Raw genomic sequence first — 56,683 nt, 5'->3', positions numbered from 1 at the left:
GCCAGCCAGCCGCAGCAGCGCCGACCATAAGAGCCCCGCCGCCAGGGTGAGAGCCACGACCGTGACCCCGTGCTGCGCGCGCCAAGCCGCGTCCGTCGGCAGGGCGACGAGACGCAGCCGCGGGCCACCGGGGGCGAGCAGAAAGCGGCCGAGCACGCGCGTGGTGCGCACGGCGACGATGGCGAGCAGCACGTCCAGCGCCATGACGCCGGCGGCGGCCGGGGGTGCCGCAGCGAGGTAGGCGAGGCAGGCACCCGCCGCGAAGCTCAGGACCAAGCATTGGGCGAACAGCAGACGCTGGGCCTGGGCGACGGCCCGCTGTCGCACGGTGGCCAGCGGGCTGTCGGCGATCCGGCGCATCCACGTCGCGGACCAGCGGAAGAACAGGCGCTCAGCGAGCCACCCTCCGAACCATAGCATGAGGAGGCGCGCAGCCAAGCCAATCGGGCTCGTCTGCTCGTCTGCAACGAGCGTTGAGGCGGCTTGGCTAGTCGCTGCGGGGACCCCGGCGGCAGCCTCGACCAGATCGCCCGTTCTATCTCGGATCGAGCGGAGGTGCTCGTCCAGGTCGCGGCCGAGGGCGAGGCCGCCGAAGCCGAGCTGGAGCGTCTGCGCACTTGGTGCCGTCGGGAAAGCGCACAGGACAGCGAGGGCCGCCAGGCACCAGAAGCGGCGAGATCTTATCACGGCCGGCTTGCGCGCATGAATCGCGACCCACACACGAGAAGATGCGACACCGTTGCCGCCGGGGTCGTCATGCCCTCCTACACCACCTCATGCGTCGCGGCACCGCCTCGGTTTAGATCGTCACCTCCGTTCCTTCTGGATCGGCCCGGAAGGTCCAGGAGCCCCCACTTCTGAACGTCGAGGCCGTACCGAACGTGTTCTCCATGAACTGCATGTGTGTGACTTTGCCATCCCTGACCTTGGCGAGGACGGCGACCGGAGACGTGATCCGCTTGTCCATGACGCGTGAGCGGAAGGTGCACCGCGCGAACACTGCGACCCGCTCGTCGGTGCCGAATGCCTCCAGAACGTCGAAGGCCAGAATCCCCCAGTGGCGGTTCACGTCCACGAATGTCGCCAGGATGGATTGCGAACCGGCATGCGTGCCGCACCAGGGCATGATCCTACTCAGCTCTGGATTGTCGTAGTTCAGCGAGACGTAGGTGGCGTCCGGCTCGACCAGCGCGGCGATGGTGGCCGGGTCAGTCGCATTCCTCAGGACGGCGAGGACGGTCTCGGTCGGCGTCAGGGCGTTCATCACGTTCTCCTCGCGGTCAGCCGGACATCCCGCGCCGGGCATGCGGCAAGGGCGTCGACCTGATACGGTCAGGCCAGCACCACGATCTTCCCGCCGGCGCGGTTCTCCTCCATGCAGCGATGCGCCTCGGCGATCTCATCCAGCCGGAACGTCCGCCCGACCTGCACCCGCAGCGTGCCCGCGGCGACCTGATCGACGAGTTCCTGGAGCGGCGTGCGCATGAAGTCGGCCACGCCGCCGTCGTAGGTCGTCAGGCAGACCGCGCTGGGGATCGCGTCCATCGGGCTGAAGTCTGGAAGCGACCAGCGATCGCCCACCATCCCGGTCATGCAGACGATGCCGCCCGGCTTGGCGCAACGCAGCGAGTCTTCCAGTGTCGTGGTGCCGACGAGTTCGAGAACCTTGTCGACGCCGCTGGTACAGACTTCCCTGACTTGAGCCACGATGCGGCCGGTGTCGACGAAGACCTGGTCCGCACCGGCCTCGCGCAACAGGGTTGCGCGGTCCGCCCGTCGCGAGGTCGCGGCGACATGAGCGTCATGCGCCTTTGCGATGGCGGCGGCGGCAAGCCCGACGGACGTGGTGCCACCCCGGATCAGCAGGCGCTCGCCTGCCCTCAGGCGCAGGGCCGTGAAAAGCGAGCCCCAAGCCGTCTGCAGCATCTCAGGGAGCGCGCCGAGAGTCGCCCAGGGCAGATCAGTACGCACCACCTGCACTTGGCCGGCCGGCACCCGGACATACTCGGCGTAGCTTCCGTCGTACTGGCGCCCCATGCCGCCCATGACCGTCGCGACAGTCTCACCGTCGCGGAATTCCCCGCCGGGAGCCGCCGCGATCGTGCCGACCGCCTCGATGCCCAGCACGCGCGGGAACACGACATCGGGCGACTGGCCCCGGCGCGTGAACAACTCGGACCGGTTCAGGCCGAAGGCGCGCACGCGGATCAGAACCTCGCCGTCCCTGGGTTCGGGGACTGGAAGCGCCTCGACCTTCAGCGCGCCCGCATCGCCGGCCTCTCGGATCACCGCCGCCTTCATCGTCGCCATGAGCCACCCTCCTGTCATGCGAGGCTGCGCTTAGCCCTCGCCCTGCACGGGGTTGGTGTTGAAGATGTACAGGCTGATCCGCCACCTGCCGTCGATCCTGCGCAGCACGAAGACCTCGCGGTTCAGGTCGACAATTTCCTTGCCGCCCTCCAACACCGTGGCGCCCTTGTGGTGGTATGTACGCACCACCGCCGTGTCGCCGTGAACGTCGATGCCGGCGTAGCCGAACATGGTCGTGAACTTGGCGATCTGGAATAGGGCATCGTAGGCGTCCCTCTTCTCCTGAAGCGTCGAGAAGGTGGGCTTGTCGTTCCACTCCGCGATGCCGTCGGGTGCGAACAGCGCCAGGATGCCGGTCGTGTCGCCGGCATTCAGCAGTTGTTCGTAGCGATGCACCACATCAAAGGCCGACCGCTGCTGCGCCGCGACCGCCGGGTCGGTCGCGAAGGTGAAGTTCGGTCCAGGCTCGATCGCTGCATGCGCGAGGGGTTGGAAGAGGACTGCGCCCAAGACCGCCGCAATGACGCTGGAGCGCAGGATAGTCGTGAGGCTCATCATGGTCTTCCACCTGTACCGACCCGGCGGCCATCGAGACTGAGGCTGGTGGCGCCGGCGCGGGCGAGCTGCAGGAAGCCGCCCGCCATCGCGAGATTCTTCAGGAAATTGATCAGCTGGTTCTGGTCGGCGAACGCCGTGTGGAAGATGGCCGCGGTCAACAGGCACCAGCCGGCCAGCAGCACGCCGAGCGGACGCGTCCAGAGGCCGAGCAGAAGCAGTGCGCCGGAGCCGATCTCGAACGCGGCCGCCGGCCAGAGCAGCACGCCCGGAACGCCGTAGGCGGCCATGTAGCCCTGCGTAGCCGAGACGGCGGTGAGCTTGCCGATGCCCGAGAGCAGGAACAGCGCGGACATCAGCGTGCGGGCGGGCGCATCGGCCCATCTCGACAGGGTGAGGGTCATCGCGAGCGCCTCACGCCTACGCCGGCAGGACGGTGGAGAAGCTGTAGCGGGCGATCTTCCAGGTGCTATCGACCTTCCGGAACAGGAACAGCTCCTGATTGGCCTCCGGGATTTCGATGCCGGGCTGCAGGAGGCGGATCGTGCCCGTCGAGGTCGAGCGCAGGAACGCCCAATCAGGGGCGACCAGGCGGATCTCGGCGATCTCGAAGGTGATGTCGAGCTTGATCGCCCCGGCCATCCCGGCATAGGCGGCGTGCACGGCCGCCTTGCTGACCGCGGACGGACTGTTCTGAGCCATCAACACGGCGTCGTCGGTATAGAGTTCTGCCACGGCCGTGGCATCCGAGTTGTTGGCGGCCTCGGCGTACCGCGCCAGCACGGCCGCGATGGCCTGTTCGTCGACATCCATGGTGTCTTCCTCTGATCGTGGGAGTTTCATGAACTGGCCTCCGCTCGCATGAGCGGCGTCACAAAGCAGATCGGGAAGGTCGCCTCCGGTGGCGGAAGCCAGCCCGAGAGACCAGCCAGGTCACCGCCGCAATGTTCGCGTGCACTGTGCGGGAACCGGGTTCGGCTCGTGCGCTGGAGCTAAAGTCGAGGCGGCTTCGTGGGCGAGAAGCTGTAGCGTGCGATCCGCCAGAGCCCGTCGTCACCCTTCCGGAAGATAAACAGTTCCTGGTTGGCTTCCGCAGTGGTCTTGCCGGTCGAGTGATGCAGGGTCGTCCCGGCCGAGTTGGTGCGCACGAACGCCCAGGCCGGCGCCATCTGCACCACCTCGGCGATGTCGAACCTCACGCCGAACTTCAGTTCGGCGAAGACGGCGTCGTACGCCTTGCGGATCGCCGTCTGGCCGATGAACGACGGGCTGTAGGGAGCCATGAAGATGCCGTCTGGCGTGTAGAGCGGTAGTACCGCGGCCGTCTGACCGCCGTTGAGCGCAGCGTTGTACGAGGCCAGCACGGCGCGAATGGCCTCCTCGTCGGTCACCGCGCGCTGTGTGGTAGGGGCTCCATCGCTCGATTGAGCCAGGCTTGGACCGCTGACAAGGCAACTGAGCAGGAACAGCGGCGACGTAATGACGAACCGAAATTTCATCCCGGGCGCTCCAGCCACCGGTTTACGGTGCCGCATGGATATGCAACCGATGATCTGCCCATAAGACCGCGATTGCGGAAAACACCTTCCCAGATCTGGGATAATGAAGCTCGATCTGAACGCACTGCTGGTCTTCGCCAAGGTCGTGGAAGCCAACAGCTTTTCGGCGGCCGCGCGACAGCTCCGGGTGCCGGTCTCGACCGTGAGCCGGCGTGTCGCGGAGCTGGAAGGACAACTCGGTGTCCGTCTGCTGGAGCGCTCGACGCGCAGCCTGCGCTTGACCGACCTCGGTTCGGAGGTGCTGGAGCACGCCCGGCGCAGCGTCGAGATCAGCGACGCGGTCGCCGGCATCGTCTCGAACCAGATGACGTCCATCTCGGGCCTGCTGCGGGTTGCGGCGCTCCCGAGTATCTCCGATACGCTCGTCGCACCGCTCGTGGGCGCGTTCCAGGCCGCCCACCCGAACGTGCGCGTCCAGGTGCTGGTCACGGAGCGGCACGTGGACCAGGTCGCGGAAGGCATCGACATCGCCTTTCGGTTCGGCCCCCTTCGCGACTCGGGTTTGGTCGCGCGTCGCGTTCTCACCTATCGCCACCGTCTCGTGGCGAGCCCGACTTACCTGGCGGCGTGCCCAGCGCCGGACGTGCCGCGAGACCTGTACGATCACCGGCTCCTGGCGTTCTCGCTGAGCAAGCCGGACCATCGCTGGACGTTCATCCGCGCCGGACATGCGGACCGGGAGACCATCACCTTCCAGCCGCACTTCACGATGAACGACTATATCGGGCTCGCCACCGCGCTGCTGGCAGGGTCCGGCATCGGAGACTTGCCGCCAGTGGTCCAACCGGAGCTGCTGCGGGACGGCAGGTTGGTCGAGGTGATGCCGGACTGGCGGTTCCGGACCTTCGACCTGTCGCTGGTACATCTTGGTCACCGCCAGCTGTCACGACCCGTGCGCCTGTTCAAGGACTTCGCCATTGAACTGATGCCGACGCTCTTCCCCGACCTGCCGACCTGATGATCCGGATTGGCCTCTGACGCGCGCGGACGGCAGTGCACAGCTGTCGAAGGATGGGCTTGCGCGGACCGGTCGGACGCTGTCCGGCTGCTTGCAGATGAGCGACTGGGCAGAGTGAAACCACGATCCGGCACCGCTCCTATTCGGCAGCGGCCTTCCCCAGCGAGCGCAGTGCATCGATGAGGGCGCGCAGAGCGGGTGTAACCTGCCGGCTGGGATAGTAGAGGTGACACCCGGGGAAGGGTAAGCACCAAGCGTCCAGCACAGACACCAGCCGCCCAGTCGCTAGGTCGTCCGCGACCTCGTCTGCCAGCATGTAACCCAATCCCGCTCCCGCCCGCACCGCCGCACCCGCAAGGTCACCCTCGTTCACGACGAGCTGACCGCGTGGGCGCACACGCACCTCGCGCCCGGCGTTCAGAAACTCCCACGGCAGCAGGCCGCCCCCGCCGATCAGCCGATAGTTGACGCAGTTGTGCGCTTCCAGATCGTAAGGCGTCTCCGGTGCCGTATGACGCGCAAAGTAGTCCGGTGTTGCCACCACGACCGTGCGCAGATCCGGGCCGACGCGAACGGCCACCATGTCGCGCTCCACCGTCTCACCGAAGCGGATGCCGGCGTCGAACCCGGCTGCGACGATGTCTGTGAGGCGATCATCGATCACGACCTCGACCGCGACGGCAGGATGGTCGAGGAGAAAGCGTGGGAGTGCTGGCTGGAGCACGGCCCGGGCAGCGTAAGCGAACGTCGTCAGCCGGAGGCTGCCGGACGGCTCACCGCGCCAGTCAGCCAGCGCGGCGAGCCCGCGTTCCACCTCTAAGAGTGCGGGATCGAGCGAGCGCAGCAACTGAGTCCCCGCCGGTGTTGGAGCGACGCTGCGGGTCGTGCGCGCGAGCAGGCGAACGCCGAGCCGGGCTTCAAGACCGCGCATCGCGTGGCTGAGGGCCGAGGGCGACAGGCCGAGCTCGGCAGCCGCGCGCGTGAAGCTGCGGGTGCGCGCCACAACCGCGAAGGCCGCGAGATCGTCGAGGGTACCACGCCGCATTGCTGCATCTCGCTCATAAGCGCATGCCGTGCGAAACGGCTAATCGCTCGCGCCGCGCTGGGCTAGCTCTTGCGCGTCATCGACGAGGCGCAGCAATGGATCTGACCCACTATCGCACGCTCGGCCGCTCGGGATTGGCGGTGAGTCCCTTGGCGCTCGGCACCATGACCTTCGGCACGGCGCGCTGGGGCATGGACGAGGCGGCGGCTCGCGCCGTGTTCGACGCCTACGTCGAGGCCGGCGGCAACTTCCTCGACACCGCCGACGTCTACGCCGGAGGCGTAAGCGAGACGATGGTCGGCCGCTTCATCGCCGAGCATGGCCTGCGGGACCGAATCGTGCTCGCGACGAAGTCGGGGTTTGCCACCGGCACCGGACCGCACGCGGGCGGCAACGGCGCCAAGCACGTCTACACCACGCTGGAAGGATCGCTGCGCCGGCTCGCGACGGACTACGTCGACTTGTACTGGATCCACGTCTGGGACGGCGTCACGCCGGCGGAGGAATTATTGGAGACGATGGCGGCCCTCGTGCGGGCAGGCAAGATCCGCTACTGGGGCCTGTCGAACACGCCCGCTTGGTACGTCGCCAAGCTCGCGACGCTGGCGGGCGTGCGCGGCCTGCCGGGGCCGATCGGGCTGCAGTACTTCTACTCCCTCGTGAACCGGGACGTAGAGGACGAGCACGTACCGCTTGCAGCCGAATTCGGCCTTGGATTGGTGCCCTGGTCGCCCCTGGCCTACGGGCTGCTGACTGGCAAGTACGACCGGACCGCCGTCGAGGCGCGCAGTGAAATACGCGCGGACGGCCTGCCGAGAGACGCGGCCATGGCTGGCGAACTGCGTCCCGCCGAGGATAAGCGCCTGGACGGGGCGAACCCATTCGGCGACAGCCTGTTCACGCCGCGCAACTGGAAGATCGTGGAGGCGGTACGCCAGGTGGCTCATGCGATTGGGCAGCCGCCAGCGCGAGTGGCGCTGGCGTGGGTGATGGCGCGTGCAGGCGTGGCTTCGACGCTGATGGGCGTGAGCCGGGCGGTACAGGTCGCCGACAACGCGGCAGCACTCAGTCTCACCCTCGCACCCGACCATCGGGCTGCATTGGACGCAGCCAGAGCGTCGCCCGAGCCGCGCCTCATCTACGGCTTGGCCAGACCGCCAATGCGGCAGCACGTCGTGTTCGGCGGCAGCCATGTTCAAGCCATGTCAGAGGGGGCCTGAGGCAAAAGGCTGGTGTCCGCTTTGGAGGAGAAGCAGGGATGCCTCCGAACAGCCGGAATGGGCGCAAAGCCGAATGTCCGGTTATGCGTACGCTGACGATATGGCGTGACGTGGTATGGCCGGAAGCTGCCTGTCCGCTTCGGAGAAAATCGGTTGGAAAAGCGGACAGGCTTCTACTGACCCAACCCAGCCACTGAGAGGCCCCCGCCGACATCCCCCAAAGCAGACAAGCTGCGGCAATCTTCTGAACATCCCAGACAAGGGGGCGTACTAGGTGCCGACTGAGTCGGCGCCGCCGAACCGACTGTAGCGGTCCTCCAGGTCGGCGAGGTCGGACGGATCCGCCACGTCGCGGCGGGCCGCGGAGATAACGAGACCGGCATGCCGGTAAAGCTCCGCCGTCCGGTCGGGCCGCCTCTCGACCTCGGCGACGCGGGCAAGGACGTCGAGCATCCGACCTAGCACGTGGACCGAGCCGGCCGCGTTCTGCCGGATCATGTGGAACATGGCATCACACAGCCCGACGTAGTCCGTCACGGGATGGACGAGCACGGCGTGGCCATCCCGGAGCGTCACCCCGGTCGGCAGATGCCGCGGCGCGATCCGGCATAAGGCGTCGCCGAGATGGTCCACCACACTGCCGGCGGTGAACGGGTCGTTGATGCCGGGCGAAAGGGCCCGGACCGCGATCTCGACCAACTGCCGCACTGAGTATTCCGGGTCCTGGAGCGCGGCAGGGCGGCGGCCGAGCGTCACCGCGTCGAGGATGGCGGCCTCGGCCCCCTCAACCGGCGCGGACAATAACGCGATGGGGATGCCGCTCGGTACGTAGTCGCCGGGCCGCACCCGCAGGGTGACCGCGATCCCGTGCCCGTGGGCCCAGTCCGCCAAGGCGTCCTCGTCGATGGCCTGCACGTAGCCGCCCCCGGTCGCAGCCGCGGCCCGTCCAAGTGGCGCGTCGTCGGGACGGGCGGCCCCGGGTTCGTCCCGGGTATGGGCCGCGATGGCCCGGCAAAGGTCCTGCTGGACGGCGTCGACCACGGTCTCGATGTTGATGCTGGTGGCGATGTGGTGGACGAACCAGACCAGCGTGCCGACCGCGACCAGCGCTAGGACCAGGGCGCCGGTGATGGCGAGGTGCGGGACGAACGGGTCCTCCTCCACCGTCCGCACCGTGCGCAGGACCATCAGCGCGTAGGCGAAAGTGCCAAGGAAGATGCCGAGCACCGTCTGATTGCGGCCGTCGCGGATGAAGTTGCGCAGGAGCCGGGGGCCCATCTGACCGGAAGCCAGGGTCAGGGCGGCGATGGTGATGGAGAAGGTTGTGCCCGCGACCCCGATGTTCGAGGAGGCGATGGCGCTGAGCAGCGCCCGCGCGCCCTCGGCCCCGCCGGAATAGCCCCAGTTCGTGTCCGGCGAGGAGGGGTCGAAGCCGGCGACGTGGGCCGTCTCCAGCCAGACCCCGAACTGGGCCAGCAGGATGCAGCCGAGGACGACGAGGGCCGGCCGGAGCCAGAACATGTCGCCGAGGATCTCAAGCCAGGCTTTGACGCGTACTCTCATCGTTGCGGACCGCCCCCTTCCGAGCCCGGCAACGACCGGCACGATGGGGCGTTCCGGATGACCGCAGGCGGGAAGGACGGCCCTTGATCTCTATCTTCGACCTCGCAGCCATGCTGCTGACGTTGTCGGCGTTGTTCGGCTGGCTGAACCGGCGCTTCCTGCGCATGCCGCACAGCATCGGCCTGCTCGTGATGGGGCTACTCGCCTCGCTCGCGCTGGTGCTCGTCGACGTCGCTTTCCCAGCGCAGCATCTCTATCAGGACCTGACGGGCGTCCTTGACCAAGTCGACTTCACCGGCGTGGTCATGAATGGCATGCTGGCGTTCCTGCTGTTCGCCGGCGCAATGAACCTCGACCTCCGGGCGCTCCGGGAGCGGTCCATGGCGGTGGCGACCCTCGCGTTGCTCGGGACGGTCATCTCCACCGCCCTGGTCGGCGGGGCGTTCTGGGCGGCGGGACAGACGCTCGGCACCCCGCTGCCCCTGGGCTGGGCTCTCGTGTTCGGCGCGCTGATCAGCCCGACCGATCCCGTCGCAGTGCTGGCTACCCTGAAGAACGTGGAGGTGCCGGAAGCCCTTGAAGTCGAGATGCAGGGCGAGGCGCTGTTCAACGACGGCGTCGGCATCGTGTTGTTCACGGTGCTCGTCGCCTTCGCCTCCGGCAAGGGCGGCGAGGCGACGAGCGCGGGCGGGGTGGCGACGCTCCTCCTCCACGAGGCCGGGGGAGGCATGCTGCTTGGCGTCGTCACCGGCTACGTCGCCTACCGGGCGATGAAGGCCATCGACGACTTCCCCGTGGAGGTGCTGATCACTCTGGCCCTCGTGACCGGGACCTACGCCATCGCGCAGAAGCTCGGGGCGAGCGGCCCCCTCGCGGTGGTGGCTGCCGGGCTTCTGATCGGCGAGCGCGCCCCGCGCTACGCGATGAGCGATAACACCCAGAAGTACGTCTCGATCCTATGGACGCTCGTCGATGAGGTGCTGAACTCGGTCCTGTTCCTCCTGATCGGCCTGGAAGTGCTCGTCCTGCGTTTCCAGGTCTCCGGACTGGCCCTAGCAGCCTGCGCAGTGCCCATTGTGCTCGTCGCTCGCCTCGTGGCGGTCACGACGCCTGTCCTCTTGTTCCGCTGGGGAGGCAACCTCTCGCTTGGCAACGTGCCGTTCCTGACCTGGGCGGGCGTGCGCGGCGGCATCTCGGTGGCGCTGGCCCTTTCGATCCCGGAGAGCGAGGCCAAGCCCGCGATCCTGGCGGCGACCTACGCCGTGGTGTTGTTCACCATCATCGTGCAGGGGTCGACCCTCGGCCTCGTAGCGCGGCGGACCCTTCGAGCGAGCTAACCGTCACTGAACTTCCCTGAGCCAATGCGAACTGACAGTGACGGACGAAATTACGAGAGGTCTGTTGGGAAGTGTAAGCGGCTGACGACAACGTCCGCTTGGATGCATTGCGAGCCGAAAAGCGGACCTGCAGAGATCCGCCCCGAGCAGCCATCTCGCTCCCGACCCAACCCAGCCGCCCAGACCGCTGGCTGCGCTGCTCCAAAGCGGCCGTTGATGAGCCCTCCAGCAACTTCGGCTCGGGGTGGGAAGCGGACGTTGGCCTGTCGCTCCGAACCGGACGTTCCGCATCCGACCCTGGCTGTGTCAAAACTCCGATGGTGGCAGCTTTCCTCTGCACGACCGGAGGCCGGCATGGGACGGTTTGTTGTCGGTACCGAGCGCAATCAGACGACGCTATTTCCGCCTTGCCTGGAAGACTGGATCGCTGAGGACAACCCTGTCCGTGTCGTCGATGCCTTCGTGGAGGCCCTGGAACTCGGCGCGCTCGGCTTTGCGGGCGTCGATGCGGCACGGACGGGCCGATCTGGCACACCTCGGTCGAGAATGGTCTGACGCTGCATCGTTACTGGACGAACGTCTGCCAGACCTGCCCGATGAAGGCGGACTGCACGACGGGGAAGGAGCGCCGGGTGACACGGTGGGAGCACGAGGACGTACTGGAGGCCGTGCAGCGCCGGTTGGACGGCGATCCGCTGGCCATGCGGGTCCGGCGCGAGACGGTCGAGCACCCCTTTGGCACGTTGAAGGCGCGGATGGGGGCGACGCACTTCCTGACCAAGACGTTGCCGCGCGTCTCGACCGAGATGGCACTTCAGGTCCTGGCCTACAATCTGACGCGTGTTCTCAACATTCTGGGAAGCCGGAAGCTCTTAGATGCCATTCCCGCCTGAGCAAGAGCCTTGGATCGCTCACTGAGGAACTGAAAAGCCGTACAACAGCGCCTTCAACTCAATCGGATTGTCGCTCGACCACAAAAGGTCGCTCCAAGCGATGGAACGCCCATTCTCGCAAGATTGGGGGGCACCCGAGCGCAAAGCCCATTCCCGGCGTTTTGACACGGCCTGGACCCAACCCGGCCATCCGACTCGGGTCGAACGAAACCCGAAAGCAGTCGTTCATGCGGGACGCGGAATACCTTGATGTACGCTGCCCTGTACGAGAGCCCGTTCCGGGATGCTTAAGCCGGAACCATGAGAAGCGCCCCCACCTTCATGCTGACACCCGCAAGTCCGTTGGATCCAAACCCGGCGCCTCCGGCGGCGGGGCATGCAGGTTCGATGGGGCTAGGACGCGCCAGTCGGTTCGGATGCGCCGTCCCTCCGCGATCCGCACCGTGAAGCCTCGCTCGTCGAAGAACTCGAGGAGCGGCATGGTCATGTTGCGACCGATACCGGCCGTCTCGCGGAAGCGCCCGACGGTCAACAGGCCTTCGGGATGCTGGCGCGCCACGGCATCCGCGATCCGCGCCAGTTCGGCGACCGCCTCCGGCAACGCGTAGTAGTTCTTCGAGATGCGCTGGAGCCAGCCGAGGCGGCCGGCCTTGTCGAGGAGATGGCGGAGATCGTCCGGTTCGCGGTCCAGGCGGTCTGCGAGGACGGTAACGCGGGGCTGGTCCAAGCCCGCCTCCTCCAGCACGGCGCGGACGCCATCGTAGACGACGGCGTCGGCCGGACGCAGGCGCGCCGTGTGGCCGGGCAGGTGCAGGAGCGAGCCGCGCTGCAAGACCTGCTGCGTCCGGACGAGGCCATCGAGGGCGGCTGGGAGGGCCGGACGGTCCCCGGCCTCCAACGTCGACGCGATTTCGTCCCGCGTAAGCCCGGGGTTGTCAGGCTGCGCCATGTGGGTCCGGGCGAGTTCGGACATCACGCCCGCGGCCAGTGCCGCGACCCGCTCGCCTTGGAAGGCGAGCCGCGGGCCATCCTCTGCCACGACCGCCCCCGCCTCGGCGACGAGTGCTTCCAGCTTCGCCACGGGCAGGTTGCGCAGGCGCGCGAACCGAGCGAGGTCGATCCCGGGCCCGGAGGTGTCGAGGAGCCCCCGGAGCGCCCGACCGTCGTCCGCGGTGTCGAGGGCTGCGACAACAGCCCGGCGTTCCAGCGTCCAGGGACCCCGGCGCGGTCCCTCCACGTCGATCACGCGACCGCCCCCGAGCGTGCGCGCGGCCGAGACGTCGCGCAGGACGAAGCGGTCCCCGGCGAGGGCGCCGACCTCGCGGTCGAGCGTGATCACCGCCTGGGCGGACGCGCCGGGCTCGACCGATCCGCTCCCGGGAAGCAGCAACCGTCCGGTCACCGCGGCCGCGCCGAGATGGAGATGCACCGGCGTACGGTGGCGCAGGGGGCGAACCTCGTGCGGCAGCACGCGCACGGAGACGTCGAGGCGGGTCGCCGGCCCGTGCAGGTCCGGCGCCAAGATCCACGTGCCCCGGCCCACATCGTCGAGCGAAAGGCGAGAACCAGCCAGGTTCAGGGCGCAGCGCTCCCCGGCGCACGCGGTCTCGGTCACCGCATCGTGGACGCGCACGGCGCGCACCCGGACCTCGCGCGCGCTTGGCGAGACGAGGAGCCGGTCGCCCACCCGCACCGTGCCCGCGTGCACCGCCCCGGTCACGACCAAGCCGGCACCGGGCACGGTGAAGCGCCGGTCGACGGCAAGGCGGAAGCCGCGATCCGCACCTGCCGGGGCGTGGGAGCCCGCCGCAGCCTCCAGCCGACGGGCGAGATCGTCGATGCCCGACCCCGTCAGCGCGGAGCAAGCGACGACCGGCGCCGCGGCGAGCCCGGTTCCGGCGAGGAGGGCGTGGATCTCCGCGGCCACCGCCACGACGCGCTCTGGATCGGCGCGGTCGGACTTCGTCACCGCGACGACGCCGCGGTCCAGGCCGAGAAGGTCGAGGATGGCAGCGTGCTCGCGCGTCTGCGGCATCACCCCGTCGTCGGCGGCGACCACTAGAAGCGCGCAGGACACGCCGGTGGCGCCCGCCACCATGGTGCGCACCAGGCGTTCGTGGCCCGGCACGTCAACGAAGCCTAGCGGGACCCGCAGGCGACCGTTCCTCGGCGCGTAGGCGAAGCCGAGGTCGAGGGTGATGCCCCGGGCCTTCTCCTCCGGCAGCCGGTCGGCATCGACCCCCGTCAACGCCTTCACTAGGGCCGTCTTGCCGTGATCGATGTGCCCGGCGGTCGCGACGATCATCTTGTCCCTCGACCGAGCGGCATTTGACGCGAAGGACCGGCGCGGGTCACCCCGCGCCGGCGTTTACTTCAGCCCGAAGGCATCAACCCTTGATCCGGGTCTCGGCGAGTTCGGACATGCAGGTGTCGTAGGGTGTGAACTCTACCCGGTCCGACACCGCGAACAGGGTGAAGGGCGAGTACAGGAACAGGGCCTTGGCCTCGTCCTGCAGGTAGCGCTCCACCTCGCGCACCACCCCCTCCGTTTCGGTCTCCGGCGTATGCAAGAGCTTCTCGTAGAGGGCGTCGAACTTCGGATCCTCCGGACCCTGGCGCAGGGTCGCGTCACGTCCGAAGAACTCCCGGTGCACGCAGGCCACCGGATATTGCGGCGTCCAGTCGAAGTACCATTCGAGCTTGACGTCGAACTCCGCCGGCGGCTCATCCTTGGCGCTGACGAAGCGGCAGCCCATGCCGACCTTGGCGAGGCACTGGCCGATGGCGTCCACCACGCCCTTCCAGGCGGGCGAGGCGACGAAGACCAATTCCCGTCCCCCGAGGCCCAGGCCGTCGAGCGTGCGCTTGGCACCCTCGGGGTCGTGCGGCATCGGCTTCATGTCCGGGTCCGCTCCGTAGCGCCCGGGCTGGATGAAGGCCGGGATCACCGTGCCGTAGCCATGCGCCCCGTGCTCCAGCACGAAGGCCTGGTCGATGGCGAGGTTGAGCGCCCGGCGGGCCTCCGGGTTGCGCCAGGGCGTGTCCGGACGGTTCTCGTTGAAGACGCCCGTCAGGATCGTCTTCGCCTTCTTCGTCTGGATCCTGCCGTGCTCGCTTGCCGGGAAGGCGTGCGCCTCGTCCGGCGTCAGATCGAACACCACGTCGACCCGGCCGTCACCGGCCGCGACCGACTTGATGCCCTCGGCCTTGCCGATGACGTTGTCGTAGACGATCCGGACCGTCGGCCTGCGGGCCGGGTTCCAGTACGTCGGGTTGGGCTCCATGACCACGCGGTCGGAGCGGCTATCGATGAGCGAGACGCCCTCGGTGAGCACGAACGGGCCAGTCCCCCACGGACCAGGCGCGTCGATCACTCACCAATGACCTTCTGCCGACCCCGTCTTCGGGTCGACGAAACCCCACTCATTCCAGAAGCGCGTCGACGGCAGGTGCATGCCGCGCAGCTTCATCAGCGCCGCAGAATCACCGCCGGGGAAGCGCATGCGGATGGTACGGTCGTCCACCGCCTCGCAGGTCACGTCCCGGGCGAAGTTCAGGAAGGCGCCCGGCGGGTGCGGGTTGGTCCATTCTTGGACCTTGTCGAACCCGAGCTTGAACATCGCGGCGTTGAAGGGCTCGCCGTCCTGATAGACTGCGTCCCGCATCTTGAGTTCGAGGATCTCGCCATCGAGCCAGCGCCAGCTCTCGGCGAGGCTCGGCTGGCCGATGCCGTCGTGATCGACGCGGTTGGCCTCCTCCATCGTGTTCCAGGTGATGGAGAGCCAGTTCACCGGCGACGGATCGACCACCGTCACCGTATGGTGGGGTCCCCAGGGCTGTCCGCCCCCCGGGTCCCCGGTCGCTTGCGCGTCCATATCTCCTCCTCGTGTTCGACCCGCATGGCGTGCGAGCATCGTCCGGCTCATCGCGAGCCGACAGCATGGAAGGCACCTGCAGTTGCGCATGGCCCTCGATTGGTCCGCGTGGGTCGTCGGCCAGGCCGGCGTCGAACCCTCGCGGTTTCAGTTCGCCCACTCGGGGCGCATCATCCGCCCACCTGCGCGCGGTGCATTCTCAGCCCGTTGCGGCGACGCGGTCAGCGAGATCCTTCAACTCCTGGCGCAGGTCGGCGAGCTCGCGGTCGCCGAGGCCGGTACGGCAGACCACGGCCTGCTGTGCCGTCGCGACTTGGTCCTCCAGCAAGCGGCCCGCCTCCGTCAGGGCGACGAGGACGATGCGCCGGTCCGCGGCGCGGGTCCGGATCACGAAGCCAGCCGCCTCCAGCCGGTCGACCAAGGGCGTAATCGCGCTGGACGTGAGTTGCAGGCGGGCGGCGAGGTCGTGCACTGCCGTCACGCCATCCTGCCAGAGCGCCAGCATGACGAGGTACTGCGGGTAGGTCAGCCCGAACTCGCCCAGTAGCGGCCTGTAGGCGCGCACGACCGAGTTCGTAGCGGCGTAGAGGGCGAAGCAGAGCTGGTCGTCCAGCCGCAGGCCGCGTTGCTTCGTCGACGTTGCCACTGGCCGCTGCTCCATTCAGACTTTAATCATTCACGCGTGAAAGACATTGTCAACGGGCTGTATCTTGTGCGGCGGGAAACGCGCCTAACAGGCCTGCCTTTCCCGCTCTCTGAGCGTCCGCATCCGCGAAAAGTCGCCCGAAAGCGGACCGGCGCCTATCCACCCTTGGCAGACCTTCAGGTTGCGTATGCGAGTATGAGCGGCGGCTCACCTGAATGGGTCGCTCGGAGGCCGACATGGTTAGGCTCGCGGTTCGAATTTTGGCGAGCGCCCTCATACTCATCGGGCTCGGCACCGTCGTGGGGTTGGGTCTGGCCTTCACTGCCAGGCGAACCGTCTGCGCCGGACAACCTGACTGTCGTCGCCTCGCCAGATGGTTCATTCAGTGTGGTCCTAGCGTCCTGGAACGGTGGCGGGGCTATCGCGCCCTTCTGCTACAACCGCGTATTCGTCGTCCCGGCGGCGGTATCGAACGACCGCCTAGCGGACGACCAGAACCTCGTGTTCGCAGGCGCGTGCGCGACCTTCGAGGACCATTCCAGTGCGCCCAACTTGACTTGGCGTGGGCCGAACGCGCCTCAAGTCAAGTTCTCGACACTGGAGACCGCAAGCGCTCCGGCAACATTGCGCCTGCGCCATCTCGCTGCAGGTGGCCAGGTCGAAGTGGAGTTCGAGGTAGGTCACTAGGCTCTGAAAGTCCGCTTTCCGCCCGCAGCGGCCATCCCGGTTCCGACCCAACCCGGTCACAGGAAATGATCGGCGCGGCTCCCCAAAGCGGACATTCCCATCGGAATGGAAGGTGTAGTGCAAAAGAACATATACTCAAACACAAAGACGTTGATTGGTCCTGGATCAATCTATCTGTATGCACATCGAGTAATATTTAAGAGCTATCTCTCGTATTAAAGAATTATACTGCCCGGGCAGTTTCGGGACAGTCCATCGAATACTTCGCTGATCCCAAAATTTAGACCGGCTGCGGAAGCCGAAGATTGACTTGCAGCGAGGGGTCGGAGCGGAACAGAGTTTTCAAGAAGTCCGAGACCGCCCTGATGCGGGGCGAGAATTGCAGGTCGGTGTGGACGTTGAGCCAGAGATCTCGGGTCGTCGACAAGTCATCGTGCAGTACCGGGACCAGAAGGTCGCGTCCGGCAACCGCGAAGCTCGGGAGGAGGACGATGCCGAGCCCACCGGCGGCCGCCTGCTTCTGCGCGATCATGCTCGTCGAGTGGAACACGGTACGCCGATCCGCGATGATCTCGTCGAGCCACCGCACGCAATCGACCTGCACGAGGTCCTCGACGTAGGTGACAAAGGCGTGGCGCTCCAGATCCTGGATGGATCGCGGCGTTCCCGCTCGGTCGAGGTAGCCCGGTGAGGCGTAGAGCCCGAGCCGGAAGCGGCCAATCCGGGCGGAGACGAGCGCCTGCCCAGGCGGCTTGAAGAAGCTCAGGAAGAGGTCGGCCTCCCGGCGGTTCACGTAGACTGTCTGGGGCGATGTCAACAACTCGACGGTGAGGTCGGGATGCGTTTCGTGCAGGCGCACGAAACGCTCGGCGAGGTAGAGGGAAGCGATGCCCTCCATCGTCGCGAGCCGAACGCGGCCCCCGGCCTGTCCAGAACCGGGAGTGACTTCCTCCTCCATGGCGATAATGGCGCTCTCCACCCGCTCCGCATGGCCGAGCAGTCGCTGACCGGCCTCACTCAGGCGCAGGCCGGATGGCACGCGCTCGAATAGGGAGACGCCGAGCGCGGATTCGAGATGCGCGATGCGGCGGCTGACCGTCGATTGATCGACCCTTAGCCGCTTGGCGGCACCAGCGAGGCTGCCGCCGCGGGCGGCATGGACGAAGACCTTCAGGTCATCCCAATCGAGCTGATCGAGGGCACGCATGAGCCTGCGCGGCGCAAGAGTCGCGCCACCTCGGCGGCTCGGGATGCATGCAAGGGTGCTTGCGGATTTGCCCGCTTCAAGCGGCGGCCACGCTGCCTAAGCTCGGCCGGGAAAGGGCATCCCATGCATCCCCGCTTCAAGGCCGCCGCCATTCACGCAGCCCCCGTCTTCCTCGACGCGAAGGCGACGACGGACAAGGCGGTCTCGCTGATCCACGAGGCGGCCAGGGCCGGGGCGGCCCTCGTCGCCTTCCCGGAGACATTCATCCCGGCCTTCCCGATCTGGGCCGCTCTGGCAGCGCCGATCGACAACCACGACCTGTTCGCCCGCATGGCCAACCAGTCGGTCGTGATCGACGGGCCGGAGGTTGCCCTCATCCGCGAGGCCGCGAAGGCTGCGGGGATCGTCGTCTCCATCGGCCTGAGCGAGCGTTCGCCTGTGAGCGTCGCCTGCCTGTGGAACAGCAACCTGCTGATCGGCGAGAGCGGCGACATCCTCAACCATCACCGCAAGCTCGTCCCGACCTTCTACGAAAAGCTGATCTGGGCGGCAGGCGACGGGGCGGGCCTGAAGGTGGTCGAGACCTCCATCGGCCGGATCGGCCAGCTCATCTGCGGCGAGAACACCAACCCACTCGCCCGATACAGCCTGATGGCGCAGGGCGAGCAGTTCCACATCTCGTCCTGGCCGCCGGTCTGGCCGACGCGTCGACCGTCGGGCGGGGGCAATTACGACAATCTCGCCGCCAACCGGCTCCGGGCGGGCGCCCATTGCTTCGAGGCCAAGGTCTTCGGCCTCATCACCGCCAGTGTGCTCGACCGCAAAGCCTTTGACACCATCGCCGCCTGCGATCCCCGCGCCGCCGAGGTGCTGGAAGGGACCCCGCGTGCGGCCTCGTTCTTCCTCGATCCGACCGGTTCCCAGATCGGCGAGGTGCTGCAGGAGGAGGGGATCCTCTATGGCGAGATCGATCTCGCGGCCTGCATCGAGCCGAAGCAGTTCCACGACGTGGTCGGCTACTACAACCGCTTCGACGTGTTCGACCTCACGGTGAACCGCCGCCGCCTCGCCCCCGCGGCCTTTCGCGATCCCGGTTTCGCCCAGCCGCCGGCGAGTGTTCCCGCGCCTGTTCCCGGCGACGGCGCATGACTTGCTGAGCGTTGCCTCGACCCCTGCCCGAGCGGAGATGTGCTATAATGTTCGACCGTCGCAAGCTGCTCCTCGGGGGCGCCGCCGGACTGATGCTGCCGAGCTTGGCTCGCGCGCAGACGCCCGCCGCGATCGGCACCTTCCCGGAGGGTGTCGGCGCCGACTCCGTCTTCGTCGGCCTGACCATGCCGCTGACCGGCGTGTTCTCCGGTGACGGGAACGACCTGAAGCTCGGCTACGAACTCGCCATCGCGCAGATCAATGCGGGCGGGGAGATCCCGGCCGCCTGGGGCCTCAAGGGCAAGGGCGTGCTCGGGCGCCAGATCCGCTACAAGGTCGCCGATACAGAGGGGAAACCCAACGTCGCGGTGCAGGCGGCGACGCAGTTCATCCAGCGGGACAAGGCGATCCAGTTCTCGGGCTCAGTGAGCAGTTCCGAGGCTATCGCCCTCGAAGAGCTCGCGAGCCGCGACAAGGTCCTCTACATGGTCGGTATCGCCGGCTCGAACGACGTCACTGGCAAGAACTGCCAGCGCTACGGCTTCCGCTCGCAGCAGAATGCCTACATGGCGGCCAAGGCACTGGCCCCGGTAGTCGCCAAGGCCCTCGGACCCAAGCGCAAGATGGCCTTCCTGGTGCCGGACTACACCTACGGCCAGACGGTCTACGATTCCTTTGCGAAATTCGCCAAGGAGGCGGGCTGGACGCAGGTGCTGAAGGAGACCGTGCCGCTCGGCACCGCCGATTACAGCTCGGCTCTCCTCAACATCGCCAATAGCGGCGCGGACGTCTTCGTGAACATCTGCTTCGGGGCCGATGCGGTCGCCTCGACCAAGCAGGCCGAGCAGTTCGGTGTCCTGTCGAGCATGAAGCTTGTGGTGCCGAACCTGTCCTCGTTCCAGGACAAGGAGCTGGGTGCCGAGCTGATGCAGGGCGTCTACGGCTCCTGTGATTTCTGGTGGACGCTGGAGGACCGCTATTCACTGGCCAAGACCTTCGTGGCGAGCTTCTTCGAGAAGAACAAGTATCACCCGCGTTGGGGCGCGCACATCGCCTACATGCAGACCTATCTCTGGGCGCTCACCGTCGAACGCGTCGGCGGGTTCAACCCAGTCGACATCACTAGGGCGATGGAAGCATCGAAGAGCCAGCCCTACGACTCGACCATCGGCCGCGTCTATTACCGCGCCGAGGATCACCAGATGGTTCGGCCGATCCCTATTCTGAAGGGCAAGGCCCCCGGCGCGATGAAGGGGCCGGAGGATTTCTACGAGATCGTCGACCTGGTCGAGGGCGAGGCGGTGATGAACCCGCCCGACCTGTTCGGCTGCAAGCTCGGCCCCTACACCTGAGACCGTGCCGATGCCCAGTACGGCGGTTCTTCTCTCCCAAGCGTTTAATGGCTTTGCCCTCGGGAGCCTTCTGGCGCTCGTCTCCAGCGGGCTCACCATCATCCTGGGCACGCTCGGCGTGCTCAACTTCGCCCACGGCGCGCTGTTCGCCGTGGGGGCTTACACAGCCTTCGTGATGATGTCGGCGACGCATTCCTTCCTGCTGGCGATGCTCGGTGGCTGCGCCGTCATGCTGATTATCGGCTGCGCGATGGAGCGGCTGGTGATCCGCCACTTCTACGCGCGGCCGGACGAGGACCAGATTCTCGTTACCTACGGCATTGGCATCGTCCTCGTGGAGGCCCTGCGCGCCTGGTTCGGCGGCAACAGCCAGCGGGTACCCGTGCCGTCCTGGGGCGTGGGCGCGACGAAGCTCGGCTTCCTTGTCTACCCGACCTACCGCCTCCAGCTCATCGGCATCGTCGCAGCGCTGCTAGTCGGCCTCTATCTCGTCCTCTACCGGACGGCGATCGGCCTCGTGGTGCGGGCGGGCTTAGAGAATGCCGGCATGGTCGGCATCCTGGGCATCGACGTGCGCCGCACCTTCCTCCTCGTCTTCGCCATCGGCATCGTCGCGGTGGGGCTCGCGGGAATGCTCTACGCCCCGGTTGTCTCGGTGACCCCCGACATGGGCGCGAGCTTCATGGTACAATCCTTCGTGGTCATCGTTCTGGGCGGGCTCGGCTCCTTCCCCGGCGCGGTGGTCGGCGGACTTATCGCCGGCGAGGTCATCAGCCTGACTAGTGCCTTCAGCTCCGCCTATTCCGAGGTGATGCTCTACGGCCTCATGGCCCTCGTGCTCGTCGCGCGCCCGCAGGGGCTGTTCGGCACGGAGGGCCGCGTGTGATGGCCCGCGTCCTACGCCGCTTTCTCCCGGAACTGGCGCTTGCCGCCTTCCTCGTGGTGGCGCCGGTCCTGTTGCCGCCGCTCGGCTTCTCGCACGACCTGCTCTCCCGGGCGCTCAACTGGGCCCTTTTCGGCCTCGGTCTCGATATCCTGTTCGGGCTCGCGGGCCTTCTGTCCTTCGGGCAGGCGGCCTTCTACGGGACGGGCGGGTTCGTCGCCGCCACCCTCCTCGTCTCGGGTGCGGTGGGAAGCGTCTGGCTCGCCCTTGTGGCCGGGACGTTGTCGGCGGGGCTGTTCGGGCTCCTCGTCGGCTGGCTCGCCGTCCGGCGCATCGGCATCTATTTCGCCATGATCACCCTGGCCTTCGGCCAGATGGCTTACTTCTTCCAGAACTCACCGCTCTCGGACTGGACCGGCGGCGAGAACGGCATAGCCGGGGTGCCCCTACCGACGATCGGCTTCGGGGCAAGTGCGGTGCGGATCACCGCCGGGCTGCCGATGTACACGCTGCTTGCGGTCACCTTCCTCCTCGGCTTCGTCCTGGCCCGCCGCATCGCCCGCTCGCCCGTCGGGCTGATCCTACGGGCAGTGAAGGAGAACACCGCCCGCGTGGCGATGCTTGGCCACGACGTCCCGGCCTACAAGCTCGCGGCCTTCACCATCGCTGCCCTCTATGCCGGGCTTGCCGGGGCGATGCTCGGGCCGTTCCAGAGTTATATGCCGCCGGATGCCTTCGCTCTGGAGACCTCGGGGCAGCTCGTGGTTCAGACCATCGTCGGTGGCGTCGGTACGCTGGTCGGACCCTTCGTCGGCGCGGCCTTGTGGCTGTGGCTGCGCGACAATCTGCAACTCGTTCCCGGCCTTGGCCCCCTCTGGAAGCTCGTCCTGGGGCTCGCCTTCATCGGGCTCGTCATCGGCTTGCGCCGGGGCATCTGCGGCGAGATCCTGCATCTCTGGAATCGCCGCCGGGAGGCCCTTCGCCTGTACGCGGCACAGGCCCGGACCGAAGCCATCGAAGCGACGGGCGAGGCGCGGCCAGCCGCCATCCCGGCCGAGATCGCCCTTCCGATGCCGCGCCCGGCCGTGGATGGCCGGAGCGCGTATGCGGAGATCGCCCTGGAGGCGCGGGGGCTGGCCCGGCACTATGGCGGCCTGAAAGCCGTGGACGGCGTCAGCTTCATCGTGCGCCGGGGCTCCATCCACGCGGTGATTGGGCCGAACGGGGCGGGCAAGAGCACTCTGTTCAAGATGCTTTCCGACGAAGTGAGCCCCAGCGCGGGCGAGGTGCTGCTGTTCGGCGAGCGGCTGACCGGAGGCGGGGTGAGCCGGGCGGCCCAGCGGGGCATCGCCAAGAGCAATCAGCTCAACCAGCTCTTCCTGGACCTCACGGTGCGGGACAACCTGCGGGTGGCGGCGCTGGCGCGGGCGCGGGGCGGCTTCCGCCTGGATCTCATCGCCCCCGCCGACGGACACCTCGAGGTGGAGGCGCAGGTCGCGACCCTGATGGACCTTCTCGATCTCGGCGAGCGGGCTGGCACCCCGGCGAGCGTCCTGGCCTATGGCGAGAAGCGACGGCTGGAAATCGGCATGGCGCTCGCCACCAGCCCGAACGTGCTGCTCCTCGACGAACCCTTGGCCGGCATGAGCCTGTCGGAGCGGGCGGCGACCTGCGCTCTGATCCGGCGCATCGCGAAGGCTTGCACGGTCGTCGTGGTCGAGCACGACCTCGACGCGATCTTCAACCTCGCCGAGCGGATCACCGTGCTGTGTGAGGGCCGCCTCCTGGCCGACGGCCCAACCGATTCCGTGCGCCGGGACGCAGCCGTCCAGCGCGCCTATCTCGGTGCCGGCCCGGCGGAAGCCGGTGCCACAATGGGAAGCGCCGCATGAGCCTGCTCGAAGTCCAGGGGATCGACACCCTCTACGGCGATTCCCACGTCCTATTCTGCGTTTCCCTGCGAGTGGAGGAGAACGAGGTCGTGGCCCTGCTCGGCCGCAACGGCGCGGGCAAGACCACGACGCTGCGCACCCTCATGGGCGTGCTCAGCCCCAGGAAGGGCACGATCCGCCTCGACGGCCAGCCGATCCATGGGCTCCCGCCCTCGAAGATCGCTCGTGTTGGCATGCAGTTAGTGCCGGAGGAGCGCGCGGTGTTCGGCGGCCTGACCGTGGAGGAGAACCTCCGCGTCGCGCGCCTGACCGCCCCCAAGGCGTGGCCCCTCAATCGGATCTGGGAGATCTTCCCCCGGCTCAAGGAGCGACGCACCTCGCGGGGGCGCACCCTCTCGGGGGGCGAGCAGCAGATGCTCTCGATCGCCCGCGCCCTGGTCCGCGACCCGCGCATCCTCCTCCTCGACGAGCCCTTCGAGGGGCTGGCGCCGCTGATCGTTCAGGATCTGATCGTGTTGACGAAGCGTCTGGCCGCGGAAGGGCGCACGATCGTCGTGGTTGAGCAGAACGTAGCAGCGGTCCTGAGCTTCGCCGACCGGGTTTACGGCCTCAACAACGGCCACGTCGTCTACGAGGGGCGGGCCTCCGCTCTCCGGACAGATCCCGCTCCGATGCGGGACTTCATGGGCTTGGCGCCGTAAGCGAGACCACAGACATCGCCTCGATGCGGCTGCTTACATCGAGCGATCACCGCTTTGGTTCGCCGATCGGGTCGCGGTGATGCAGCAGGGCCGGATCGTCGAGACGGGTCCAGCCGCTGCGATCTTCGCCGCGCCCGAGCACTCCTACACCCGCGGCCTCGTGGCCTCGATGCCGGGCCGCAGCCTGTTCGGCGGGCTCGACGCGTCGGCGCCCGAGGCGCTGACCGCCTGAGCGTGTCCGCCGGTTCAGCAACAAGGGCCGGCAGCACCGGCACGGATGATGCAGCAGCCGTGTGTCTTTCGAGGCGCCTGCAACTCTCGGGGAGATCCATGGCTTCGGCGAGCGGACGGATTCTGACGGGCGCGGAGGTGAAGGCCCTGTCGCAGCGCTCAGACCTGCGCGGTGCGATGCGCCTCGGCGCGCATGTCCTGATGTTGGCCGGCTTCGGCTGGCTGGTCTGGCGCTCCGGACCGTGGACGCTGCTGCCCGCCATGATGCTGCTAGGCATCGTGCAATCGGCGCTGTTCGCGCCGATCCACGAGACCATCCACCTGACCGCGTTCCGCTCGCGCCGGGCCAACGCCGTCGCCGGCTGGCTGGTCGCTTGCCCGTCGCTCCTGAACTGGCACTTCTACACGGCCTTCCACCTCGCCCACCACCGCCACACGCAGGATCCCGAGCACGATCCCGAACTCGCGTTGCTGCCACCTTCAACCCTCGACGCCTATGTCTGGCGCGTGATGGCACTGCCCTACTGGCGCACCCGCCTCCAAGTGGCTGCAGCCGGCCTGCGCGGCGACCTCTCGGCTTACCCCTTCATCACGGAGCGCGCCGCGCCGCGTATCATCCGGTCGCTCAGAGTGATGTGCGCTGTCCTGCTCGGCGTCTCGGTTCTCGGTATGGTGCTGATCGGCTGGTGGGCGCCCCTGGTGTTCTGGATCGGGCCTCAGCTCCTAGGGCAGCCGTTCCTGCGGCTCTACCTGCTCACCGAGCACACGCTCTGCACGATGGACAACAACGGTCTGACCAACACCCGCACGACCTTGACCAACAGCCTGATGCGTCTGCTCATGTGGAACATGCCGTTCCACACCGAGCACCACCTCTACCCGTCGATCCCGTTCCATCGCCTGCCGGACGCCCACGCGGCGATGCGTGAGCGGCTCGTCGTGCTCCAGCGCGGCTACGCGAAATGGCATGTCGGCTTCGTCCGGACGCTGCGCCCGTGACCGGATGGCCGACAGGCACCGGTACCTTCGCGCTCGGTGACCTGCCGCTTCAGTCGGGCACCGTGCTGCCAGGTGCGCATCTGCGCTGGAAGACGCACGGGACCCTCTCGTCCGAGCGCGACAACGTCGTGCTCTATCCGACGAGCTACGCGGCCCAGCACCCCGACCTCGAATGGCTGATCGGACCCGAGGGGGTACTCGATCCGGGCCGCTGGTTCATCGTCATCCCGGACATGTTCGGCAACGGCCTGTCGTCGAGCCCGTCGAACACGCCGGACTGGCCCGGCCTCGTCACCGCCTGGGACAACGTCCACGCTCAGCGCCGCCTGCTCGCAGAGACCTGGGGCATCGAACACCTGCACGCGGTCTACGGCTGGTCCATGGGAGCGCAGCAGGCCTATCACTGGGCGGCTTTGTTTCCCGAGCAGATCGCCCGGGCGGTGATCAACTGCGGCAGCGCTCGGACCGCCACACACAACCGCGTGTTCCTGAAGGGTTTGATGGCGGTGCTGGAGGCCGCGCCGGAGCATCGCGGCGCCGGCCGCTTCTCGGCCGAGCCCGCCGCCGCGCTCCGGGCCTTCGGACGCATCTACGCGGGCTGGGCGCTCAGCCAGGACTTCTACCGGGCCGACCTGCACCGCACCGCCCTCGGCGCCCCGGACCTCGACACCTTCTTGTGCACCGACTGGGAGGAGCGCTTCGCTCGCCGCCCGGCGGCCGACCTGTACGCGCAGCTCCGCACCTGGGAGGCGGGCGACATCAGCCGCGCCCCGCGCTTCGGCGGCGACCTCGCGCGGGCGCTGGGTGCGATCACGGGCCGCCTGCTGCTGATGCCGGGCGAGACCGATCTCTACTTCCGCATCGCCGACAACGCCGCCGAGCTGCCGCACCTGCGCGAGGCCGTCCTGCGGCCGATCCCGAGCGTCTGGGGCCATCGCGCCGGCAATCCCGCGGCCAACGCGGCCGACGCCGCCTTTCTCCGCGACACCGTGCGGGCCTTCCTCGAGGCTGACGCGATAAACCCCTGATCGGTGCGGCTTGCGCCCAAGATCCGCGCCAAATCTCGAGCATCAATTGCAAACGGGTTCGGCGCCCGGGCGAAGCAGAGAAGTCACATCATCGCGTCAACCCCGTATCGCAGGCGAGACGGCGCTCGGCCTTGCCCCATGTCCGCTTCGGAGGTGCTGCCGATGGCAGTCGGATGACCGAGATGGGCGCTTTTCTGCCGGGCTGCTCTGAAAGCCCCTCGACACTGAAGCCGAGGGGCCGAACGCTCAAATCTTCGTGCCTTCGGCTAAGGTCAAGGCATCTTCGACGTCGACACCGAGGTACCTGACCGTGCTCTCGATCTTGGTGTGACCGAGCAAGATCTGGACGGCACGCAGGTTGCCCGTCCGCTTGTAGAGCAACGACGCCTTCGTGCGACGCAGGGAATGGGTTCCGTAGTCCTCGCTGCGCAGCCCGATGCCCGTGACCCACTCATCGACCAGGCGAGCATACTGCCGGGTGCTGATGTGCGTGACGCCGTCGAGCCGGCTCGGAAAAGCATAGTCCTCGAGCGTTCCACCCCTGGCCTCTAGCCATGCGAGGATGCTGGTACGTGCAGGTTCGAGCAATTCGAACTGCACTGGTCGACCGGTCTTGCGCTGGATGACGATGGCGCGGCTACGGACACGATTGCCGCTGACGAGCTCGCCGATCTTAAGCTTGACGATGTCGCAGCCGCGCAGCTTGCTGTCGATGGCAAGGTCGAACATTGCCCGGTCGCGCGTGCGCCGTTCGCGGTCGAGCCAGAATCGGATGGCCTAGACCTGCTGCGGTTTAAAAGCTCGTTTGGCGCCGAGCTTGCGGCCCGCGTTCCAGGCCGGCCGCCCTTTCGTGGCCGGATCGTGTGCTGAGTGTCCCATCGTCTGTCTCCTCGCCGGCTCATGCCGACGAGGCGAGGAGACACCCGAACCAAAGCTATGAAGATGGGGACACATGCGGACGTTCCGCTGGCGACCCATCTCCAACAAACAGCCGATGATCGGTTCTCCCCTTAAGCGAACATAACTCGGCTTTTTCCTGGAGCCGCCTAACTCGCGAAGCATTGCCCGGTCCCATTGCTTCGGTAGCCGTGAGGAAAACCGACCGGCGGGCATCCGCATGGTTGCCAACATCGCTCGCCCGGATGGTGTGTCCCAACAAGGTACGGTCTGCGACGGGTTGTAAGTCGGAAGAATGCGGGAGGGCGGGAACGCGGCGCGTCTCCCTTTCGCAGCTGGTCAAATCGCCGCGATAACAAATCCGTCATCACAAAAGGTGCTCAAGACCACCCGGTCTAAAACTATCTTGATACATATAAATTTAATAAGAGCCGCGTACTTCCCCAGACAAAGGGACATGCTGATCCTTCAGTTGGAACAGTCAGACTGATGCGGACAATCCGAGCCGAAGCACCGCAAGGCGGGCCGCTTCCCGATCAAGCGCTCGACACGCACCTGCCTGCCGACGAGCTGAAGCTGGGTCGCATCCGAGCTCGGCGACACGAGGCTATCGATCAGCTCGTGCCCGCGATGATGCTGGCCAACATCGCCTGTGTCGTCCCGCTCACGCTGCTGCTCTGGCGGGCTCAACCCGTCGTGATGCTCTCGTGGTGTGCGATCATCGTTGCCCTTTGCACGGCGCGGTTGATCACGGCGATCCGAACCAACAAGCAGTCGTCACGTCTTTATGCCTCGCTTCGTCTCGATCGAAAGCGTGTACGGCAGGCGGCCGTCATGGCTCTGCTCTTCGCCAGCGTGCCCGCTTGGCTGCTGTCGCGAACGACGGGAGCCGAAGCCACCTGCGTCGTCTGCTTCGTCACTGGTTTGCTGTGGGCAGGCGGCCTCATTCTCGCGCCCGTGCTACCGGCTGCGATCACCTACGTCGGCTTGGTCGGCGGACTCACCATCGCAGGCTTCCTCGCCTCCGGGGGCAACGCCTACACGCTGTATCTGACTTTGCTGTTTGTCGCCGGAGGCGTCACGGTTTTAGGCACTGCAAGACGTCAGTCTGCACTATTTACCGCCAACCAACGGCAGCAGGCCGAGTTGGAGGAACAAGGCGCCACAATCGGTGTATTGCTGAAGGACTACGAAGATCAAACGAGCGACTGGCTTTGGGAAACCGACGCCAAGCTGCGGTATCGGAATTTGAGTCAGCGCTTTGTCGAGGCGCTCGACCGGCCCGTCGAGCTTATGCAGGGCACGGCTCTGGATCAGCTCATGGCGGACGATGGTGTCGCCGGGAACGCTGAAGCGAGACGGGCGCTTGTGGAGCACATCACTGCACGCACGGCGTTTCGCGATGTCGTCATACCGTTCACCATCGCCGGCACTCCGCGATGGTGGTCGCTCTCGGGCCGGCCGTTCCACGACGGGCAGGGGGCGTTTTCGGGGTATCGCGGCGTCTGTGCCGACATCACCTTGGCCAAGCAGGCCGAAGCGCGTCTCGCCTATCTCGCGCATCACGATGCCCTCACCGATCTGTCGAACCGCACGCTCTTCTGCGACAGCCTCGATCGCCTCCTTCAACACGGCCGCGGGGGCTTTGCGGTGCTCAGCCTGGATCTGGACGGCTTCAAGGGCGTGAACGATCGCTACGGCCATCCCTCCGGCGACGAATTGTTGAAGGCAGTCGCGCAACGCCTGCGTACCGTGACCGGGGTGGACGATCATATCGCCCGCTTGGGCGGCGACGAGTTCGTGATCTTGGTCGCTAAAAGAGAACGTCAGCAGGAAGTCGAGGCGCTCGCGCAGAACGTCATCCGCGCGCTGGGCTCGTCATTTTCGGTCGCCGGCGACGAGGTGACGATCGGCGTCAGCATCGGTGTCGCCTTCGCCCCGACGGACGGAGAGACGGCCTCCGCGCTGATCAAGAACGCCGATGCCGCGCTCTACCGGGCCAAGGATGAAGGGCGCGGCACCTTCCGCTTCTACGAGATGGAGATGGATCGTCGTCTGCAGGAGCGGCACCGTCTCGTGCAGGATCTGCGCTCGGCGCTGACGCGCGAAGAGCTCGTGCTGCATTACCAGCCCTACATTTGCGCGCGGACCGGGCGTGTCAGCGGCTGCGAAGCGCTGCTGCGGTGGCATCATCCGGAGCGGGGTATGATCGCGCCGGCGGACTTCATCCCGGCAGCTGAGCAGAGTGGCCTCATCGTGCCCATCGGAGCCTGGATCCTCGGTGAGGCCTGTCGGGCGGCGGTACGCTGGCCTGCGGATCGCCGCGTATCGGTCAACATTTCCCCCGTGCAATTCCGCGATCGGGAATTGCCGCGGACAATCCTGGCGGCGCTGACCGCCGCAGGATTGTCACCGTCGCGTCTCGAGATCGAAGTGACGGAAACCGTCCTGATTGACGACGTCACAGTCGCGCTCGATACCTTGCGACAGATCCGGGCCCTGGGTGTCCGCGTGGCGCTCGACGATTTCGGCACCGGATACTCGTCACTCAGTTATCTGCGCATGTTCCCGTTCGACAAGATCAAGATCGATCGCTCGTTTGTTCAAGAACTGACGACGCGGCGGGACAATCAGGTCATCGTACAGGCGATCCGCGAGATGGCCCGAGGGCTCGGCATGTCCGTGACGGCGGAGGGTGTCGAGACGAGCGAGCAGGCTGAACGACTGCGACAATGCGGCTGCGAAGAGCTCCAGGGTTACTACTATAGCCGCCCAAAGCCAGCGGGCGACCTTCAATTCGAAAAAATTTCGATGCCAATGCTTGAGATGATATCGTCTCAAAGCTTAGACGCTCTGCCTCTATACCATGTAGCCAGTCGATGACGGCTAGTTGTGCTGCACTGTCGGCGGCTTCGGGTTCCGGTGCTTGGAAATCTGCCTCACGAAAATGACGATCAAACTGCGGCTCATCGCATTGCTCGGCGGCCTCGGCCTAGTCTTGCTTGCAACGGCCGCACTAGGAAATCTTGCGCTTCATTGGAGTCATCAGAGCCTGAAGACTGTCTTTGACGATCGTGTCATCTGCCTTCGGCAATTCAGTGTCATCCGTGACGCCTACGATGACCTGATCGATACCTCGCGCATGCTGCGCAGCAAGCAGATCGAGCCGGCTCAGGCGAGGGACAGGATCGATCGTGACATGTCGAAGCTCCACACGGAGTGGTCGGCCTATCTGGCGACCTTCCTAACCCCGGAGGAGGAGGTCCTCGCCAAGGACCTGCAAGGGCGCATCAATCGGAACGATGTGATCGTCACCGAGATCCTCCAGCGCGTCGCCGCCGGTGCCGCTTCGAATTTCGACGCTACGCACACGGATCTCTTGAAGAGCATGCAGGTTACCACCGCGACACTGAGCAAGCTGACCGCGTTGCAGGTCCGGGAGGCCGAGGCCGAATACCAGCGCTCCGAAGCGACTGCCGGCTGGTCGCGCCTCGCGCTCCTGACCGCGCTCGTCGTCGCCGCGCTCAGCATCGCCTACGGCGTGTACGTGATCATCCTGCAGGTCGCCCGCCCGCTGGGCAACCTCGTCGCCGTGCTGCAGCGGATGGCCCAGGGTGAAGTCGACGCCGAAATCCGCGACGCAAGCCGCGGCGACGAGATCGGCGCAGTGGGTAAGGCGGTCGAGGGCATCAAGGCCATGGTCGCCAGCAGGGCCGCCGAAGAGGCCGAGGTCAAGCGCCGCGCCGATGAGGCCGCCGCCGCTGAACGCCGCCGCACCATGATCGAGCTCGCCGATGGCTTCGAGCGCGCCGTCGGCGGCATCGTCGGCCTTGTCTCTTCCTCTGCCACCGAGCTCCAGGCGACCGCTCAGCAGATGACCGCGACCGCCCAGGAGACGGCGCGTCAGTCGATGACCGTGGCCGCCGCTGCCGAAGAGGCGTCGACCAACGTCAACACAGTCGCAGCTGCTGCCGAGGAACTCAGCTCGTCGGTGCAGGAGATCAGCCGGCAGGTGACCGGCTCGGCCCATCTTGCGCAGGCCGCAGTGGGCGAGGCAGACCAGAGCGCCCATCTCGTCCAGGCTCTCAGCCATAACGCTGCCCGGATCGGCGACATGGTCGGGATGATCTCGAGCATTGCCGGCCAGACCAACCTCTTGGCGCTCAACGCCACGATCGAGGCGGCGCGGGCCGGCGAAGCCGGTCGTGGCTTTGCGGTAGTCGCCGCGGAGGTAAAGGCTCTGGCCGAGCAGACGGCCAAGGCAACCGCGGAGATCTCTGCTCAGATTTCTCAGATTCAGGGCTCAACCGGCCAAGCGGTAACGGCGATCGGCGGGATCACGGGGCGGATCCGGGAAATCGACAGCGTGGCGACGTCGATCGCGGCTGCGGTCGAACAGCAGGGCGCGGCAACGCAGGAGATCGTGCGCAACGTAGGGCAGGCCTCGGCGGGGACGAACGAGGTGACGGCCAACATCGCCGGCGTGGCGCAGGCCTCGGAGGAAACTGGGGCCGCCGCCACGCAACTGCTCGGTGCAGCCTCGGAACTCTCGCGTCAGTCCGAGCACCTCACCGCCGAAGTCGACCGCTTCCTCGCAACCGTGCGCGCCGCGTAGCGATAAGATCGCACGCTGCACTGTGAAGCGTCCGCTTTTCGGTTTGTTGGACCGAGAAGCGGACAGGCAGGAAATAACCTTCAGCCGCCATTCGGCTTCCGACCCACAGCAGCCGCCCGGATCGCCTTCGGCGCTTCCCGAAAGCAGCCATTGGCCCGATGTCCGAGAGCGGACCTCAAACTCCTTACCCATCTGGTCATTCGCAGAATACAGCGATTGGCCCGCTTGGGCGTTTCAACCATGATTAGATTGCACCAAGTAAAGTTTCTGTTCTTGCTCAGGATTTCATCGCGAGCCTCCTCGCTGACCGAGGCGGATCGCCCTTAACCTACGCCGTTCTCCCCTCAAGAAATAACCTCCCACAATCACCGCCGCGAAGCCGGACATGGCGCCGACGCTGAGTGCCCAACGCGGTCCGAGATGGTCGGCGATCCGGCCGACGATCGGCGCTCCGATGGGAGTGCCACCAAGAGCGACGCCGACGCGCAGCGCCATCACACGGCCACGCATAGCGGGCTCGGTCGACAGCTGCATCAGGCTGTTACTGGTATTGGTGAAGGTCAGGGCCGCCACGCCAGTTAGGGCGAGAGCGGCCGCGAACGTGTAAGTGCCCGGGGAGATGGCTGCCAGCGCGCACCCTAATCCGAACAAGGCGCCCCCGATCAGCAAGGTCTCGAAGGTCGGGCGCCCCCGCCCGGCACTCAGGAGCGCACCGGCCACCGTTCCCACCGCCATGCTTGCCGACAGCAGACCGTATCCACGGGCATCGGCGTTGAAGACTCCGACGGCCATGGTGGAGATGAAGATCGGGAAGTTCAGCCCGAAGGTGCCAATCAGGAACAGCATGATCAGGATGATCTTGAGGTCGGCCCTAGACAACACATAGCGGAAGCCCTCGGCGATGCTGCCGCGCCGATTTGCTCTCTCACGCCTGTGGAGTTCGCCGACGCGCAGCAGACACAAGGATGCCAGCACCGCAACGAAGGAGGCGCCGTTGATCAGGAAGGCCCATCCAGTCCCGACCGCAGCGATGACAAGTCCGGACACGGCCGGGCCGATCATTCGGGCGGCGTTGAACGAGGTCGAGTTCAGCGCGACAGCATTGGCGAGGTTCGCGTCTCCCACCAGTTCGCCCACGAAGATCTGCCGCACGGGCGCGTCGAAGGCCGCCGCGCTGCCGAACAGCGCCGCGAAGACGTAGACGTGCCAGAGCTGCACGATCCCGCTGACGGTGAGGACACCGAGTGCAAGAGCCAGTGTGCCCATCGCGGCCTGGGTTGCTATCAGGAGCCTGCGCTGGTCGAGATGGTCGGCGGCGTAACCGGTCCAAGGCGACAGGAGAAGCTGCGGCCCGAACTGTAGCGCCATAACGGTGCCGACCGCCGAGGCGCTGTGATCGGTGAGCACGGTGAGCACCAGCCAGTCCTGAGCGGTGCGCTGCACCCAGGTTCCGACGTTGGACACGAAGGCACCCGCGACCCAAACCCGATAGTTGAAGCTGGTCAGCGATCGGAAGACGCCACGAGCCGGAGCGTTCACGAGCGCTCCGGCAGGTTTCCGCCATGGAAGCGTCCGAAGTGCCGCGCAAGCGGAACGCCGATCAGGAGCATGCCGAGCCCGAGCGCCGCGACGTGGCAGATGTTCCGCGGGTCGAAGTCGCCGACCTGGGCCACGAGCAGGTAGCCGACCGCCAGATTGGCGAAGCCCCAGAGCACGTTCACGGTCGCCGAGGAGAGGCCCTCACCACGCGGCGTGGCGAACGGGCTCTGGAACGGCCTACCCATCAGGCCGCTGACGGCGTGCGGGACCGCATTCGCCAGGAAGGCCCCCCCGAGAAGGTAGGATGCGAGTGGGAGCGAGGGCATCTCAATCCCTCTCGTTCAGCAGGGCGATGACCGCATCAGTGGAGCCGGTCTCCCCGAGCCTCGGGAAGACGCTCCGCACGCTGTGGTCGTGCGCGTCCGGGCGCCGGTCGGTCATGGCGTCGATCGCGAGCGTGACGTTGAACCCGAGTTCGTAAGCCTGCCTAGCGGTGGACTCGACCCCCGATCCGGTGGCGACACCGGTAATCACCACCTGCGTCACGCCCGACGACCTCAAACGCTTCTCCAGGTCGGTGGTAGCGAATGCGCCCTGGCTTCGCTTGGTGACGACGATGTCGTCGGGCTGCCGGTCGAGTTCCGGAAGGAGGTCGGCGAAGTCCTCGGGAAGCGTGCTCGTATCGAGCTTCGGCTGCTCCGTCCGACCCGGCGGAACGTCGGTGACGTTGACGAGGACGACGAGAAGGCCGCGGGCGCGAAAGGCTTCCACCAAGCGGCAATTCCGCTCCACGACCGTCTCCATAGAAGGCGCTGGGGGCGAACCGACGGTACCTTTTTGCAGGTCGACGACGACGAGTGCTGTGTTTGGATCGAGCGTGGTCAGCGCCATGGGCGTGGTCCTTCGATTGGGTTCACTGGCTGGATCGGGAGTGCGGCTTAGGCGTCGACGAGGCGCCGGAGCAGGATGAGCGCCGCCGCGAGCTGCTCCTGCTCTTGTGGCGAGAGGTGGCCCTGAATGGTGCGCGACAGCCAATCCTGCCGCGCTGCCCGACCATCGCGGAGCCACTGCCGGCAGTGCTCCGTCAGCGACAGGATCGTCTGACGTCCGTCCTTCGGGTCAGGCACGCCGCTCACCAGTCCACCGGTTTCGAGTGCCACGATCACGCTCCCCATGGATTGTGGGCGCATGCCCTCCGCTCGGGCGAGTGCCGATGTCGTAGTGGGACCGTCTCGTTCCAGGCGTAGAAGGACGGCGGTCTGCGATGGTGTGAGGTCGCCGGTATGGCCCTGCTCACGCAAGCGGCGCTTCAGTTGGCCAGCCAGGGCACGCAGCTCCTGCGCCAAGGCCGCAGCGCTTACAGACGTTCGCTCAAGGGACAGCTCGCTCATGCCCACGACGCTACATTTATGAAGGCAATCTGTAAAGATTGCCTGCGCTTCATAGGGATAGATGCAAGTGCCGCCCGTCGGCGAAGAGGGGTGAAACATTGCAGGCCATCCCAGCAGTTCCGCGGAGCGGACGACATGATCAGGAGCTGGTCGCAATCAGGTTTCGCGTTCAGGGCCGATCAGAGCGCCAGCAAGCGCACCTTCCGAAGTGCGGAAGAGGGTCGAAAGAGGGCGGAGCGGCCACGTCCGCTTGTCGACCAAAAGCAGACCGGCAGAAGCCCACCCCGAGCCGCCATTCGGCTACCGACCCGACTCGGTCGTGTTGAAAGCTGCCGTGATTGACCAAAAGCGGTCATCGGTCGGCCACCGATCATGGGCGGTTCGGCTTGGGAAACCGGCAGGATGCGCCAACGCTGCTGACAGCACGGTGGCAGCAGCGCCTCGCTATTACGGGGGCCTCGGCAACGGCCGGTGTAAGGAAATAAGCCCCATGATCGAAGCTCTCTCCCACGTGAACTGGCTCGCCGTTGCAGTCGCCAGCGTCGCTCACTTCGCCCTGGGCGCAGTGTGGTTCGTGGGGTTGGTCGGCAAGCACTACCTAGTCGTGCTCGGCATCGCCGACCAGCCGCAGGAAAAGCCCGGCTTGTTGTCCCTCGCCGGTCCCTTCGCGTGCACAGCGCTCACCGTCGCCACCAGCGCCATCCTCCTGCGTGCCCTCGGCCTCACGACTTACGGGGATGCGCTCGGCCTGGGTGCCCTGGTCGGTGTCGGTTATCTTGTTCCAATGACCCTCAACATCGCGATCAATCCGCTGTTTCCGCGCCCTTTCGCGTACACGGCCCTCAACGCCCCCTTCTTTGTGATCGGCAGCTTGATGTCGTGCGCGATCCTGGTGGCACTATCGTAGGACCGCCCGCCATCGGATACGGGCCATGCGCCGCGCCGACCGCCTCTTCGAGATCATCCAGGTGTTGCGCCGTGCGTCCGGCCCGCTCACGGCCGACCGGATCGCCGCCGAACTGGAGACGAGTAAGCGCACCATCTATCGTGACATCGATGCGCTGGTCGCCCAGCGCGTACCAATCCGGGGCGAAGCGGGTGTCGGCTACGTCCTGGAGCGCGGCTTCGACCTGCCGCCGCTCATGCTGACCACGGACGAGGTCGAGGCGGTGGCCCTCGGCGCGCAATGGGTGATCGCCCATGCCGATGCCGGGCTGGCCCGCGCGGCGCTCAGCGTGCTGGCCAAGATCGCCGCGATCGTGCCCGAGGAACTGCGTCCGGTGATCGACGATCCGGCGGTCGGAACACCACCCGCGCGGCATCGGGACGACGACCATATCGACATCGCACGCCTGAGAACGTGGTGCCGTGAAGGACGCAAGCTCGCCATCGGCTACATCGATGAGACTGGAGCGGCGAGCGAACGGGTCATCCGGCCGTTCATGGTCGGCTATGTCGCGACCGTTCGCGTCTTGATGGCGTGGTGCGAGTTGCGGCAGGACTTCCGGGTGTTCTTGACCGACCGACTGGCTGCCATCGCCTTTCTCGACGAACGCTATCCCGAACGTTCCGTGGTCCTGCGTCGGCGCTGGCTGGCGATGAGGCGCGAGAAGCGCGCTGTTCCTCTGTCCTCGGTTCGATGATCCAGTCCTACTTCAAGGATCGCGAGCGGGCGCGATCGCAACGTCCGCTTCGGTTCTTCGTCGTCCGAGAGCAGACGGGCAGAAACCCACCCAACCCAGCCATTCAGGGACGTCCAGCGCGGGACCGGATCTGGCCGAAAGCGGAACGGCCGCTTCGGATGAGACTTGCCAGAAAGGCGGACAAGCTTCTATCGACCGATTCTGTTGAAAAACTCGGGTGTTGCAGCGGTTGTGATGAGGTGATTCACTTCTGTCGAGAGACGGAGATCGAAGCAGATGATGGGACCTCGGCAAGTCGAGCAGGGTGCCCTGTTCTATGAGTTCTCGCTTGAGACGCACGTCCCCGCCGAACATCTGCTTCGCTCCATCGACCGGTTCGTCGACCTGACCGGCCTGCGCCAGGAGCTGGCCCCGTTCTACGCTTCGACGGGCCGCCCTTCCGTCGATCCCGAGTTGATGATCCGCATGTTGATCGTCGGCTACTGCCTCGGTATCCGCTCCGAGCGTCGGCTTTGCGACGAGGTCCACCTCAACCTCGCCTACCGCTGGTTCTGCCGGCTTGGTCTCGACGGCCGGGTGCCGGATCATTCTACCTTCTCCAAGAACCGCCATGGCCGCTTCCGCGACAGTGATCTCCTGCGTCGCCTGTTCGAGACCGTGCTCGCCCGCTGCATCGCCGAGGGGCTCGTCGGTGGCGAAGGCTTTGCCGTCGATGGCAGCCTGATCAAGGCCGATGCCAATCGGCAGAAGGGGGTGGAAGGCTCTGCCGGCCTGCCGCCTGAGGTCGTGAGCCGCGCTGCTCAGGAGTACCTCGCCGTCCTCGACGAGGCCGCCTTCGGGGCCGCGACGCCGGTGCCGCCCAAGTTCATCTCGCCCGCCGATCCGGCCGCGCGCTGGACTGGAGCGCACGGCGGGCAGGCGTTCTTCGCCTACACGGCCAACTATCTGATCGACCTCGACCACGCGATCATCGTCGACGTCGAGGCGACCACAGCCATCCGGCAAGCCGAGGTTACAGCGGCCAAACGCATGATCGAGCGTTCGCGCGAGCGCTTCGACCTCTATCCGGCCAAGCTGGCTGGCGACAGCGGTTACGGTTCGGCCGAGATGCTGGGTTGGCTCGTCTACGAGCAGGGCATCGAGCCGCACATCAGCGTGTTCGACAAATCGACCCGCACCGACGGCACCTTCTCACGCGCCGACTTCACCTACGACCAGCCGGGCGACGTCTACCGCTGCCCGGCGGGCCAGGTGCTGACCACGACCGGCACCCTGGTCAACGACGGGGCGACGCTGCTGTACCGGGCGAGCAAGTTCGACTGCGCGCCATGCCCGTTGAAGGCGCGGTGCTGCCCGAACGAGCCGGTGCGCAAGGTCCCGCGCTCGATCTACGAGGGCGCGCGGGACATGGCCCGCGACATCGCGCGGTCCGAGGAAGGCAAAACCTCACGACGCGAACGCAAGAAGGTCGAGATGTTGTTTGCCCACCTAAAGCGCGTCCTGAAGCTGGACCGCCTCCGGCTACGAGGACCGAACGGAGCGAGGGACGAGTTCCACCTCGCAGCCGCCGCCCAGAACCTGAGGAAGCTCGCCAAGATCATCCCGGTCCCGCAGCCAAGCCCGGCTTGACCGGCAAGGGACACCCGGCTCGGGAACGAGGGCTCATCCCGCCCACGCTCCGATCTCGGCCGAGAACGAGTTTTTCAACGAAATCGACCCAGTGCGGCCATTCAGGATTTCTTTGTCGATGCTCTGAAGCAGACACGACATCGTTGCACATGATTAGGCCGCCATCCGGGAAGGCGGAGCCCGTCTTCGATGGACGACGGGACGATCTTCACCGACGCGGTCGGCGCTGCTGCGATGTCCAAACGTCGATGCCTACGGCGTAATTACAGCAACGGGTCTGCGCGGGTTTCGTCGCCGGGCCGGGCATCGACCAGCCTGCGGATCTGCTCTCTGACGGACGATACGGTGGGGTTGTAGACGATCAGGCCAAGGTCGGGGCGGCCGTCGACGGCGAAAGAGGAATACTCAAGCTCGATGGCGCCGAGGATCGGGTGCTTCAGCCGCTTCGTCCCCTCGCCGTGATGGTGCACCTCGTTCTCGCGCCATAGCGCCGCGAAGTCTTCGCTTGTCCGGCAGAGTTCCTCGACCAGCGCGCCGACCTCGGACGCCGCGCCGGCGCGGGCGGCGTCCGCGCGGAACGCGGCGACCACGTAGCGTGCCACGCTGTCCCAGTCGTGCTGGATCGCGCGAACCTGACTGGAGCCGAACATGCGGCGAAGGATGTTGCGCTCGCCCGGCGGGACCGTGTCCCAGTCGGTCAGTACGACGGCCGACGCACGGTTCCACGCAACGACGTCCCAGGTGGCGGTCTTGATCAGCGCAGGGCTGGTCTCCAGCGTGTCGAGCAGTCGCTGTAGACGGGGCGTCACGCCCTTGGCGACCGCGTAGCGGACCTCCGGCGGGCGTCCGAGGCCGAGCATGAACACGTGCTCGCGCTCGGCATCGGTCAGCATCAGCCCGGCGGCGATGCGGTTCAGCACGTCCGCGGAGGGCGCACCGCCGCGGCCCTGCTCAAGCCACGTGTACCACGTCGCGCTGATGTTCGAACGCTGGGCGACCTCCTCCCGACGTAGGCCCGGCGTCCGCCTGCGGCCCGCGAACCCGAACGAGGACGGGTCGAGCTTCGCCCGCCGGTCCCGTAGATAGGCGCCGAGGGTGTTCTCCGAGCCGGCCGGCATGGCGATCCTGTGAGAGACTATACCCCGATAAGGTCACGTATTTTACGATGACGCCAGCTGCCGGACAGTGGGTTCTCTCCACAACGCGGACAGTCATCCATGCGTGTATTCCTCACTGGCGCCACCGGCTTCATCGGCTCGGCGCTCATCCCGGAGCTCGTCAACGCCGGGCACCAGGTGATCGGGCTGACCCGGTCCGAGGCCGGCGTGGAGGCGCTCCGCGGGGCGGGGGTCGAGCCGCACCGGGGCGACCTCACGGACCTGAGCAGCCTGCGCGACGGAGCCGCCCGGGCCAACGGCGTGATCCATGCCGCGTTCGATCACGACGACTTTTCGAACTTCGTGGCTAACTGCGAGAAGGACGAGCGGGCTATTAAGGCCCTCGGCTCCGCGCTCAAGGGCTCGGATCGGCCCCTTCTGATCACATCCGGCGTGGCGATGGGATGCCCGGCACCCGGCCGTCCGGCTACCGAGGACGTCTTCGACAGGGACCACCCGAACCCCCGTGTCGCTTCCGAACAGGCGGGTGCGGCGTTGCTGGACGCGGGCGTCAACGTGTCGGTGATGCGGCTCCCGCAGGTGCACGATACCGTCAAGCAGGGCCTCGTGACCTACCTCGTCGCACATGCCCGGGCCAAGGGCGTCTCCGCCTATGTCGGCGACGGCGCGAACCGCTGGGCGGCGGGACCGAGGCGCGACGTCGCCCGACTCTACGTGCTGGCCCTGGAGCGTGCCGAGGCGGGGGCTCGGTACCATGCCGTCTCCGAGGAGGGCGTTCCGCTTCGGGCCATCGCGGAAGCCGTCGGCCGGGGCCTTGGCGTCCCCGCAGCCTCCGTCGCGCCTGATGCGGCCGCCGCGCATTTCGGATGGTTGGCGGGGTTTGCCGGAGCCGACATGGCGGCGTCGAGCACACTGACGCGGTCCCGGCTCGGCTGGCAGCCTGACGGCCGGGGCCTCATCGCCGATCTCGACGCTATGAATTACGCCCGCGGTGCGGAAAACCACACTTCTTAGACGTTCATAGGCGCAGGGCTGCGGGGTTGGGCGCGCTGCTCGCGGGCGTAGTGGATTGGCGGTCTGCCGACATGACGAGAGAAGGCGGTGCTAAAGGTGCTGGCGGACCCGTAGCCCACGCGCTCGGCCACCTCCGCCACGCCGGCTCCCTCGCGACCAAGCAGATCCTTCGCCAGCGCGATGCGCCACGCCAGGAGATACGCCATCGGCGCGACGCCGACCTCGCGCCGGAACCGTTCGAAGAATGTCGAGCGCGACAGTCCCGCCTCTCGGGCCAGGGCGGCGACCGTCCAGGGAACGGTCGGTCGCTCGTGCATGCGGCGCAACGCGGCGGCCACGCGCTCGTCGGTAAGCCCGCGTAGGAGGCCCGAGGGCGCCGTCGGACCCGTGGTGGACCGGAGCGCCTCGATCAGCAGCACCTCCAGAAGCCGCGCAAGAACGACTTCACGGCCGGGCCTGTCCGCCCGCGTCTCCTCGTTCACGAGGCCGAGCAGCATCGCCAGTCGCCCGACACCGCGCACATGGACGAACCTGGGCAGGAGCGACAGAAGTAGGTCCACATCGTCGGAGGCGAAGGTGCAGTGCCCCACCAGCATGCGCAGGTCGGGCGGCACCTCGGAAGGGCCGAGCCGGAACACGCCGGGGCCAACCTCAACGGGCGGCGGCGCCCGCCCCGCCGACGGTGCGACGAGGCTGGATGCGGCGAAGGCGCTTGCGGCGGGTATCAGCACGAAGTCGCCGGCTGCGAGGACGATGTCCGCTTCACCATCGATAGCGAGGCGGCACTCTCCCTCCAGCACCGCGGCATAGAACGGCTGGCCGTGGTCGTCGCGGCGCACCGTCCAGGCGCCGCCGGCCACGACCAACTTGGAGAACGAGGCGCTGGGCTGAAGTAGCCCGACGACTTGGGTGAGCGGGTCGACCATTTCGGACGTTCGCCAATGTAATACGGACTTGTGCCGGTATCACGTCCGGCAGAGCGCTCCTATCACCCCGTGGTGCGTCACACGGGAGGTCCCATGAACACGATCCTCATCACCGGCTGCTCATCCGGCTTCGGCCTGGAGACGGCACGCGTGTTTCTCGACCGCGGCTGGCGAGTCGTCGCCACGATGCGCACGCCTCAGGTGGCCCTGCTCCCGGAGTCCGACCGCCTTACCGTCCTGCCGCTCGACGTGACTGACGCCGACAGCATTGCCCGGGCCGTTGCGGAGGCCGGGCCGCTCGATGTCCTGGTGAACAACGCGGGCGTCGGGCTGCTAAACGCCCTGGAGGGCCTGTCGATGGAGTCCGCCCGGGAGGTGTTCGAGACGAATACCCTTGGCACTATCGCGATGACCCAGGCCGTGCTGCCGCAGTTCCGGGAACGGGGCGCGGGGGTGATCGTCAACGTGACGTCGAGCGTGACCCTGCGACCGCTACCGCTGCTGGCGGTCTATACCGCGAGCAAGGCGGCTGTGAACGCTTTCACAGAGTCCCTCGCCCACGAGCTCGTGCCATTCGGCGTGCGCGCCCATCTCGTCCTTCCCGGCCGATCGCCGGAGACCGCGTTCGGGGTCAACGCCCGTACCCGGATGGGGATGAATGTGCCCGAGGCCTACGGTGATCTGGCGGGGCAGGTCTTCGCGAATTTCCAGCAGGCGACGGAAGAGCTGACCCGGGCCTCGGACGTGGCCGATGCGGTCTGGCGCGCGGCAACCGACCCGGCTTGCCCGATGCGCCTGCCGGCCGGCGCTGATGCGATCGCCTGGGCGGCGGCTTGACACGAGCCCTTGAACGTCCGCTTCCGCTACATGTTTGAGCGGAAGCGGACTGGCAGATATCCACCCTGAGCCGCCCTACTGCTTCCGACCCAACCTGAACGCTTAGTCAGCAGGTGCGCATCTCTGGAACCAGTCGTTGAAACGACCCGCAGCATTCGTCTCTCGCTGCTCGCCTGCAAATCATAGTCGCGTACACCACGCGCGGAACCAGCCCACGCGGCCGCAGCCAGTACGCGCGCAGCTGCTCAGCGCCCTCTTCGGCGGTGAGTCGCGGTCAGCCACCGTGCGTTTGGAGCCACCCGGCGATCCCGCCCACCACCTCCTGCTCAATCCCGTAGTAGCCGTGGGGCGAGAGTGAACCGCAGGCTCTGTCCGAACGCTGCATGCCGCCGCTGACTGCGAGAACGCGAACGCTGGGCGAACGCGTCATGGTCGCGGCAATGCGTGGCGCCATCTCGGGCGGAGCCACGTCGCAAGCATCGTCTCGGTTGGCGACGACCAATACCGGAACGCGCACGCCCCCCGGATCAGCGTCGAATACCGTCTCGGTGCTCCGTTGTCCGGGCACAGACACGGACTCGGTCAACACCAAGCCCGCAATGAGACCCGACCGGGCGTGGGCGGCCCCGTTTATCGCCGCGATCGTCCCCTGACTGGTGCCAACCAAGAAGACGGGTGCAGAGGCTCGATCCCGGGCGTAAGCTGCCAGACCGTTCACAAGCTGACCGTAGGCCGGTGAGCTTCGCAGGCCCCGCAGGTTCGCCTGATCGACGGTGTCGGGGATCAGCACGGCGTAGCCCCTTGCAACCCAGTCCGCCCGCGTACGGACGACGAAGTTGTCCTCGTGGCGCAGGTCCCCGTCTCGCCGAACGCCGATGTCGCCGGAGCCGCCCGGCAGCATGACGAGCGTTGCCCGGGGGTGAGGCGGCGCGTCGTAGAGAACGCGCTGGTCAACACCACCACCGAGCGGCAGATTTATCACGCGCTCTCCCGCAACAAGGGCCTGCCTTGCTGGTCCGGTCTGGGCGAAGGCCGGGACGCCGAGCAGGTTAACGGCGAGGTGCGAGAGGGTGAATTTACCCGGCATCATAGATCCTCTTAACAGACTGATAGGAATGCCTTGATCGACCCATGAAGACTGCGCCTGTATTCCTGCGAGTTATCTGAACAGATTGGCTGAGGGCATCAACTTGCAGTGATGATACAGACTGCAACATTCGTCGTTCGAAAGAGGAGCCTCGTCGCTGTTTTGCGGAACGGTCCCGAGCCGTCACTCGCGTCGTTGAGCTTCTCCGTCCCGCCAATCTTTACGCACTCTCGCTCGACCGCATTATGTGGCGGGTAGCCTAACCACCGATCGGCATCCTTTTCGAAGGCCCAAGATGAGTCGCAAGTGAGCGCGAGGGCGGCGTCTGCTTCTTACGTTTTGCGCTCAGAAGCAGACCGTCCGAAATCCACCCTTGGCAGACCTTCAGGTTGCGTATGCGAGTATGAGCGGCGGCTCACCTGAATGGGTCGCTCGGAGGCCGACATGGTTAGGCTCGCGGTTCGAATTTTGGCGAGCGCCCTCATACTCATCGGGCTCGGCACCGTCGTGGGGTTGGGTCTGGCCTTCACTGCCAGGCGAACCGTCTGCGCCGGACAACCTGACTGTCGTCGCCTCGCCAGATGGTTCATTCAGTGTGGTCCTAGCGTCCTGGAACGGTGGCGGGGCTATCGCGCCCTTCTGCTACAACCGCGTATTCGTCGTCCCGGCGGCGGTATCGAACGACCGCCTAGCGGACGACCAGAACCTCGTGTTCGCAGGCGCGTGCGCGACCTTCGAGGACCATTCCAGTGCGCCCAACTTGACTTGGCGTGGGCCGAACGCGCCTCAAGTCAAGTTCTCGACACTGGAGACCGCAAGCGCTCCGGCAACATTGCGCCTGCGCCATCTCGCTGCAGGTGGCCAGGTCGAAGTGGAGTTCGAGGTAGGTCACTAGGCTCTGAAAGTCCGCTTTCCGCCCGCAACGGCCATCCCGGTTCCGGCCCAACCCAGCCGCCCAGACCGCTGGCTGCGCTGCTCCAAAGCGGCCGTTGATGAGCCCTCCAGCAACTTCGGCTCGGGGTGGGAAGCGGACCTCAGGTGCGCCGTCATCAGCAGACCTCGGCAGGAGGCAGGGGTTCATTCTCGATGACGCAAAACCCCACCAACTGGCTATCGAAGCGCTGGTGAGGACGACTGAACTCATCCCGCTAGCGTCCAAGCGCCACACAAAGGTTGTCAACCTTTGACATGCCAGCGTGGCTTGCTAGGTGCATGCCCATGTCGACCACACCGACCCGTAACTTCTCTCTGACGCCAGAACTCGATGGCTTCATCCGCGATCTCGTGGCCTCAGGTCGTTACAGCAATGCCAGCGAGGCGGTCCGCGCGGGTCTGCGTCTGCTGATCGAGCATGAGCAGATGATGAAGCGCGGGCGCAGCAGACAAGTGTCGACACACGCCCAGCCTCGCCCCTGAGGCATCGGTGACCGCTTCTCCGCATCCGCTCACGTCAAGGGCGCTACCCTCGTTCCCCGCCGCCGGTGGAGATGTCGCCGCGGCGATCCGGGCACACGATTGGTCGCCGTTTCTGCTCGGATCGCCGCAGGCTTGGCCCACCGCCCTGCGCCTCGCCATCGAGCTGATCCTCGCTTCGCCAGAAAGCATGTTCCTGGCATGGGGGCCAGAGCTGCTGTTCTTCCATAACGACACATACAGCCCGATCCTCGGCCCGCGTCGCGCTCACGCCCTCGGCGTTCCGATCGCCGACCTCTGGCCCGACGTCTGGGACCAAGTCCGACCCATCGCCGAAAGCGCGCTGGCGGGGGAAGCCAGTCGGTTCGACGACCTGCCCCTGACCATGGCGCGCTATGGCCACACGGAGCAGACGTGGTGGTCGTTCTCCTACTCGCCGTTGCGGGACGAGAGCGGGGCCGTCGTCGGGTTGTTCTGCGTCACCAACGAGACCACGCGGCAGGTGCTGGAGAGCCGGCGGCAGGCGTTCAACGCGGTGCTCGACGATGCTCTGCGCGGCCTGAGCGATCCCGTCGAGGTCCAGGCGGCGGCCTGCGCGACACTGGGCACGCACCTCGGTGTCGGCTGTGTCGGCTATGCCGAAGCGATCGACGAGACCGGTGAGCGCACGTACATCCAACGGGATTGGACCGCCCCTGGCTTCGCGAGCGCCGCGGGGCTTCACGTGCTCGACGAGTACGGGCCGGTTATGAGCGCTCAGCTGCGGGCCGGCTACACGGTCCGTATCGACGATACCGCCACCGATCCGACGACCGGCCCTGATACGGCAGACGCTTATGCCGCCATCGGAACGCGAGCGTTTCTGAACACCCCCCTCGTCAAGGGCGGACGCTTCGTCGCGCTGCTCTATGCGCTGCACGGTACCCCGCACCGCTGGACCGACGATGAGGTCCGGCTCATCGAGGAGGTGGCCGAACGGACCTGGGCAGCGGTCGAGCGGGCGCGCTCCGAGGTGGCGTTGCGCGAGGAGCGGCGGACGCTGGAGACCCTCAACCGGGTCGGGACGGCCTTAGCCGCCGAACTCAACCTCGAACGTGTGGTTCAGATGGTCACCGACGCAGGGGTCGAGCTGACGGGGGCACAGTTCGGAGCGTTTTTCTACAACGTGCTCGACCCTAAGGGGGAGAGCTACATGCTCTACACCCTCTCGGGAGTCGATCGCTCCGAGTTCGACAAGTTCCCGATGCCGCGCAACACCTCCGTCTTCGCCCCGACCTTCGGCGGGGAAGGCGTGCTGCGTTCGGACGACATCCTGACCGATCATCGCTACGGCAAGAACGCGCCGCATCGTGGCATGCCCAAGGGGCATCTACCCGTGCGCAGCTACCTCGCGGTGCCGGTCATCTCGCGCTCCGGCAAGGTGCTGGGCGGCCTGTTCTTCGGGCACCCTGAGACAGCGCGGTTCCAGCTCCGGCACGAGCACCTCATGATGGCGGTCGCGGCACAGGCAGCCATCGCGATCGACAACGCGCAGTTGTTCAAGGCCGCACAGCACGATCTCGAAGAGCGCCGCGTTGCCGAGGCACGCTTGCGCGACCTCAACGAAACCCTCGAACAGCGCATAGCGAAGGCTATGGTCGAGCGAGCGGCCGTCGAGGAGGCCCTGCGCCAGTCGCAGAAGCTGGAGGCGATCGGCCAGCTCACCGGAGGCGTCGCGCACGACTTCAACAATCTGCTCACCGTGATCAAGTCGTCGACCGACCTGCTCAAGCGACCCGACTTGCCCGAGGCACGCCGCCTCCGCTACGTGGCCGCGATCTCTGACACCACTGACCGCGCCGCCAAGCTCACGGGCCAGCTGCTCGCCTTCGCCCGGCGCCAAGCCCTGAAGCCGGAGGTGTTCGATCTCGGCAAAAGCGTTGCGGCTATCGGTGACATGCTTGGCACCCTGACCGGTTCTCGCATCCGGGTGGCGACCCAATTGCCGGCGGAGGCCACCTACGTCGACGCCGACCCGAGCCAGTTCGACACCGCCATCGTCAACATGGCGATCAACGCCCGTGACGCGATGGCCGGTGAGGGCGTGTTGGCGATCGTAGTCGAAGCAGTGTCGGGCATCCCGGCGCTTCGGGCTCATTCTCCCATGTCGGGGGACTTCGTGTCCGTGTCGATCACGGACACGGGCTCGGGGATCGCCGCCGCCGACATCGAGCGGATCTTCGAGCCATTCTTCACGACGAAGGCTGTCGGACACGGGACGGGCCTCGGCCTCAGCCAGGTATTCGGCTTCGCCAAGCAGTCGGGTGGCGAGGTCATGGTGACGAGCGTGGTTGGGCAAGGCACGACCTTCACGCTGTACCTGCCTCGCGCCGGACAGGACCGACGCCCGATGACGTCCGAGCCTGAGCCGGCGGCGCTCGTCGCGGGCCACGGCACGCGCGTGCTGGTCGTCGAGGACAACGTAGAGGTCGGGAGCTTTGCGACCCAGTCGCTGGCCGAACTAGGTTATCGGACGGTCTGGGCGGCCAACGCCGAGGAGGCGCTGGCTGCGTTGGCCAAGGAGGCGGCCCGGTTCGACGTGGTGTTCTCGGACGTGATGATGCCCGGCATGAGCGGGATCGAACTAGGGCAGGAGATCCGGAAGCTGTACCACGACCTGCCGGTGGTCCTGACCTCGGGGTACAGCCACGTCCTCGCGCAGAATGGAACCTACGGGTTCGAGTTGCTGCACAAGCCGTACTCGGTCGAGCAACTCTCACGTGTCCTGCGCAAGGTGGCGACGTGGCAGAGGCGCAAGCGCATCCTCGCTGGCTGATCCCTTTCCGTCGAGTTGCGGTCGAGCTGGTACACCATCGCATCTCGCCCCCGTTACGCAATCCTTGATGCCGGCGAAGACAAGTCACCAGTTCACTGAGGCGACCGCGACGAAATTCACTGCCTCGCGCGGCGGCGCTGCCACGAAGCGGACCTTCCGAATGTCCCAAAAGGGTCGTGTGCGGACCTAGCGGTTATGTCCGTTTCAATGCATCCGTCGTCCGGAAGCGGACGGGCCGAAAACCACCCATCTGAGCCGCTCGGGCCGGCGCTTCGTGTAGGCTGCATCTGGCCGAAAGAAACATGTCCGCTTCGGAGGAGACCCGCCGGAAAAGCGGACTGCCTCCTACCGACCCAACACGGTCGCCCCGCATTTCTCTGACTTAACCCGTAAGCGGACGTAAGCCGAGTAAAGGCCGGACTGTCATCATCCATGCGCCTAACCCAGCGAAACGGCATGCTCAGTATGCCCCCGTAGGATACCCTGCCAGCCGAGCCAACCAGTGCAGAGGCCGACCAGCACGAGTCAGCGCCGTCGAGGCATAGCGCGCCTGCCGGGCGAAGCCGCTGAAACCGCGGCGTCTAGTTGCAGGGATGCCAGTGGTCGTGCGAGCCCCCCGGACGGATCAAACCCCGCCCGGGAAGATCTCCATTTATCCAAACATTGTTCGGACGTCGAACAAGCCGCGCCTCAGCGATGGCAACGGCCGGCGGGGCCTCGATAGAGCCCGGGCGGGCAACCACGCGGAGCCCCCGTCATCGCCCGTCGGATGGCGCCCCGCGGTCCTCGATTGAGCCTGCAGCCGCCGAAGCCTCCGCGATGGGCGCCGAAGCCGCAACCGCCGCGAACCTGGACGATGGGCGCATCAGGGCCCAACCCGGGGGCCGCCATCGGCAGCGCCTGGGCTTGGCCGGCGATGAGCATGGACGTAGCCGCGGCGACGATCAAATTAGTGATCCTCATTTTGATACCTTTCTAAGTCAGCAAGCCGTTTCGACCGGGTTGCCGCTGTAGACGTCGCCGGACCGGGCTACGCACAGCTCGGATTACTTGACGCGGCAGGGACGCTCGGCTCGGCTGACATGCCCGTCATGGTCGACGTCGAGCCGGGCGAAGCGCTTGGTGGACACCGCATCGACCTCCTGTGCAGTGAGGAAGCCGTCGCCGTCCGCATCGATGGCCCGAAATCGGCCTGCCGGGTCGGATGGCCCCTTTCCGGGATGTGCCTCCCACCATGCCGTCCACTCCGCCCTGCTGATCCGGCCGTCGTGATCGGCGTCGGCCCGCATCAGCCGCTTCAGGTGTCTCGCCTGAAAAGTGGCCAAATCGACGCCGGCGGCCGCATGGTCACCAGATGGCGAAGGCGCGTTCGAGAGTGCCTGGGCGTAGGCGCCCGTGGTTGCGAGGAACACCGCAAGCGTCAGGGAAACGGTTCTCTTGGTCATGCGTGGACCTCTTATAGATGAAGGACCTCGATGACGGGCTGAACGCCACGTCACCGAGCGTCGGACCGCCGAAAACTCCCGTCACCAGTGGCGATGCCAACCGCCGCGCCATCCCCCACGCCATCCGACGTGGCGGTATCCGCCCCAGCGGTGCCAGCGAGGGCCGCCCCAGCCGAAGCGACGCGGACCGTAGAAGGCCGGCCGGTAGGCATAAGGGGCGTAGAATGGTCTCGGCCCGAGGTTAGGACGGCAAACGCCGTAGAACCCGCGGTGGAACCCGAGGCCGCAGCCGTCGCGGGCTTCGGCTACGCCTGCGGTCGCCAGGGGAGCAGCAAGTCCAGCCAACAGCAGCGTTGCCGACATAAGGCGCCTCAGCACCGTTCGCGTCGTCATCGTCTCGTCCTCCGATGGTCGGTTGCGATGGACAGACCATCTCATCCACCTGTCGCAGGCGTTTGCCGGGATGGCTCAGAAGTGTCGCAGGCGGTCGCGGATCCGGGCTGACCGATACAATTCGCGACATCTTTTCGACGCTGCGGGCGGGCCGGGGCGTTACATCCCGTGCTCGGGAGGAAGGGACATGGACGACGCGCACGTTTTGGTTGTCGACGACCACCGCGATATCCGCGATCCGCTCGCGGCCTACCTGAAGCGCCATGACATTCGGGTCAGTGTCGCGGCCGATGCGGCGGCCGCCCGTTCCGTCCTCGTGACGAGCGCTATCGACCTCGTCGTCCTCGACGTGATGATGCCGGGCGAGGACGGGCTTTCGTTGTGCCGCCACATCCGCGAGGCCCGCGATACGCCGGTGATCCTTCTGACCGCGCTGGCCGAGCAAACCGACCGGATCGTTGGCCTGGAGATCGGGGCGGACGACTACGTCACGAAGCCGTTCGATCCGCGCGAGCTCCTCGCCCGCATCAAGAACCTCCTCCGGCGTACCCGCGCGCTACCCCGTACTCGTGACACAGCCGACGGGCGCAAGCTGGCGTTCGACCGGTGGACGCTGGACACCGTCCGGCGCGAGCTCGTCGACGAGGCCGGCACCTCAGTGGCGCTCAGCACCGCGGAATTCCGGCTGCTCACGGTCCTGGCGAGCCATCCGCGGATCGTCCTCACGCGCGACCAACTCCTCGACCTGACGAGCGGCCGGACCGCGGACGCGTTCGACCGCAGCATAGACAATCAGGTCAGCCGCCTCCGGCGCAAACTGGAGCGCGATCCGACGAACCCCGCCCTGCTCAAGACGGTCTGGGGCGGCGGCTATGTCCTGGCCGCCGAGGTGAGGACGGTACCGTGAGGCTAACGCCGCACTCGCTGGGCGGTCGGCTGTCGCTCCTGCTCGTGCTCGCGGTCGTCGGTGCTCAGGCCGTGGCCTTCGCGATGTTCACGCACGAGTCGTCCCAGATCGGTCACGCCGTGGCCAGGACCCAGGTTGTCGACCGGATCGCCACGCTGGTGCGCCTGCTCGACACGATCCGGGCCGATACCGTCCCGAGCGTCATCGCGGCGTACGGTTCCCCCCGTCACCGCTTCACCATCGATGCCGGGAGCCTCGTGCCGGAAGGTGCGATGGGGGCGGACGAGTTGCGGCTTGCACGACGGATCGACCGGCGTCTGAAGGACGACGCCGGCCAAGCCCGGATCGCTCTCGTCGAGCGGGACATCACAGGAGAGGCGGCCTCCGATCGTATCGCCGACAGGCCCCAGGCCCTGCGCGTTTCCGTCAGGCTCGATGACGGACGCTGGCTCAATGCGGAGGCTCCGCTCGCGCTGCGGACCCCACCGTGGATGCGTGTCGGGCTCATCCAGATCCTGGCGAGCGTCGTCGCGGTGCTCGGCGTCGTCTCTGTCGCTAGGCGCGGGATCGTTGGGCCGGTGACGAGCCTCGCGAAGGCCGCCGAGATGGCCGGTCGCGGCGCCGCTTTCGAACCCCTGCCCGAGCGCGGCCCCAGCGAACTGCGGACGATGACGGCGGCGTTCAACCTGATGCAGGCTCGCTCGCGGGCGTTCGTCGCGGACCGGACGCGAATGCTGGCGGCGATCAGTCACGACCTGCGCACGCCCATCGCGTCCCTGTGGCTCAGGGCAGAGATGGTTGAGGATACCGCGTTGCGCGAGGCGATGGTGCGGACGCTTACCACCATGCAGCGGACGGTGGAGATTACGCTCGCCTTCGCGCGGGAGGACGCCTCCGAGGGACGCGGCAGCCGCCTTGACCTCGGTGCCGTCGCGCGGACCCTGGCCGACGACCACCGCGTGCTCGGCCGGGATGTCGTGGTGGATGCGCCGCCGTCACTTCCGTTCCACGGACGCGAGCCGGTGCTGCGACGTGCCCTCGACAATCTGGCAGAGAACGCCGTGCGCTATGGCGGCCGGGCTCGGATCACCCTCGAGGACCACGACACGGAGGTCTGCATCCTCGTAGACGACGACGGCCCCGGCATACCGCCGGACCGTATCGAGGACATGTTCGCCCCCTTCGCCCGGCTCGACGCGTCGCGCAGCGACGAAACGGGCGGTACTGGTCTTGGGCTCGCCATCGCTCGTTCCGCGATCAGGGCCCATGGCGGTGACATCACGTTGGCGAATCGCCCAAACGGAGGGTTGCGCGCGACGGTCACGATGCCGCGTGAAGCGTTCCCGACTTCAGCGGGTTCGTAGAGGAGCGGCGCCCTCCGCCCGTTGCGTTCGACGAAGGTCCGACCATGGCAAGCGTCATCCCTGCACCGGGGATAGACGATACCCACCGCGATCCGAGCCAACGTCTGGTTTCCCAAAAGCAGACCGGCAGCAAACTACCCACCCCAGTCATCCCGCCGAGCCTACTGGCAAGACCGAAACTGGCCGAAAGCCGCCAATCCGCTTCGGAGAAGGTTAGCCTGAAAAGCCGACGGTTCGATAGCGCCTCTTCCGGATGCCCGAAAGGACAGCTTGCGGGCGCTCGACCCTCGCTATCGGCGCCAGCAAGCGACCGGGCTACGTCGCGTGATGTCGACAGCCCCGCGAGAAGCGGGGTGTCCCCGGCGAGCCTGCTGACTACGAGCTCCGTGAGGCGGACAGGTCAAGCGCGGCCAATACGGTCGATCCCCACATTTGGCACGCTTCTTGGTTCTCATTTGCCAGCGCAGCGTCGCTCCGGCGGCAGCTAAAGGTTGGCGTGCCGTCGATGTGGTGAGGTGCCGGGCGACCGGATCTCCGCGACTGCCTAGAGCCTGTCCCGAGTTCCGATCCCTCCGTTTCACCATCGGCACGTAATCCGGCGGGTCGTGCGATCCGCCCTCTGAGGAGAGTCGATATGTGCGACCGCCACGGCGATTATCGCGTCCCAGACTTCTCGCGGTTCAAGCCCAGCCGCAGGCGCTTCCTCGGCGGCACCGGCGCGGCGCTCACCCTGGCGTTGGGCCCAGGCCTGAGCAGCCCGGCCTCGGCGGCCACCGGCATCCGGGCGACGCACGGGACCGGCTTCTGCAACCTCAACTTCTTCCTCGCCGAGGCGATGCAGCTTGCCAAGGATGACGGCCTCACCATCGACTTCGTCAACACGCCGACCTTCTCGGATCAGGTCACCTTCCTCGGCATGGGCCAAGTCGATGCCGGCGTGATGCCCTATACGAGCTTCATGGCGCTCTACGACGCCGGCGCCCCGGTCAAGATAGTGGCCGGCGGCGGCATCGAGGGCTGCGTGCTCGTGGCCCAGCCCGGCCTCGACAGCCCGGGGAAGCTCAAGGGCAAGACGCTCGGCACCTTCCAACTCGATACGCTGGAGGTGCTGCCCTACGACTGGCTGAAGAAGAACGGCGTCGCCTTCAAGGACATCACGGTCCGCTACATGGGCTCGACCCCGGAGGCCGTGGAGGCGTTCCGCGCCGGTGCCCTGGACATCATCTCGACGATCGAGCCCTACGGCACGGCGCTCCTCACCGACGTGAAGGGCGCGGTCAAGCTCTCCGACGGCACCGACATCTACGGCAAGGGCTACACCGATTGCGTGCTCGCCGTGCGTGACGAGCTGATCGCCAAGAATCCCGGCGCCGTCAAAGCCCTGATCAAGGGCATGATGAAGGCCCAGGCCCTGGCCGAGAGCGATCCCCAGTCCGCCCTGAACACGCTCGTCGGCTCCTACTACAAGACCTCCATGAGCAACGCTCAGCTCGCCATGGGCCGGCAGCCCTCGGTGGTGGACGCCCGCAACCAGACGCAGTTCATCCTCGACCGGACCGATTCCGTCGCCGAGATGGGCTACATCAAGAAGAAGCCTGGCCGCGACGCGATCGACTGGACCCTGTTGGAGCAGGTCATCGCCGAGAACCCGGATCTCTACGGCAAGCTCAAGCTGAAATCGGCCTGAGCGGATGGCCGTGGATCTCGCCCGCGCCGCCGTCCCGCAGGTCCGGCCGCGCCTCCCGTTCGGTCAGCGCCTCGCGCTGCCCGAGGGCTTCGTCCCGCTCCTGCAGCGGACCGGCTGGATGCTGGTCTCGGTTGGCTGCTTCGCCGGCCTGTGGGAGCTGCTCTGGGCGTTCGGCATCGCCGACGCCAAGCTGCTGCCGCCGCCGCACATCTTCCTCGGCAACCTCGTCGAGCAGGCGCGCTTCTTTAACACCGCCCAGCGCTGGCAGATCGGCACCGGCATGAACGCCGGCCCGAGCCCCGCCATGGCGGTCCTGATCACGGTGCTCGCCTCCACGGGCCGGGTGCTGGCGGGCCTGTTCCTGGCCGCGACCCTGTCAATCCTGGTCGGTGTGGCGATCCGCTACGTCGTCCTGTTCGAGCGCCTGACCCTGCCGACCATCACGCTGCTGGCGCCGGTCTCGCCGATCGCGTGGCTGCCGGTGGCGATCTTCATGTTCGGAATCGGCAACGCCCCGGCGATCTTCATGGTGTTCATCGCCCTGTTCTTCACGATGGTCCTGTCGACCATCCACCAGATCGACGGGGTCAACCGGAACTACATCAACGTCGCCCGGACCATGGGGGCGTCGAAGCGTCAGATCTACGCGCGGGTGATCGTGCCTGCGATCCTGCCGGGGCTGCTGGCGGTGCTGCGCCTTAACCTGTTCGGGGCCTGGATGGTGGTGCTCGTCGCCGAGGCGACCGGCGTCGGCTACGGGCTGGGCCAAGTGATCATGCTAGCCCGCAACACCTTCAACCCGTCGCTCGTGTTCTTCACCATCACGCTGATCGGCCTGCTCGGCTTCGCCTTCGACCTGCTGTTCCGGGTGGTCCAGCGGCGGATGCTCTACTGGCTGCCGCGCGACGCGGGGTCCTCCCTTGGGCTCTGACGTCGCGTCCGTCGACGCCGTCGCCTGCCGCAGCGTCGCCAAGGTCTGGGCGGCCGGCACCGCCCGTGCCCACGAGGCCCTGCGCGACATCGACCTGACCGTGCGGCCCGGAGAGTTCGTGGTGTTCCTCGGACCCTCGGGCTGCGGGAAGAGCACGCTGCTCTACCTGATCGCCGGGCTCGAACCCGCCTCCGGGGGCGAACTCCTGGCCTTCGGCGCGCCGGTCACAGGCCCCTCCCCCGAGCGCAGCCTGATCTTCCAGGAGACCTCGCTGCTGCCCTGGCTCAGCGTCTGGCAGAATGTCAGCTTCGGCCTGTCGCTGAAGGGCGTGCCGGAGGCCGAGCGCCGCAGCGTCGCCCGTGCGGCGCTCCAGCGGGTCGGCCTCGCCGAGGCCTTCGACAAGCGGCCGGATGAATTGTCGGGCGGCATGCGCCAGCGTGTGGCGGTGGCGCGGGCGCTGGCCATGCGCCCGAAGGTGCTGCTGATGGACGAGCCCTTCGCGGCGCTCGACGTCCAGACCCGCCAGAAGATGCAGGACTTCCTGCTCGACGTCTGGCGCGACAGCGGCGCCTCGGTGCTGTTCGTGACCCACCACATCGACGAGGCGGTGGCGCTCGCCGACCGGGTGGTGGTGTTCACCGCCCGCCCCGGGCGGATCAAGACGATCGTCCGCAACGATCTGCCCCGCCCGCGCGACCCGTTCTCCCCCGAGGCCGAGGCGATGCGCCGGCATCTCACCGAGCACCTGCGCGACGAGGTCGACCGGGCCTTCGCCGAGCAGGAAGCGCTCGTCTGACCCTATTTCCGATCGAGACGGACCCGACCATGGCCACATCGCTGATCCGCAGCCGGCGGATGATCACCCGCACCCTCGACCACGATTGCTGGGAGGAGATCGCCGACGGGGCGGTGCTGCAGAAGGACGGCGTGATCGAGGCGGTCGGCACCTACGCGGACCTGCACGCGCGCTACCCCGACGCCCCCGTGATCGGCTCCGGCCGCGAGATCCTGCTGCCGGGCTTCGTCAACGGCCACCACCATGTCGGCCTGACGCCGGTGCAGCTCGGCTCCCCCGACATGCCCCTGGAGCTGTGGTTCGTCACCCGCATGGTGGCGCGCAACCTGAACCTCTACCTCGACACCCTGTACTCGGCCTTTGAGATGGTGGGCTCCGGGATCACCACGGTCCAGCACATCCATGGCTGGATGCCCGGCAGCCTGGAGGAGGTCGAGGCGCGGTCCAACGAGGTGCTGCGCGCCTATCGCGACATCGGCATGCGGGTCTCGTACTGCTTCGCGGTGCGCGACCAGAACCGCCTCGTCTACCAGGCCGACATGGATTTCGTGGCGAGCCTGCCGGCGCCGCTGCAAGACCCGATGAAGCGCTGGTTCGAGCGTTTCCAGATGTCCCTGGAGGACAATTTCTCCCTGTTTCGCAGCCTGCATGCCGGCCAGGAGAGCGCCTCGCGTGCGAAGATCCAGCTCGCCCCCGCCAACCTCCACTGGTGCTCCGACGCGGCCCTCGAAGGCTTGTCAGGTCTATCCGAAGCTTACGACGTGCCGATGCACATGCATCTCGTCGAGACGGCTTACCAAAAGGCCTATGCGGAGAAGCGCGGGGGCGGCACCGCGCTCGAATATCTCGACCGGTTCGGCATGCTCGGGCCCCGCCTGACACTGGGCCACGGCGTCTGGCTCAACGAGTCCGACATCGACCGGGTCGCCGCGACCGGCACCTGCATCTGCCACAATTGCTCGTCGAACTTCCGGCTGCGCTCCGGCGTAGCGGCGCTCAACCGCTTCGAGGCCAAGGGGATCAACACGGCGATCGGCCTCGATGAGGCCGGCATCAACGACGACCGCGACATGCTCCAGGAGATGCGCCTCGTGCTGCGCGCCCACCGGGTGCCCGGCATGGACGAGGCCGGTGTGCCGAGCATGGCCCAGGTGCTGCGCATGGCGACCGTCGGCGGCGCCCGCACCACCCCCTACGGCGACGGCCTGGGCACGATCGAGGTCGGCAAAGGCGCCGACCTCGTCCTGATCGACTGGGACCAGATCGCCTATCCCTACCTCGACCCGGAGACGCCGCTCCTCGACGCGGTGATCCAGCGGGCCAAGACCGGCGGCGTCACCACGGTGCTGTGCGAGGGCGAGGTGCTCTACGCCGACGGGCGCTTCACCCGGGTCGATCGCGACGCCGCCCTGAAGGCCCTCCATGACGACCTGTCGCGGGCGCTCTCGGACGACGAGGTCGAGCGGCGCCAGCTCTCTAAGGCTCTGCTGCCGCACGCGAAACGCTTCTACGCGGACTACATCGACCCGTCGCGGCACGAGCCGTTCTACAGCCCGAGCTCGCGTGTCTGACGGCGTGCGGCTCCTCCTCCTCAACCCGAACACCTCGGCCGCCATGACGGCGCGGATGGAGGCCGCCGCGGCGGCATCGCTCGCCCCCGACGCGGCGCTCACTGCGATCACGGCCGCGCGGGGGCTGCCCTACATCGCGAGCCGCGCGGAGGCGCAGCTCGCGGGGGCCGCGGTGCTGGAGACTCTCGCGGAGCATCACGCCGGCTACGACGCTGCCGTGATCGCGGCCTTCGGCGACCCCGGCCTAATGGCGGCACGGGAGCTGTTCGACCTGCCGGTGGTCGGCATGGCGGAGGCGGCGATGCTCACCGCCTGCCAGCTCGGCCAACGGTTCGGCATCGTGACCTTCTCGGTCACGCTGCTGCCCTGGTACGAGGATGCGGTTGCCCTCGCCGGCCTGTCGGCCCGCTGCGCCTGCGTCCGGGCGGTCTCGGCCGGCTTCCGCTCGGTTACGGAGGTGCAGCACGAGCTGGCGGCCGAGATCGTCGCCCTGGCCAACCGGGCCGTCACCGAGGATGGGGCCGACGCGGTGATCTTGGCCGGCGCCCCGCTCACCGGCCTCGCTGCGCGGATCG

General features: G+C 66.8%; 51 protein-coding genes and 2 pseudogenes (2 of these 53 running past the window's edge). 29 read left to right on the top strand and 24 right to left on the bottom strand.

The window, feature by feature from the left end; translation table 11 throughout:
• From AC3IF1_RS04550 to AC3IF1_RS04520, 7 genes are all read right to left on the bottom strand, one after another.
• On the bottom strand, positions 1-687 hold the 5' end (the start) of the coding sequence (locus AC3IF1_RS04550; protein WP_489216159.1) for a mechanosensitive ion channel family protein. It extends 1,170 nt beyond the left edge of the window; the window shows 687 of its 1,857 coding nt (coding positions 1-687); the start codon lies at positions 685-687; the stop codon falls past the left edge of the window.
• 112 nt (positions 688-799) lie between these two features.
• Positions 800-1,264, bottom strand: a complete 465-nt coding sequence (locus tag AC3IF1_RS04545; RefSeq protein WP_243969394.1) for a nuclear transport factor 2 family protein — start codon at positions 1,262-1,264, stop codon at positions 800-802.
• A gap of 68 nt (positions 1,265-1,332) precedes the next feature.
• Positions 1,333-2,301, bottom strand: coding sequence for a zinc-binding alcohol dehydrogenase family protein (locus AC3IF1_RS04540; RefSeq protein WP_489216158.1), 969 nt, complete (start codon positions 2,299-2,301; stop codon positions 1,333-1,335).
• Between the two features lie 39 nt (positions 2,302-2,340).
• Positions 2,341-2,868, bottom strand: coding sequence for a YybH family protein (locus AC3IF1_RS04535; RefSeq protein WP_243969390.1), 528 nt, complete (start codon positions 2,866-2,868; stop codon positions 2,341-2,343).
• Positions 2,865-3,269, bottom strand: coding sequence for a DoxX family protein (locus AC3IF1_RS04530; protein ID WP_489216157.1), 405 nt, complete (start codon positions 3,267-3,269; stop codon positions 2,865-2,867). Before AC3IF1_RS04530 ends, AC3IF1_RS04535 begins: the two co-directional genes overlap by 4 nt.
• Positions 3,270-3,285: 16 nt before the next feature.
• Positions 3,286-3,678 carry a YybH family protein gene (locus AC3IF1_RS04525; protein WP_243969387.1) on the bottom strand — a complete coding sequence of 131 codons (393 nt, stop codon included), beginning with the start codon at positions 3,676-3,678 and terminating at the stop codon, positions 3,286-3,288.
• Between the two features lie 179 nt (positions 3,679-3,857).
• On the bottom strand, positions 3,858-4,364 hold the full coding sequence (locus AC3IF1_RS04520) for a YybH family protein (RefSeq protein WP_243969385.1): 507 nt from the start codon (positions 4,362-4,364) through the stop codon (positions 3,858-3,860).
• Between the two features lie 103 nt (positions 4,365-4,467).
• Here AC3IF1_RS04520 and AC3IF1_RS04515 point away from each other — a divergent pair, with 103 nt between their 5' ends.
• Positions 4,468-5,382 carry a LysR family transcriptional regulator gene (locus AC3IF1_RS04515; protein WP_243969383.1) on the top strand — a complete coding sequence of 305 codons (915 nt, stop codon included), beginning with the start codon at positions 4,468-4,470 and terminating at the stop codon, positions 5,380-5,382.
• A 139-nt stretch (positions 5,383-5,521) separates the two neighbouring features.
• On the opposite strand, the gene AC3IF1_RS04510 is transcribed toward AC3IF1_RS04515, so the two are convergent.
• Positions 5,522-6,427 (bottom strand): LysR family transcriptional regulator, encoded by a 906-nt coding sequence (locus tag AC3IF1_RS04510; protein WP_243969382.1) that lies wholly within the window; start codon positions 6,425-6,427, stop codon positions 5,522-5,524.
• Between the two features lie 95 nt (positions 6,428-6,522).
• Here AC3IF1_RS04510 and AC3IF1_RS04505 point away from each other — a divergent pair, with 95 nt between their 5' ends.
• Positions 6,523-7,647 carry an aldo/keto reductase gene (locus AC3IF1_RS04505; protein ID WP_489216156.1) on the top strand — a complete coding sequence of 375 codons (1,125 nt, stop codon included), beginning with the start codon at positions 6,523-6,525 and terminating at the stop codon, positions 7,645-7,647.
• A 270-nt stretch (positions 7,648-7,917) separates the two neighbouring features.
• Here AC3IF1_RS04505 and AC3IF1_RS04500 read toward each other — a convergent pair whose 3' ends face one another.
• Positions 7,918-9,210, bottom strand: a complete 1,293-nt coding sequence (locus AC3IF1_RS04500) for a DUF2254 domain-containing protein (RefSeq protein ID WP_489216155.1) — start codon at positions 9,208-9,210, stop codon at positions 7,918-7,920.
• 83 nt (positions 9,211-9,293) lie between these two features.
• Here AC3IF1_RS04500 and AC3IF1_RS04495 point away from each other — a divergent pair, with 83 nt between their 5' ends.
• The 3 genes and pseudogenes from AC3IF1_RS04495 to AC3IF1_RS04485 all read left to right on the top strand — a co-directional run.
• Positions 9,294-10,547 carry a cation:proton antiporter gene (locus tag AC3IF1_RS04495; protein ID WP_489216154.1) on the top strand — a complete coding sequence of 418 codons (1,254 nt, stop codon included), beginning with the start codon at positions 9,294-9,296 and terminating at the stop codon, positions 10,545-10,547.
• A gap of 354 nt (positions 10,548-10,901) precedes the next feature.
• Entirely contained in the window at positions 10,902-11,102 is a 201-nt protein-coding gene (locus tag AC3IF1_RS04490) for a hypothetical protein (protein WP_489216153.1), read from the top strand.
• Positions 11,078-11,440 (top strand): annotated as a pseudogene (locus AC3IF1_RS04485) (transposase); the annotation flags it as partial. The gene AC3IF1_RS04490 and the pseudogene AC3IF1_RS04485, both read left to right, overlap by 25 nt.
• Before the next feature lie 319 nt (positions 11,441-11,759).
• Here the strand turns inward: AC3IF1_RS04485 and selB are convergent.
• The 4 genes and pseudogenes from selB to AC3IF1_RS04465 all read right to left on the bottom strand — a co-directional run bounded on the left by selB (position 11,760) and on the right by AC3IF1_RS04465 (position 17,855).
• The gene (selB, locus tag AC3IF1_RS04480) at positions 11,760-13,745 is read right to left on the bottom strand and encodes a selenocysteine-specific translation elongation factor (RefSeq protein ID WP_489216152.1); all 1,986 of its coding nucleotides are present in this window, start codon (positions 13,743-13,745) and stop codon (positions 11,760-11,762) included.
• 82 nt (positions 13,746-13,827) lie between these two features.
• Positions 13,828-15,201: pseudogene (locus AC3IF1_RS04475) on the bottom strand (ABC transporter substrate-binding protein).
• Positions 15,202-15,514: 313 nt separating this feature from the next.
• Complete coding sequence (locus AC3IF1_RS04470) at positions 15,515-15,961, bottom strand: MarR family winged helix-turn-helix transcriptional regulator (protein WP_243969426.1); 447 nt, start codon at positions 15,959-15,961, stop codon at positions 15,515-15,517.
• Between the two features lie 967 nt (positions 15,962-16,928).
• Positions 16,929-17,855 (bottom strand): LysR family transcriptional regulator, encoded by a 927-nt coding sequence (locus AC3IF1_RS04465; protein ID WP_489216151.1) that lies wholly within the window; start codon positions 17,853-17,855, stop codon positions 16,929-16,931.
• 123 nt (positions 17,856-17,978) lie between these two features.
• Here AC3IF1_RS04465 and AC3IF1_RS04460 point away from each other — a divergent pair, with 123 nt between their 5' ends.
• The 8 genes from AC3IF1_RS04460 (at position 17,979) to AC3IF1_RS04425 (ending at position 26,090) form a co-directional block, all read left to right on the top strand.
• Entirely contained in the window at positions 17,979-19,004 is a 1,026-nt protein-coding gene (locus AC3IF1_RS04460) for a carbon-nitrogen hydrolase family protein (protein WP_243969409.1), read from the top strand.
• Positions 19,005-19,048: 44 nt separating this feature from the next.
• On the top strand, positions 19,049-20,356 hold the full coding sequence (locus AC3IF1_RS04455) for an ABC transporter substrate-binding protein (RefSeq protein WP_409564827.1): 1,308 nt from the start codon (positions 19,049-19,051) through the stop codon (positions 20,354-20,356).
• A 10-nt stretch (positions 20,357-20,366) separates the two neighbouring features.
• Positions 20,367-21,242 (top strand): branched-chain amino acid ABC transporter permease, encoded by an 876-nt coding sequence (locus tag AC3IF1_RS04450; RefSeq protein ID WP_489216150.1) that lies wholly within the window; start codon positions 20,367-20,369, stop codon positions 21,240-21,242.
• Positions 21,242-23,131 (top strand): branched-chain amino acid ABC transporter ATP-binding protein/permease, encoded by a 1,890-nt coding sequence (locus AC3IF1_RS04445; RefSeq protein WP_243969403.1) that lies wholly within the window; start codon positions 21,242-21,244, stop codon positions 23,129-23,131. Before AC3IF1_RS04450 ends, AC3IF1_RS04445 begins: the two co-directional genes overlap by 1 nt.
• On the top strand, positions 23,128-23,832 hold the full coding sequence (locus AC3IF1_RS04440; RefSeq protein ID WP_243969401.1) for an ABC transporter ATP-binding protein: 705 nt from the start codon (positions 23,128-23,130) through the stop codon (positions 23,830-23,832). Before AC3IF1_RS04445 ends, AC3IF1_RS04440 begins: the two co-directional genes overlap by 4 nt.
• A 76-nt stretch (positions 23,833-23,908) precedes the next feature.
• Positions 23,909-24,064: an ABC transporter ATP-binding protein gene (locus AC3IF1_RS04435; protein WP_489216149.1), complete on the top strand. Its 156-nt coding sequence runs from the start codon at positions 23,909-23,911 to the stop codon at positions 24,062-24,064.
• Between the two features lie 98 nt (positions 24,065-24,162).
• Entirely contained in the window at positions 24,163-25,062 is a 900-nt protein-coding gene (locus AC3IF1_RS04430; RefSeq protein ID WP_489216148.1) for a fatty acid desaturase, read from the top strand.
• Positions 25,059-26,090, top strand: coding sequence for an alpha/beta fold hydrolase (locus AC3IF1_RS04425; RefSeq protein WP_489216147.1), 1,032 nt, complete (start codon positions 25,059-25,061; stop codon positions 26,088-26,090). The genes AC3IF1_RS04430 and AC3IF1_RS04425 overlap by 4 nt, the downstream gene beginning before the upstream one ends.
• Positions 26,091-26,336: 246 nt before the next feature.
• On the opposite strand, the gene AC3IF1_RS04420 is transcribed toward AC3IF1_RS04425, so the two are convergent.
• Positions 26,337-26,864, bottom strand: a complete 528-nt coding sequence (locus AC3IF1_RS04420; protein WP_489220317.1) for a tyrosine-type recombinase/integrase — start codon at positions 26,862-26,864, stop codon at positions 26,337-26,339.
• Positions 26,865-27,476: 612 nt separating this feature from the next.
• Between AC3IF1_RS04420 and AC3IF1_RS04415 the strand changes: the two genes are divergently transcribed.
• On the top strand, positions 27,477-29,870 hold the full coding sequence (locus AC3IF1_RS04415; RefSeq protein ID WP_489216146.1) for a putative bifunctional diguanylate cyclase/phosphodiesterase: 2,394 nt from the start codon (positions 27,477-27,479) through the stop codon (positions 29,868-29,870).
• Between the two features lie 64 nt (positions 29,871-29,934).
• Positions 29,935-31,602, top strand: coding sequence for a methyl-accepting chemotaxis protein (locus tag AC3IF1_RS04410; protein ID WP_489216145.1), 1,668 nt, complete (start codon positions 29,935-29,937; stop codon positions 31,600-31,602).
• Positions 31,603-31,887: 285 nt separating this feature from the next.
• Here the strand turns inward: AC3IF1_RS04410 and AC3IF1_RS04405 are convergent, their stop codons facing one another.
• Genes AC3IF1_RS04405 through AC3IF1_RS04390 form a run of 4 tightly spaced genes read right to left on the bottom strand, consistent with a single transcriptional unit; the run spans position 31,888 to position 34,532 of the window.
• A complete protein-coding gene (locus AC3IF1_RS04405) occupies positions 31,888-33,141 on the bottom strand; it encodes an MFS transporter (RefSeq protein ID WP_489216144.1) in 1,254 nt (417 codons plus the stop codon).
• The gene (locus tag AC3IF1_RS04400) at positions 33,138-33,467 is read right to left on the bottom strand and encodes a hypothetical protein (protein WP_489216143.1); all 330 of its coding nucleotides are present in this window, start codon (positions 33,465-33,467) and stop codon (positions 33,138-33,140) included. The genes AC3IF1_RS04405 and AC3IF1_RS04400 overlap by 4 nt, the downstream gene beginning before the upstream one ends.
• Position 33,468: 1 nt before the next feature.
• Positions 33,469-34,032 carry an isochorismatase family protein gene (locus AC3IF1_RS04395; RefSeq protein WP_489216142.1) on the bottom strand — a complete coding sequence of 188 codons (564 nt, stop codon included), beginning with the start codon at positions 34,030-34,032 and terminating at the stop codon, positions 33,469-33,471.
• 47 nt (positions 34,033-34,079) lie between these two features.
• Entirely contained in the window at positions 34,080-34,532 is a 453-nt protein-coding gene (locus tag AC3IF1_RS04390; protein ID WP_489216141.1) for a MarR family winged helix-turn-helix transcriptional regulator, read from the bottom strand.
• Between the two features lie 490 nt (positions 34,533-35,022).
• Between AC3IF1_RS04390 and AC3IF1_RS04385 the strand changes: the two genes are divergently transcribed.
• From AC3IF1_RS04385 to AC3IF1_RS04375, 3 genes are all read left to right on the top strand, one after another.
• On the top strand, positions 35,023-35,439 hold the full coding sequence (locus AC3IF1_RS04385) for a DUF1761 domain-containing protein (protein WP_489216140.1): 417 nt from the start codon (positions 35,023-35,025) through the stop codon (positions 35,437-35,439).
• Positions 35,440-35,464: 25 nt separating this feature from the next.
• Positions 35,465-36,175, top strand: a complete 711-nt coding sequence (locus AC3IF1_RS04380; RefSeq protein WP_489216138.1) for a helix-turn-helix transcriptional regulator — start codon at positions 35,465-35,467, stop codon at positions 36,173-36,175.
• A gap of 276 nt (positions 36,176-36,451) precedes the next feature.
• Positions 36,452-37,804, top strand: a complete 1,353-nt coding sequence (locus AC3IF1_RS04375; RefSeq protein WP_489216136.1) for a transposase — start codon at positions 36,452-36,454, stop codon at positions 37,802-37,804.
• Positions 37,805-38,067: 263 nt separating this feature from the next.
• Here AC3IF1_RS04375 and AC3IF1_RS04370 read toward each other — a convergent pair whose 3' ends face one another.
• Positions 38,068-38,922, bottom strand: a complete 855-nt coding sequence (locus tag AC3IF1_RS04370; protein ID WP_489216134.1) for a helix-turn-helix transcriptional regulator — start codon at positions 38,920-38,922, stop codon at positions 38,068-38,070.
• Between the two features lie 99 nt (positions 38,923-39,021).
• Here AC3IF1_RS04370 and AC3IF1_RS04365 point away from each other — a divergent pair, with 99 nt between their 5' ends.
• Positions 39,022-39,936 carry an SDR family oxidoreductase gene (locus tag AC3IF1_RS04365; protein WP_489216132.1) on the top strand — a complete coding sequence of 305 codons (915 nt, stop codon included), beginning with the start codon at positions 39,022-39,024 and terminating at the stop codon, positions 39,934-39,936.
• Here AC3IF1_RS04365 and AC3IF1_RS04360 read toward each other — a convergent pair.
• The gene (locus AC3IF1_RS04360) at positions 39,933-40,862 is read right to left on the bottom strand and encodes an AraC family transcriptional regulator (RefSeq protein WP_489216130.1); all 930 of its coding nucleotides are present in this window, start codon (positions 40,860-40,862) and stop codon (positions 39,933-39,935) included. The genes AC3IF1_RS04365 and AC3IF1_RS04360 overlap by 4 nt on opposite strands.
• 93 nt (positions 40,863-40,955) lie before the next feature.
• On the opposite strand from AC3IF1_RS04360, the gene AC3IF1_RS04355 reads away from it, so the two are divergent.
• Entirely contained in the window at positions 40,956-41,699 is a 744-nt protein-coding gene (locus tag AC3IF1_RS04355; protein ID WP_489216128.1) for an SDR family oxidoreductase, read from the top strand.
• A 274-nt stretch (positions 41,700-41,973) separates the two neighbouring features.
• Here AC3IF1_RS04355 and AC3IF1_RS04350 read toward each other — a convergent pair whose 3' ends face one another.
• Positions 41,974-42,789: an alpha/beta hydrolase gene (locus AC3IF1_RS04350; RefSeq protein ID WP_489216126.1), complete on the bottom strand. Its 816-nt coding sequence runs from the start codon at positions 42,787-42,789 to the stop codon at positions 41,974-41,976.
• A gap of 1,215 nt (positions 42,790-44,004) precedes the next feature.
• Between AC3IF1_RS04350 and AC3IF1_RS04345 the strand changes: the two genes are divergently transcribed.
• Together AC3IF1_RS04345 and AC3IF1_RS04340 are read left to right on the top strand one after the other, a co-directional pair.
• Positions 44,005-44,202 (top strand): type II toxin-antitoxin system ParD family antitoxin, encoded by a 198-nt coding sequence (locus AC3IF1_RS04345; RefSeq protein WP_489216124.1) that lies wholly within the window; start codon positions 44,005-44,007, stop codon positions 44,200-44,202.
• A 7-nt stretch (positions 44,203-44,209) separates the two neighbouring features.
• A complete protein-coding gene (locus AC3IF1_RS04340; protein ID WP_489216122.1) occupies positions 44,210-47,014 on the top strand; it encodes a GAF domain-containing hybrid sensor histidine kinase/response regulator in 2,805 nt (934 codons plus the stop codon).
• A gap of 690 nt (positions 47,015-47,704) precedes the next feature.
• Here the strand turns inward: AC3IF1_RS04340 and AC3IF1_RS04335 are convergent.
• The 3 genes from AC3IF1_RS04335 to AC3IF1_RS04325 form a co-directional block, all read right to left on the bottom strand.
• Complete coding sequence (locus tag AC3IF1_RS04335; protein WP_489216120.1) at positions 47,705-47,977, bottom strand: GCG_CRPN prefix-to-repeats domain-containing protein; 273 nt, start codon at positions 47,975-47,977, stop codon at positions 47,705-47,707.
• Between the two features lie 83 nt (positions 47,978-48,060).
• Positions 48,061-48,459: an EF-hand domain-containing protein gene (locus tag AC3IF1_RS04330; RefSeq protein ID WP_489216118.1), complete on the bottom strand. Its 399-nt coding sequence runs from the start codon at positions 48,457-48,459 to the stop codon at positions 48,061-48,063.
• Positions 48,460-48,540: 81 nt separating this feature from the next.
• Entirely contained in the window at positions 48,541-48,852 is a 312-nt protein-coding gene (locus AC3IF1_RS04325) for a GCG_CRPN prefix-to-repeats domain-containing protein (protein ID WP_409564868.1), read from the bottom strand.
• 187 nt (positions 48,853-49,039) lie between these two features.
• Here AC3IF1_RS04325 and AC3IF1_RS04320 point away from each other — a divergent pair, with 187 nt between their 5' ends.
• The 7 genes from AC3IF1_RS04320 to AC3IF1_RS04290 form a co-directional block, all read left to right on the top strand.
• Positions 49,040-49,759 (top strand): response regulator, encoded by a 720-nt coding sequence (locus AC3IF1_RS04320; RefSeq protein ID WP_489216116.1) that lies wholly within the window; start codon positions 49,040-49,042, stop codon positions 49,757-49,759.
• Entirely contained in the window at positions 49,756-51,123 is a 1,368-nt protein-coding gene (locus AC3IF1_RS04315) for an ATP-binding protein (protein WP_489216114.1), read from the top strand. Before AC3IF1_RS04320 ends, AC3IF1_RS04315 begins: the two co-directional genes overlap by 4 nt.
• 634 nt (positions 51,124-51,757) lie before the next feature.
• Positions 51,758-52,810: an ABC transporter substrate-binding protein gene (locus AC3IF1_RS04310; protein WP_489216112.1), complete on the top strand. Its 1,053-nt coding sequence runs from the start codon at positions 51,758-51,760 to the stop codon at positions 52,808-52,810.
• 4 nt (positions 52,811-52,814) lie between these two features.
• Positions 52,815-53,741 (top strand): ABC transporter permease, encoded by a 927-nt coding sequence (locus AC3IF1_RS04305; RefSeq protein WP_243972051.1) that lies wholly within the window; start codon positions 52,815-52,817, stop codon positions 53,739-53,741.
• The gene (locus tag AC3IF1_RS04300; protein WP_243972049.1) at positions 53,731-54,537 is read left to right on the top strand and encodes an ABC transporter ATP-binding protein; all 807 of its coding nucleotides are present in this window, start codon (positions 53,731-53,733) and stop codon (positions 54,535-54,537) included. Before AC3IF1_RS04305 ends, AC3IF1_RS04300 begins: the two co-directional genes overlap by 11 nt.
• A gap of 29 nt (positions 54,538-54,566) precedes the next feature.
• Positions 54,567-56,108, top strand: a complete 1,542-nt coding sequence (locus tag AC3IF1_RS04295; RefSeq protein ID WP_489216110.1) for an amidohydrolase family protein — start codon at positions 54,567-54,569, stop codon at positions 56,106-56,108.
• A 4-nt stretch (positions 56,109-56,112) separates the two neighbouring features.
• Positions 56,113-56,683, top strand: partial view of an aspartate/glutamate racemase family protein gene (locus AC3IF1_RS04290; RefSeq protein ID WP_243972091.1) — the 5' portion only. It continues 188 nt past the right edge of the window; 571 of the gene's 759 nt are visible here — the first part of the coding sequence; the start codon lies at positions 56,113-56,115; its stop codon lies off the right edge, out of view.

The sequence above is a fragment of the Methylobacterium sp. E-012 genome, assembly GCF_057836545.1.
The sequence above is the reverse complement of the archived record's forward strand: the minus strand, read 5'-3'. Positions and strand labels throughout refer to the sequence as shown.

Excerpts from the sequence above, each read along its gene's own strand:
- AC3IF1_RS04360 (WP_489216130.1), bottom strand. The coding sequence starts at position 40,862 with ATGGTCGACCCGCTCACCCAAGTCGTCGGGCTACTTCAGCCCAGCGCC.
- AC3IF1_RS04445 (WP_243969403.1), top strand. The coding sequence starts at position 21,242 with ATGGCCCGCGTCCTACGCCGCTTTCTCCCGGAACTGGCGCTTGCCGCC.
- AC3IF1_RS04385 (WP_489216140.1), top strand. The coding sequence starts at position 35,023 with ATGATCGAAGCTCTCTCCCACGTGAACTGGCTCGCCGTTGCAGTCGCC.
- AC3IF1_RS04305 (WP_243972051.1), top strand. The coding sequence starts at position 52,815 with ATGGCCGTGGATCTCGCCCGCGCCGCCGTCCCGCAGGTCCGGCCGCGC.
- AC3IF1_RS04505 (WP_489216156.1), top strand. The coding sequence starts at position 6,523 with ATGGATCTGACCCACTATCGCACGCTCGGCCGCTCGGGATTGGCGGTG.
- AC3IF1_RS04390 (WP_489216141.1), bottom strand. The coding sequence starts at position 34,532 with ATGAGCGAGCTGTCCCTTGAGCGAACGTCTGTAAGCGCTGCGGCCTTG.
- AC3IF1_RS04365 (WP_489216132.1), top strand. The coding sequence starts at position 39,022 with ATGCGTGTATTCCTCACTGGCGCCACCGGCTTCATCGGCTCGGCGCTC.
- AC3IF1_RS04535 (WP_243969390.1), bottom strand. The coding sequence starts at position 2,868 with ATGATGAGCCTCACGACTATCCTGCGCTCCAGCGTCATTGCGGCGGTC.
- AC3IF1_RS04395 (WP_489216142.1), bottom strand. The coding sequence starts at position 34,032 with ATGGCGCTGACCACGCTCGATCCAAACACAGCACTCGTCGTCGTCGAC.
- AC3IF1_RS04345 (WP_489216124.1), top strand. The coding sequence starts at position 44,005 with ATGTCGACCACACCGACCCGTAACTTCTCTCTGACGCCAGAACTCGAT.
- AC3IF1_RS04400 (WP_489216143.1), bottom strand. The coding sequence starts at position 33,467 with ATGCCCTCGCTCCCACTCGCATCCTACCTTCTCGGGGGGGCCTTCCTG.
- AC3IF1_RS04450 (WP_489216150.1), top strand. The coding sequence starts at position 20,367 with ATGCCCAGTACGGCGGTTCTTCTCTCCCAAGCGTTTAATGGCTTTGCC.
- AC3IF1_RS04370 (WP_489216134.1), bottom strand. The coding sequence starts at position 38,922 with ATGCCGGCCGGCTCGGAGAACACCCTCGGCGCCTATCTACGGGACCGG.
- AC3IF1_RS04525 (WP_243969387.1), bottom strand. The coding sequence starts at position 3,678 with ATGGATGTCGACGAACAGGCCATCGCGGCCGTGCTGGCGCGGTACGCC.
- AC3IF1_RS04325 (WP_409564868.1), bottom strand. The coding sequence starts at position 48,852 with ATGACGACGCGAACGGTGCTGAGGCGCCTTATGTCGGCAACGCTGCTG.
- AC3IF1_RS04375 (WP_489216136.1), top strand. The coding sequence starts at position 36,452 with ATGATGGGACCTCGGCAAGTCGAGCAGGGTGCCCTGTTCTATGAGTTC.
- AC3IF1_RS04510 (WP_243969382.1), bottom strand. The coding sequence starts at position 6,427 with ATGCGGCGTGGTACCCTCGACGATCTCGCGGCCTTCGCGGTTGTGGCG.
- AC3IF1_RS04545 (WP_243969394.1), bottom strand. The coding sequence starts at position 1,264 with ATGAACGCCCTGACGCCGACCGAGACCGTCCTCGCCGTCCTGAGGAAT.
- AC3IF1_RS04460 (WP_243969409.1), top strand. The coding sequence starts at position 17,979 with ATGCATCCCCGCTTCAAGGCCGCCGCCATTCACGCAGCCCCCGTCTTC.
- AC3IF1_RS04515 (WP_243969383.1), top strand. The coding sequence starts at position 4,468 with ATGAAGCTCGATCTGAACGCACTGCTGGTCTTCGCCAAGGTCGTGGAA.
- AC3IF1_RS04490 (WP_489216153.1), top strand. The coding sequence starts at position 10,902 with ATGGGACGGTTTGTTGTCGGTACCGAGCGCAATCAGACGACGCTATTT.
- AC3IF1_RS04500 (WP_489216155.1), bottom strand. The coding sequence starts at position 9,210 with ATGAGAGTACGCGTCAAAGCCTGGCTTGAGATCCTCGGCGACATGTTC.
- AC3IF1_RS04410 (WP_489216145.1), top strand. The coding sequence starts at position 29,935 with ATGACGATCAAACTGCGGCTCATCGCATTGCTCGGCGGCCTCGGCCTA.
- AC3IF1_RS04320 (WP_489216116.1), top strand. The coding sequence starts at position 49,040 with ATGGACGACGCGCACGTTTTGGTTGTCGACGACCACCGCGATATCCGC.
- AC3IF1_RS04310 (WP_489216112.1), top strand. The coding sequence starts at position 51,758 with ATGTGCGACCGCCACGGCGATTATCGCGTCCCAGACTTCTCGCGGTTC.
- AC3IF1_RS04295 (WP_489216110.1), top strand. The coding sequence starts at position 54,567 with ATGGCCACATCGCTGATCCGCAGCCGGCGGATGATCACCCGCACCCTC.
- selB (WP_489216152.1), bottom strand. The coding sequence starts at position 13,745 with ATGATCGTCGCGACCGCCGGGCACATCGATCACGGCAAGACGGCCCTA.
- AC3IF1_RS04440 (WP_243969401.1), top strand. The coding sequence starts at position 23,128 with ATGAGCCTGCTCGAAGTCCAGGGGATCGACACCCTCTACGGCGATTCC.
- AC3IF1_RS04380 (WP_489216138.1), top strand. The coding sequence starts at position 35,465 with ATGCGCCGCGCCGACCGCCTCTTCGAGATCATCCAGGTGTTGCGCCGT.
- AC3IF1_RS04335 (WP_489216120.1), bottom strand. The coding sequence starts at position 47,977 with ATGAGGATCACTAATTTGATCGTCGCCGCGGCTACGTCCATGCTCATC.
- AC3IF1_RS04430 (WP_489216148.1), top strand. The coding sequence starts at position 24,163 with ATGGCTTCGGCGAGCGGACGGATTCTGACGGGCGCGGAGGTGAAGGCC.
- AC3IF1_RS04355 (WP_489216128.1), top strand. The coding sequence starts at position 40,956 with ATGAACACGATCCTCATCACCGGCTGCTCATCCGGCTTCGGCCTGGAG.
- AC3IF1_RS04540 (WP_489216158.1), bottom strand. The coding sequence starts at position 2,301 with ATGAAGGCGGCGGTGATCCGAGAGGCCGGCGATGCGGGCGCGCTGAAG.
- AC3IF1_RS04520 (WP_243969385.1), bottom strand. The coding sequence starts at position 4,364 with ATGAAATTTCGGTTCGTCATTACGTCGCCGCTGTTCCTGCTCAGTTGC.
- AC3IF1_RS04530 (WP_489216157.1), bottom strand. The coding sequence starts at position 3,269 with ATGACCCTCACCCTGTCGAGATGGGCCGATGCGCCCGCCCGCACGCTG.
- AC3IF1_RS04350 (WP_489216126.1), bottom strand. The coding sequence starts at position 42,789 with ATGATGCCGGGTAAATTCACCCTCTCGCACCTCGCCGTTAACCTGCTC.
- AC3IF1_RS04415 (WP_489216146.1), top strand. The coding sequence starts at position 27,477 with ATGCGGACAATCCGAGCCGAAGCACCGCAAGGCGGGCCGCTTCCCGAT.
- AC3IF1_RS04330 (WP_489216118.1), bottom strand. The coding sequence starts at position 48,459 with ATGACCAAGAGAACCGTTTCCCTGACGCTTGCGGTGTTCCTCGCAACC.
- AC3IF1_RS04465 (WP_489216151.1), bottom strand. The coding sequence starts at position 17,855 with ATGCGTGCCCTCGATCAGCTCGATTGGGATGACCTGAAGGTCTTCGTC.